The sequence below is a fragment of the Kitasatospora sp. NPDC048365 genome (assembly GCF_043200835.1).
In the GTDB taxonomy this organism is placed as follows: domain Bacteria; phylum Actinomycetota; class Actinomycetes; order Streptomycetales; family Streptomycetaceae; genus Kitasatospora; species Kitasatospora terrestris.
In genome coordinates this window covers 1-56,072 of record NZ_JBICYJ010000050.1, presented here as the reverse complement: position 1 = coordinate 56,072, position 56,072 = coordinate 1, and the positions used below count along the sequence as shown (strand labels likewise).

Here is a 56,072-nt window from a genome sequence, read left to right as displayed (position 1 = left end):
GGAAGAGCTGCGGCGTCTGCGGCGAGGCGGCGTCCGACCCGCTGCTGGCCTGCGTGCTGACCGGTCTGGGCGTCACCAGCCTGTCGATGGGCGCGGCGTCGATCCCGTACGTGCGGGCGACGCTGGCCAAGTACACGCTGGCGCAGTGCCGGCGGGCGGCGGAGGCGGCCCGGGCCGCGGACACCGCCGACGAGGCGCGGGCCGCGGCGCAGCAGGTGCTGTCGGGCGAGTGACACGCGCGGCCGTTCGGCCGCTGGTACTCCTGAGGGGTCCGGTTCCACCGTGGGGGGTGGAACCGGACCCCTCAGGCCGTTCCCGGGGCCGGGTCAGGCCCGGCGGTCGCGGCCGAGCTGCTCGAAGTACCGGAGGTGGTCGAGGTTGTCGACCGAGCCGGGGTTGACCGCCTGGGCGAGCGGGGTGCCGGAGAGCAGGCGCTTGACCGGGACCTCGATGCGCTTGCCGGTGAGGGTGTGCGGGAGGCCCTGGACCGCGATCACCTCGTCGGGGACGTGGCGCGGGGAGAGTTCGGTGCGCAGGGACGTCCGGATCCGGGAGACCAGGTCGTCGTCGAGGGCCGCGCCGGGGGTGAGGACGACGAAGAGCGGCATCCAGTAGCCGCCGTTGTCCTCCTCCAGGCCGATCACCAGGGATTCGGCGATCTCGGGGAGCCGCTCGACGACCTCGTAGATGTCGGAGGAGCCCATCCGGACGCCCTGGCGGTTGAGCGTGGAGTCGGAGCGGCCGTGGATGACCACGGTGCCGCGCCCGGTCACGGTGATCCAGTCGCCGTGCCGCCAGGTGCCCGGGTACATCTCGAAGTAGCTGTCGCGGTAGCGGGCGCCCTCGGGGTCGTTCCAGAAGCCGGTGGGCATCGAGGGCAGCGGCTTGGTGACGACCAGCTCGCCGACGGTGTCGGTGTGCGGCGCGCCGTGGACGTCCCAGGACTCGACGGCCGCGCCGAGGCACGGGGCCTGGATCTCGCCGAGGTGCACCGGGAGGGTCGGGACACCGCCGACGAAGCAGGAGCAGACGTCGGTGCCGCCGCTGACGCTGGCCAGCCAGACGTCGTGCTTGACCTCGTCGTAGATCCACTGGAAACCGTCGGGCGGCAGCGGGGAGCCGGTGGTGCCGATGCACCGGACCGCCGACAGGTCGAGGTCGCGTCCGGGGTGCAGCTCCGCCTTGCGGCTGGCGATCACGTACGCGGCGGAGGTGCCGAGGACAGTGGCGCGGGTGCGGGCGGCGACCGACCAGAGGGCGCCGGTGTCGGGGTGGCCCGGGCTGCCGTCGTAGGTGACGATCGTGGACCCGACGAGGAGGCCGGCGACGAGGAAGTTCCACATCATCCAGCCGGTGGAGGTGTACCAGAGGAAGCGGTCCTCGGGGCCGAGGTCCAGGTGGAGCGCGGCCTGCTTGAGGTGCTCGACGAGGATGCCGCCCTGGCTCTGCACGATGGCCTTCGGCAGGCCGGTGGTGCCGGAGGAGTAGAGCACCCAGAGCGGGTGGTCGAAGGGGACCTGCTCGAAGACCGGCTCGGTGTCGTCGGCGGTGAGGTCGTCCCAGTGCAGGGCGCCCTCCGGGGCCGGGCCGCCGAGCAGCGGGACGTGGACGACGGTGTGCAGGGTGGGGAGCTCGCGGCGGAGCTCGGCGACCACCTCGGTGCGGTCGTGGTCCTTGCCGCCGTAGTGGTAGCCGTCGATCGCGAACAGCACGGTCGGCTCGATCTGCTGCAGGCGGTCGAGCACGCTGCGGGCGCCGAAGTCCGGGGCGCAGCTGGTCCAGATCGCGCCGACGGCGGCGGTGGCGAGCAGGGCGACGGCCGCCTGCGGGATGTTGGGGAGGTACGCGCCGACCCGGTCGCCGGGGCCGACGCCCCGGGCGCGCAGCGCGGCGGCGAGCGAGCCGACCTGGCGGCGGAGCTCGGACCAGCTGATCTCGACGGGGGACTCGGTGGTCTCGTCGAGGTGCAGGATGGCCGCCTTGCCGGCGTTCGCCGGGTCCTCGGCGTGGCGCAGGGCGTGCTCGGCGTAGTTGAGGCGGGCGCCGGGGAACCAGCCGGCGCCGGGCATCGCCGGGTCGGCCAGGACGGCGGTCGGCTGCTCGCCGAAGCGGACGTCGAACCACTCGGTGACGGCCTGCCAGAAGCGGGAGAGGTCCTCGGTGGACCAGGCGTGCAGCGCGGCGTAGCGGGCGGCCGCCTCGTCGTCCGTCTCCACCGGGGCGAGCGGGGCGGCGGGGGCGCCGTGGTGTTCGGCGGCCCAGGCCTGGAAGGCGACCAGGCGGCTCGCGGCGGCGCGGGCCGGGTCGGGGCGCCAGAGCGGCTGGTCCTGGTGGGTCGGAGGGGTGCTCACGGTGGTGGTCTCCCGGCCGGTGTCTGTGGGGACGGTGGTGCTTGTGGCGAGCCGTCCGAGCTGTGCTGACGGTGCAGACCATGCCATGTGATCGTCTTGTGCGCCAGGGTGTCGCGGTCTGGTCGGGCGGGTGGCGAGGTGGTAGACCGACTGGCATGGCAGCGACATATGACGTGGTGATCGTGGGTGGCGGGCACAACGGGCTGGTGGCGGCGGCCTACCTGGCGCGCGCCGGGCGCAGCGTGCTACTGCTCGAACGGCTCGGCCGGACCGGGGGCGCGGCGGTGTCCGCACAGGCGTTCAGCGGAGTGGACGCGCGGCTGTCGCGGTACTCCTACCTGGTGAGCCTGCTCCCCCGGAAGATCGTCGACGAGCTGGGCCTGCGGATCGAGCTGCGCCGGCGGCGGTACTCCTCCTACACGCCCGTGCGGCGGGACGGGCAGGACGGCGGGCTGCTGGTCGACCAGCAGGACGTCGGGCGGACGGCGGCCTCGTTCCGGCAGCTGACCGGCGGGGACCGGGAGTTCGCCGCCTGGCGGGAGTTCTACGGGATGACCGGGCGGCTCGCCGAGCGGGTGTTCCCCACACTCACCGAGCCGCTGCCGACCCGGGAGGAGCTGCGGCGGCGGGTGGACGACCCGGTGGCGTGGGCGGACCTGTTCGAACGGCCGCTCGGGGAGACCGTCGAGCGGCGCTTCGCGGACGACGTGGTGCGGGGCGTGGTGCTGACGGACGCGCTGATCGGGACGTTCACCCACGCGCACGACCCGTCGCTGGCGCAGAACCGGTGCTTCCTCTACCACGTGGTCGGCGGCGGCACCGGCGACTGGGACGTACCCGTCGGCGGGATGGGCGCCGTCACCGACGCGCTCGCCGGCGCGGCGCGGGCCGCGGGCGCGGAGCTGCGGACCGGGTGCGAGGTGCTGGCCGTCGACCCCGGGAGTGCGGTGTCGGAGGTCGCGTACCGGGACGCGGACGGGGTCGAGCGTTCGGTCGGGGCGCGGTGGGTGCTGTGCAACGCGGCGCCCGCGGAACTGGACCGGCTGCTGGGGGTGAGCGGTGGCGAGCGGCCGCAGGGCGCACAGCTGAAGGTCAACATGCTGCTGCGGCGGCTCCCCCGGCTGCGGGACGGCGCGGTGGACGGACGCGAGGCCTTCGCCGGGACACTGCACCTCGCCGAGTCGTACCGCGAGCTGGAGACCGCGTACCGGGAGGCCGAGGCCGGGCGGATCCCGGCGCCCGGGCCGTCGGAGATCTACTGCCACTCGCTGACGGACCGTTCGATCCTCGGGGCGGAGGCGGACCGGGAGGGGTGGCAGACGCTCACTCTGTTCGGGCTGCACCAGCCGGCCGGACTGTTCACGGCGGACCCGGAGAAGGCGAGGGAGACGGCGCTGGCCGCCGTCCTGGCGCCGCTGGAGGCCGCACTCGCCGAGCCGCTGGCCGACTGCCTCGCGGTCGACGGCGACGGGCGGCCCTGCCTGGAGGTGAAGACACCGCTGGACCTGGAGGCGGACCTGCGACTGCCCGGCGGGAACATCTTCCACCGCGAGCTGGCGTTCCCGTGGGCGGCGGAGGGAGCGACGGACGACCGGTGGGGCGTGGCGACCGGGCACCCGCGGGTGCTGCTGTGCGGCGCCGGCGCGATCCGCGGCGGCGGGGTCAGCGGCATCCCGGGCCACAACGCGGCGATGGCCGTCCTGGGCCGGTAGCCGCACGGCGGTCGCCCGGGGCCGGTGGGGCGGGAGCCCTGCGGGCGGCCGCGCTGTGGGGAGGGCCGTCGGGAGGCACGCGCGGCTTGCGGCGGGGCGGCCCGGCGCAGCCAAGGGTAAGGAGCGGCGGCGGGCGAGTGGCCCTGCTGGCGGGCGGGCGGGCGCGCTCGCGCAGCGACTTCGGGGGCGCGTGAAGGCCTGCCCCCCGGCGGGGTGAGGGCCCTGCGGGCGGCCGCACGGTATGGAGCGGCTTCGGGGGGCGGCGCCGTTGGGGTGAGGGGGCCGCACGCTCGCGGAGCGGGGCCGCGGGAAGGGCGGCACGATCGCCGAGGCGGGCCCGGCGCAGCCAGGGGTGAGCGCCTGCGGCGCGACGAGGTCAGGGGCGGCAGCGGGGCGAGTGGCCCTGCGGGCGGGCGCGCGCTCGCGCGGCGAATTCGGTTGGGGCGAGGGGCTGCTCGCGGGGCGGGGTCGTGGGAAGGGTGCACGGTCGCTGAGGCGGGCCGGGTGGGGTGGCTGGGTCTGCGGGTGGGTGGGGTCAGGGGGTCAGCAGGGTGGTGAGGTCGGTGAAGAGGCGGGTGGCGGCGGTGTGGGCGCTGGGGGTGATGGTGTCGAGGGTGAGGAAGCCGTGGATCTGGCCGGGTTCGCAGCGGTGGGTGACGGGGACGCCGGCGGCGGCGAGGCGGGTGGCGTAGGCGTCGCCCTCGTCGCGGAGGGGGTCGTGCTCGGCGGTGACGACGACGGCCGGGGGGAGGTCGTGGAGGTCGGCGGCGAGCGGGCTGACGGTGGGGAGGGCGCGCATCGCGGGGTCGGGGACCCACTGCTCGATGCCCCAGGCGAGGGCGTCGGCGTCCAGGACCCAGCCGGTGCCCTTGGTGCGGATGCTGGGCCGGGAGAGGGTGAGGTCGGTGTTGGGGTAGAGCAGGACCTGTCCGGCCGGGCGGGGGCCGTTCTCGTCGCGCAGGCGCAGGCAGGCGAGGGCGGCGAGGTGGCCGCCGCAGCTGTCGCCCATGACGATCAGCGGCAGGTCGGGGGCCGAGGCGGCGGCCCGGCGGACGGCGGCGACGGCGTCGTCGACGGCGGCGGGCCAGGGGTGTTCGGGGGCGCGGCGGTAGTCGACGGCGAGGACGGCGGCGCCGGTGGCGGCGGCGATCCGGCGGCAGGCGCGGTCGTGCGAGTCGAGGTCGCCGATCACCCACATGCCGCCGTGCAGGAAGACGACGGTGGCCCGGGGCTCGGGCACGGGCAGGTAGTGGCGGGCCGGGGTGCCGGCGACGGTGAGGTCGGTGACGGCGTGGAGTTCGGGTCCGCGGGGCTGGGTCCGGACCCGGCCGCGCTGGGCGCGGCGGAGTTCGGCGGCGCCGAGTTCGCGGGCGGTCGGCCCGGGGTCGCGGCGTACGGCGGTGACGAAGGCTTCGAGTTCGGCGTCGGCGAAGGTGCTCACGCGTGGTTGAACGCGCTGTCGAACTCGCCGTTGAACCAGGACCGCGCGACCCGGGTGTGGAACGGGAAGGCGAGCGGGGTGTCGACGGTGGCGAGCTGCCAGCCGTCGGTCTCGTCGGTGGGCGCGGAGGGCGGCAAGGCGTCCAGGTCGCGGGCGGGGAGGAGGGCGAACAGGCAGAGGAAGCCGCCGCGGGTGTCGGAGTCGGTGGCGACCAGGGACACCTCGGCCGGGTCGGCCAGGATGCCGGTCTCCTCGCGGAGCTCCCGGACGGCGGCCTGCTGCCAGCTCTCGCCGTAGTCGATGTAGCCGCCGGGCAGGGCGAGTTCGCCGTAGCCGGGCTCGATGGTCCGGCGGATCACGGTGAGGCGGGTGTCGCCGTCCGGCATGCGGACCGGGAGCAGGGCGACGGTGACCGGCAGCGGGTTGCGGTAGCTGATCCCGGCGCAGGCGGGGCAGGCGCGGGGCCAGCCGTCGGTGCCCGGCGGGTAGGTGGTGCCGCAGAAGTGGCAGTGGGTGTTGGGTCCGTAGACGCGCTGCTCCGCCGGGTGGGTGGTCATGGGGTGGATGGTAGTCCGGTGGGTGCGGTGGGCGGGGTGGTTCGGGCAGGTCCGGGGGCGGGGCGCAGCAGGGGCGGGTGGAGGCGGGTGGCCGGGCCGGGCCGGTAGCGGCGGGCGCGCGGGCCGCCGCGGGTGCCGCCGCGTTCGGTGGTGGCGCCGGTGGGTTCGAGGAATCCGGGGACGGAGAGCACCTTGCGGTGGAAGTTGCCGGGGTGCAGCGGTTCGCCCCAGACGGCCTCGTAGACGGCGCGCAGTTCGGGGACGGTGAAGTCGGCGGGCAGGAAGGCGGTGGCGAGCGGGGTGTTCTCGAGTTCGGCGCGGGCCCGGTCGAGGGCGTCGGCGAGGATCCGGGCGTGGTCGAAGGCGAGCGTGCCGGGGTCGAGGGTGTCGACGGGGTGCCAGGCGGCGGCCGCGGCGTCGGTGCCGGCCTGCGGGTCGGGCAGGTCGGGGGCGAAGGCGAGGTGGGCGACGGACAGGACGTGCATCCGGGGGTCGCGGTCGGGGGCGCCGTAGCTGCCGAGCTGCTGGAGGTGGACGCGGGGCAGCTCGGCGAGGCCGGTCTCCTCGGCGAGTTCGCGGGCGGCAGCGGTCGCCGGGTCCTCCTGTCCGGCGCGCAGGAACCCGCCGGGCAGGGCGAGGCGGCCAAGGTAGGGCGGGGCGCCGCGTTCGACCAGCAGGACGTGCAGGGTTCCGGCGCGGAGGGTGAGCGCGACGACGTCCGCGGTCACGGCGATGGGCGGGAACGCGCGCGGGTCGTACGCGGCGAGCCACGCCCGTTCGTCGGCGGGCTCGGGGGTCGGCATCGCGGGCGCTCCTCGGGTTGTGCTCGTACGGAGATCAACGTAGCGCAGCGGGTGGGATGATCATCCGGAGTATCGGGGCGGGTGGTCGGAGGGGGTTGGCATGGGGGCACGGTTCAGGCGGGCGTGGCCGTGGCTGCTGGTGGTCGGTGTGGTGCTGGCGCTGGTCGCGGGGGTGGTGCTGGCGGGCTTGCGGTGGCTGAACGGGCCCACCCGCGGCTACGCGGTCGGCACCTGGCGTTCGGAGGCGGGGACCGTGGTGCAACTGGCCGCGGACGGGACCGTGCGGGCCGAGGGGCTGCCGGCGGACGAGAACTGCTGGCTGCCCTCGGGCGAGCGGGTGCGGTTCTCGGCGTCGGGGACGTGGGAACCGGGGCTGATCGACTCGGTCGGGCCGGGGGTGGTCCTGACGCTGAAGGCCGACGGGAAACTGCTGCCCTGCTACGTGAGCCTGGCGTACGCCGGGAAGCCGTGGCTGGAGGGGCTGGTGTTCAACGACGGCCTGGACCTCAATCCGCTGGCCAAGGACTGAACGGGCCTATGGTCGGAGGGAGGACGCACTCCGGGAGGTCGTCGTGGTCGGTGGGTTCGCTGCGGCGCTGACGGGCGGGCCGCTGGTGCTGGACGGGGGCCTGTCCAACGAGTTGGAGGCCGGCGGGCACGACCTCTCGGACCGGCTGTGGTCGGCGCGGCTGCTGATGGAGGGGCCGGAGGCGATCGTCGCCGCGCACCGGGCGTACTTCGAGGCGGGTGCCGAGGTCGCGATCACCTCCAGCTACCAGGCGAGCTTCGAGGGCTTCGCGCTGCGCGGCGTGGGCCGGGCGACCGCGGAGCGGCTGCTGGGGCTGAGCGTGGAGCTGGCCCGGCAGGCCGCCGAGGAGGCCGACGCGGAGGGGCCCGGCGGCCGGCGGCTGTGGGTCGCGGCGTCGGTCGGGCCGTACGGGGCGGTGCTCGCCGACGGTTCGGAGTACCGGGGGCGGTACGGGCTGAGCGAGGTCGAGCTGGAGCGCTTCCACCGGCCGCGGCTGGAGGCGCTGGTGGCGGCCGGGCCGGACGTGCTGGCGGTCGAGACGGTGCCGGACACGGACGAGGCGCGGGCGGTGCTGCGGGCGCTGCACGGGCTGGGGGTGCCGGCGTGGCTGTCGTACAGCGTCGCGGACGGGCGGACCCGGGCCGGGCAGCCGCTGGCGGAGGCGTTCGCCCTGGCGGCGGACGCCGACGAGGTGGTGGCGGTGGGGGTGAACTGCTGCACGCCGGCGGACGCCGACGCGGCGGTGGCGGTGGCCTCGGCGGCGGGCGGGAAGCCGGTGGTGGTCTACCCCAACAGCGGGGAGCGGTGGGACGCGGGCGCGCGGGCGTGGGTGGGCGGGCGGACCTTCCGGGCGGACCGGGTGCGGGGGTGGGTGGCGGACGGGGCGCGGCTGGTGGGCGGCTGCTGCCGGGTGGGGCCGGCGGAGATCGCGGAGCTGGCGGGGATCGTGCGAGGGCGGCCTCCGACGGGGTAGGCGCTCGACGGGGGTGGGGGCGGGGGACGTCCTGCGAGCGCGGCAGAGTGCGGCAGAGTGCGTCGCTGGGCGCGCCCACGCGGCGGAGCCGCATCCGGGCCGAGCCCCGCGCCCCCGGGTGGCTCGCCACACGGTCGGGGCCAACCGTGTGGCAGAGTGGTGGCGATAGCCTTGCGGTCGACAATGTCGACCACCAGTTCTGCGGAGGTAGCCGATGCCCGGCCCGATCCAGTCGCTCTCCCGGGCGGCGGCGATCCTGCGGCTCCTGGCCGGCGGGGAGCGCCGGCTGGGCCTGTCCGAAGTGGCGGCGTCGCTGGATCTGGCGAAGGGCACCGCACACGGCATCCTGCGGACGCTGCAGCAGGAGGGCTTCGTCGAGCAGGATCCGGAGAGCGGCAAGTACCAGCTGGGCGCGGAGCTGCTGCGGCTGGGGCAGAGCTACCTGGACGTGCACGAGCTGCGGGCGCGGGCCCTGGTGTGGGCGGACGACCTGGCCCGGGCGGCCGGGGAGACGGTCTACCTGGGGGTCCTGCACCAGCAGGGGGTGCTGATCGTGCACCACGTGTTCCGGCCGGACGACACCCGGCAAGTGCTGGAGGTCGGCTCGATGCAGCCGCTGCACTCGACCGCGCTGGGGAAGGTGCTGCTGGCGTACGACCCGGTGGCGCGCGGAGAGTTGGGCGCCGACCCGCTGGAGTCGTACACCAACCGCACGCTGACCTCGCTCGGGGACGTGGACGCGGAGTGCGCGCTGATCCGCGAGCGCGGCTGGGCGGACGCCGTGGAGGAGACCTGGGAGGGCGTGGCGTCGATCGGGGCGCTGATCCAGGACCGGCGGCGCAACCCGGTGGGCGCGGTGTGCATCAGCGGCGCGGTGGAGACGGTCTGCGAGGACGGTTTCGTGAAGCCGTCGCTGGTGGCGTCGGTGCGCAGCGCCGCCCGGGCGATCTCCCGGGACCTGGGGGCGGGCCGCTTCTGACCTGCCGCTACTGACTGTTCCGCGCCGGGCGCGGGTGGGCGACACGCCTGCCCGCGCCCTTCGCATGTCCGGACATATCCGTCGGTACGTTCGCTGAGTCACAGCTGCGTAACCCCGCCTTGACGTGGGGCTGACATCGGGAGAAGCTTCCGCATGTCGGTCGACATTGTCGAACGGCGGACGGTCGGATCGGACCCACCTGGCGCTCACCCGCACAGCGATCGGCCGTTCACCTGCCCCCACCCGCTCCTCCGGGCCATCTGGACAAGGGAGTCTCTGTGTCCGCGTTCTCCAACGGCGACATCTTCGTCGGCGAAACCCTCGGCACCGCCGCGCTGATCCTGCTCGGTGGCGGCGTCTGCGCCGCCGTCACGCTCAAGAAGTCCAAGGCCATCAACGCGGGCTGGCTCGCGATCACCTTCGGCTGGGGCTTCGCGGTCATGATCGCCGCCTACATGTCGGCGCCGAAGTCCGGCGCGCACCTGAACCCCGCGGTGACCCTGGCCATCGCCGTCGACACCGGCGAGTGGAGCAAGGTGCCGCTGTACCTGGGCTCCCAGTTCCTCGGCGCGATGATCGGCGCCGTGCTGGTCTGGCTGACCTACCTCGGCCAGTTCCAGGCCAACGAGGAGCCCACGCTCGGCATCTTCTCGACCGGCCCGGAGATCCGGAACCCGATCCAGAACCTGCTCACCGAGATCATCGGCACTCTGGTGCTCTGCCTGGCGATCCTCACCCAGGGCCTCAACAAGGGCCTGGGCCTGTCCGGCCTGGGCATCCTGATCGTCGCCTTCACCGTGGTCGGCATCGGCCTGTCGCTCGGCGGCCCGACCGGCTACGCGATCAACCCGGTCCGCGACCTGGGCCCGCGCATCGTCCACGCGCTGCTGCCGATCCCCAACAAGGGCGGCTCCGACTGGTCGTACGCCTGGATCCCGGTGCTCGGCCCGGTCATCGGCGGCCTGCTGGCCGGCGGCCTGTACCACGTCGCATTCTGACGAGCGTTTGCTCCACGCCTGAGCACGGGGACTGACCCAGGGTCAGGCCCGCTCCTCCCCCGCCACCCTCATCCAGAGCCGAGGACCCCCGTATGACTGCCAACTACATCGCCGCGATCGACCAGGGCACCACCTCCAGCCGCTGCATCATCTTCGGCGCCGACGGCCGGATCGTCTCGGTCGACCAGCAGGAGCACTCGCAGATCTTCCCGCAGCCGGGCTGGGTGGAGCACGACGCCGCCGAGATCTGGACCCGCGTCCAGTCGGTGGTGCGCGGCGCGCTGGACAAGGCCGGCCTGAGCAAGGACGACATCCGCGCGATCGGCATCACCAACCAGCGCGAGACCACCGTGCTGTGGGACAAGAACACCGGCGAGCCGGTCCACAACGCGCTGGTCTGGCAGGACACCCGGACCGAGGGCCTGTGCCGCGAGCTCGGCCGCAACGTCGGCCAGGACCGCTTCCGCCGCGAGACCGGCCTGCCGCTGGCCTCCTACTTCGCCGGCCCGAAGATCCGCTGGCTGCTGGACAACGTCGAGGGCCTGCGCGAGCGCGCCGAGGCCGGCGACATCCTGTTCGGCACCATGGACACCTGGGTGATCTGGAACCTCACCGGCGGCGTCAACGGCGGCAAGCACGTCACCGACGTCACCAACGCCTCCCGCACCATGCTGATGAACCTGCACACGCTGGAGTGGGACGAGTCCATCGCCCAGTCGATGGAGGTCCCGCTGGCGGTCCTCCCCGAGATCCGCTCCTCCGCCGAGGTCTACGGCAACGCGGTCGGCGACCTGGAGGGCGTGCCGGTCGCCTCGGCGCTCGGCGACCAGCAGGCCGCGCTCTTCGGCCAGACCTGCTTCGACGAGGGCGAGGCCAAGTCCACCTACGGCACCGGCACCTTCCTGCTGCTCAACACCGGCGAGAAGGTCGTCAACTCCTACCACGGCCTGCTGACCACGGTCGGCTACCGGATCGGCGACCAGAAGCCGGTCTACGCCCTGGAGGGCTCGATCGCCGTCACCGGCTCGCTGGTGCAGTGGCTCCGCGACCAGCTCGGCATCATCTCCACCGCCGCCGAGATCGAGACCCTGGCCTCGACCGTCGACGACAACGGCGGCGCCTACTTCGTCCCGGCCTTCTCCGGCCTGTTCGCCCCGTACTGGCGCTCCGACGCCCGCGGTGTGATCGCCGGCCTCACCCGGTACGTCACCAAGGGCCACCTGGCCCGGGCCGTCCTGGAGGCCACCGCCTGGCAGACCCGCGAGGTCGTCGACGCGATGGAGAAGGACTCCGGCGTGACCCTGACCGCGCTCAAGGTCGACGGCGGCATGACCTCCAACAACCTGCTGATGCAGAACATCGCCGACGTCCTCGACGCCCCCGTCGAGCGCCCGTACGTCGCCGAGACCACCGCGCTCGGCGCCGCGTACGCCGCCGGTCTCGCGGTCGGCTTCTGGAACGACCTCGACACCCTGCGGGCCAACTGGCACCGGGCCGCCGAGTGGACGCCGCGGATGGACGAGGCCACCCGCGAGTCCGAGTACAAGAAGTGGCTCAAGGCCGTGGAGCGCACCATGGGCTGGGTCGAGGAGGACGAGCACACCAACTGACGGCAAGGCCGGTCGGGACCACCTGGTCCCGGCCGGCCGCTTCGACGTTCGCGACCCGCCGCACCCGGGCCGCACCGCACACCGAGAGGAGACACGGCGCCGCCCGACCCGCGCGCCGTACACACACCATGGCAACCATCCCGACCCTCGGCGCCGAGCGCACCCCCGGACGCACCGCCACCCGCGCGGAGACCCGCGAACTGCTCGGCAAGGCCACCTACGACCTGCTCGTCATCGGCGGCGGCATCCTCGGCACCGCGACCGCCTGGACCGCGGCCCAGGCCGGCCTCAAGGTCGCCATGGTCGACGCCGGCGACTTCGCCGGCGCCACCTCCAGCGCCTCCTCCAAGCTCGTCCACGGCGGCCTGCGCTACCTGCAGACCGGCGCCGTCAAGCTGGTCGCCGAGAACCACAAGGAGCGCCGGGCGCTGGCCACCGACGTCGCGCCGCACCTGGTCAACCCGCTGACCTTCTTCGTCCCCGTCTACAAGGGCGGCCCGCACAGCGCGCCCAAGCTCGGCGCCGGCGTCTTCCTCTACTCCGCGCTCTCCGCGTTCCGCGACGGCATGGGCCGGGTCTCCACCGCCGCCCACGCCGCGCAGCAGGTGCCGGCGCTGCGCACCGAGGGCCTGCGCTCGGTCGCCGTCTACGGCGACCACCAGATGAACGACTCGCGGGTCGCCGTGATGACCGTCCGGGCCGCCGTCGAGTCCGGCGCCGTGGTGCTCAACCACGCCGAGGTGACCGGCCTGCGCTTCACCGGCGGCCGGGTCTCCGGCGCCGAGCTGCGGGACCGCCTGGACGGCACCGAGTTCGGGGTCTCCGCCCGCCTGGTGCTCAACGCGACCGGCCCGTGGGTCGACCACCTGCGGAAGATGGAGGACGCCGGCGCCGCCCCGTCCATCCGGCTGTCCAAGGGCGCGCACGTCGTCGTCAAGCGCCGCACGCCGTGGCGGGCCGCGCTGACCATCCCGATCGACAAGTACCGCGTCTCGTTCGCGATCCCGTGGGAGGACCACGTCCTGCTCGGCACCACCGACGAGGAGTACACCGGCGACCCGATGGACGTCCGGGCCACCCAGGCGGACATCGACCAGATCATGGACGAGGCCGGCCACGCCATCCGCGACGAGCACCTCGACCGCGACCTGATCACCTACTCCTTCGCCGGCCTGCGCGTCCTGCCCGGCGGCCCCGGCGACACCGCGGCCGCCAAGCGCGAGACCGTCGTCACCGAGGGCCGGGGCGGCATGCTCTCGGTCGCCGGCGGCAAGTGGACCACCTACCGGCACATCGGCCGGGCCGTGCTCAACAAGCTCAAGAACGTGCCCGGCACCGGCCTCGCCGAGGACATGTCGCCGTTCCCGGCGACCGTGCCGCTGCCCGGCGTCGGCGCGCCGAACGCCGTCGCGCACCGCCTGCTGGTCGACCGCGAGCCCGGATCCCGGATGGAACCGCTGGTGGCCAAGCACCTGGCCTCGCACTACGGCACCCTGTCCTTCGACATCGCCCGCCTGATCGCCGACGACCCGGCCCTCGGCGCCCCGATCCACGAGGACGGCCCCGACGTCTGGGCCCAGGTCGCGTACGCCGCCGACAACGAGTGGGCGTACACCGTCGACGACGTGCTGCGCCGCCGCACCACCATGACCGTCCGCGGCCTCGACACCCCGGAGATCCGCGAGCAGGTGCAGGCCTTCCTCGCGAAGCGTGGGACCAAGTAGACACAGCCTGAAGAAGCGTCAGAAGTAGCCGAGTACGTGGAAGGGGCGGGCACCGGCCGGTGCCCGCCCCTTCCACGTGCCCGCTCAGAGCGCGGTTCTGACCACGGCCGGCGGCTGCCAGGTGCCGTCCAGGGCCTCGGGGTCGGGCCAGTAGGCGCGCAGGTAGAGGGAGAACCGGCCCGCCGGAGCGGGCAGCCAGTTCGGCCGGTCCGCGGGGTCCGCGGGGGGCTTCGCCCCTGCGTGGAGGGTCAGGGATCCGTCGGGGGCGAAGCGCAGGTCCTGGTTCTTGGTCCCCAGCGAGTAGCGGTTCAGGTCGTTGGGCTGGAAGAAGTGGTGCTCGTTGTAAAGGGTGACCGACCAGAAGCCCTTCACCGGCGGGAGCGCCCCGGGCGGGAAGGTGAGCGTGCAGCCGTGCTCGCCGTCGAGCAGTTCGCCGTCACGGTCCAGGTCCTGGTAGAAGTACGCGGTCTCGCCGGGCAGGTTGACGAAGATGTTCGCCCGGCCCATCGCGGTGCGGCTGAGGTAGTCGCCGCCGAACGCCGCTCCGTTGCGCTGGGTGCTCCAGTGGTGGTCGAGCGGGACGCCGATGTTGCGGAACTCGAACAGCTCCTGCAGCAGGGTGGCGTCGGCGTCGGCCGCCGTGGCCCGCAGCACCTCGGCGGCAGCCGGGTTGCGCGCCGCTTCGTCCGTGAGGGAGCGGACGAGGGCGTACAGCGCCTCCTCCCCGGCCCGCGGCGGTACTTCCTCCAGGACCGCGGGCAGCAGGTCGAAGAAGGTCTCGGGGTCGACCCAGCGGGTCTCCCGCTCGCCGCTGGTCGCCTCGCCCGCCGGGTAGTGCGGTGCCCGGGCCCAGTCCGTGGTGCGCGGCCGGCCGGTGAACTCGGCCAGGGGGTAGGCCATGATCTGGTCGATCAGCGGTCGGAGAGCCGCCCTGTCCTCATCGGTGTCGTTCATGAATGTCCGCGGGATGCACGCGGCGATCCGGGTGTCGTACCGGAGGACGTCGGCGATGCCCTCGGGGACCTCGCCCTCCCAGTCGTCGGGAGCCAGCAGGTAGCAACCGGGCTCGGTGCCGTACATGGCGCCGAGGCGGCCGAAGGACTCGGTGCGCTGGTCGACGAGCTGGTAGACCCAGAACCGGCCGCCGAAGTCCGGGACCTGGATCACGGACGGGCCGCGCCGCGCGTCCAGGATCCCGAGTCCGTAGACGACGTCCTGGTTCGGGCAGGCGACGAGCCGTTCCTCGGGGACGATGTAGTCGCGCAGCATCCCCAGCGATCCCGGCGGGGCAGCCGGCACCACGCCGCCGAGCAGCCCGGGGGCGGGGACTTGCTCCATGATCGAGAGCCGGTTGTGCATGTTGACCAGCGGCCAGCCCCAGAGGAAGGCGAACCGGCCCAGGGTGCGGAGGTAGTCGTCGGTCATCCGCTCACCCGGAATCGGGAGCGCCAGGTCGGTCGGCAGGCCGCGGGAGGATGAGGAGGTCGCCATGGGCCGACCGTATGAACCCGGCCCCCGCCCCGCACCGAGGATGGGCCGTCCGGGTGACCGGCTACCGGAGCGCGAGTTCGGCGACGACGGCGCGGTGGTCGGAGCGCGGGAGGGTGTGCTCGGAGATCGCCACGGCGGTGAGGGCCGGGCCGTGCAGGACGTGGTCGATCTGGATGAGCGGCGGGAGGTAGGGGAAGTCGGCGTTGTCCTCGGGCCAGGTGGGGGCGAGGCCGTGGCCGAGGTCGGCGGCGGTGTCGGCGAGGCCGGTGGCGATCAGGTCGCGCATCGGGCTGTGGTCGAGGGTGGCGTTGAAGTCGCCGAGCAGGACGGCGTCGCGGGTGCGGCCGGGAGCGGCCTTGCGCAGGTCGTGCAGGCCCTCGGCCCAGCGGCGGGCGTCGCCGAGCGGGTAGTAGGTGTGCACGGCGACGAGCTGGACCGGGTGGCCCGCGAGGTCGACGGTGATGTTGGTGGTCGGCCAGGCGGGGTCGGCGGCGGAGGTGATCGGGAGCCGCGAGTACAGCGCGGTGTCGGTGCCCGCGGGCTTCTCCCGGTGCGGCAGCAGTTCGCGGATGCCGGCCCGGTCGAGGGCGTCGGCGGCGGAGGTGCTGAGCTCCTCGACGGCGAGGACGTCCACGCGCTGCTCGCGGACCAGGTCGACCAGGGACTTCGGGGAGACCTGCCCGAGGTAGGCGTTGCTGGTGGCGACGCGCAGCCGGGGCGCGGCAGCGGGGACGGAGTCGGACACCAGACGGGGGACGATCCACCAGAGCTGGAGGACGACGAGGAGGAGGGCGAGCGCGCCGGTGCGCCAACAGCGCAGGGCGAGCAGCAGCGCGAGCACGACCAGGGTGGCGAGGGCGACGTACGGGAGCACGACGATCGGCAGGGCGAGGACCGTGCCGTCGTCGAGGCCGCCGATCCGGACGACGGCGAGGAAGGCGGCGAAGGCCAGGACCGGGGCGCTGACGGCCAGTGCGGTGACGGTCGGCCACCGCCTGCGGCGGGTGGTGTTCTGCGCGTCGTCCGTCATGGTGCCCTCCCGGTCCCGGCGGGCTTGATCGTTTACCGCCGACGTGGACTGTAGACGAGCCGGGGAGGGCGCCGGTTCCGCCGCACCGGGGACGTCCGGGGCTCGGGGGGCGCCTCAACGTCCCGTCGGCGGGCCGCCCTCGGGGAGCGCCCCGAGGACCCTGGCGAGGGCCGGCGGGCGGTCGCCGTCCGCGGCGACGATCTGGCGGTGGCCGGAGGTGACGAGGTACTGGAAGCCGTCGGCGATCGGCGGGCCGGTCGGCCGGGCCGGGAGCTTCGCGTAGGCCGGGTCCGCCAGGGCGGCCCGCAGCTCGGCGAGCTCGGCGGGGGCCAGCTGCCCGCTCCTGGGCGGCTTGCTGCCGACCCTGATGGTGTAGGCGCCGTCGGTGTGGACGACGACGCTGTTGTCGACACCCGCGAAGCCACCGCTGACGGTCACCTCGACCAGGAGATCCTGCGGGGCGGGCTCAGCGGTGGCAGCGGTGGGCGCCGCGGTGGCGGTCGGCCCGTCGGCCGGGGCCGCGGGGCCCCGACCGCAGCCCGTCAGCGTGACCACCGCGACCAGGGCCGCGGCGGCTCCGCACCACAACCGGTACCGCATTGCGCTCTCCATGGGGCGAGCATGCCCGCTCGCGCACCCTTCGGGCCAGAGCTAGAGCACCCAGCCGAGCGGAATGATGATCGCGATGGCGACCACCGAGATGACGGTCTCCATCACCGACCAGGACTTGATCGTCTGGCCGACGCTCATCCCGAAGTACTCCTTGACCAGCCAGAACCCGGCATCGTTGACGTGCGAGAAGAACAGCGATCCGGCGCCGATGGCGAGCACCAGCAGGGCGGCGTGGGTGGAGGACATGTCGGCCGCGAGCGGGGCGACGATGCCGGCCGCGGTGATGGTGGCGACGGTCGCGGAGCCGGTGGCGAGGCGGATCAGGACGGCGATCAGCCAGCCCAGCAGCAGCGCGGAGATGTGCCACTTGCTCGACCACTCGCTGACGGCGTTGCCGACGCCCACGTCGATCAGGGTCTGCTTGAAGCCGCCGCCCGCGCCGACGATGAAGACGATGCCGGCGATCGGGCCGAGCGAGCCGCCGACCGTCTGGGAGATCCGGTCCTTGCTGAACCCGGCGGCCCGGCCGAGGGTGAGCATCGCGAGCAGGGTGGCGGCGAGCAGCGCGATCAGCGGCGAGCCGACGAAGTCGAAGACCCGCTGGACGGGGGCCTTCGGGTCGTCGATCACGACGTCGGCGAGGGCCTTGCCGAGCATCAGGACGACGGGCAGCAGGATGGTGGCCAGGACGGCCCCGAAGCGCGGGGTCTTCTCCCGCTCGGCCACCACGGGCGCGGTGGTGGTGGGGATCTCCAGCGGGCCGACCCAGCGTTCGGCGACCCGGGCGAAGAGCGGTCCGGCGACGATCAGGGTGGGGACGGCGACCAGCAGGCCGAGCGCGAGGGTGATGCCGAGGTCGGCCTTGAGCGCGTCGACGGCGACCAGCGGGCCGGGGTGCGGCGGGACGAGGCCGTGCAGGACGGAGAGTCCGGCGAGGGCGGGGATGCCGAGCCGCAGCAGCGGGACGTTGCCGCGCCGGGCGACCAGCAGCACGATCGGGATCAGCAGCACCACGCCGACCTCGAAGAACAGCGGCAGGCCTAGCACGGCGGCGATCAGGGCCATCGCCCAGGGCAGGGTGCGGCGGCCGGAGCGGGCCAGCACGGTGTCGGCGACGATGTTGGCGCCGCCGGAGTCGGCGAGCAGCTTGCCGAGCATCGCGCCGAGGCCGATCAGCAGGCCGACGCCGGCCACGGTGGCGCCGAAGCCGGTGGAGAAGCTGGTGAGCAGTTTGTCGAAGGGGGCGCCGGCGACGGCGGCGAGCAGGCCGGAGCCGAGGGTGAGGGCGAGGAAGGGGTGCAGCTTGAGCTTGGTGATCAGCAGCACGATCGCGCCGATCGAGAGCAGCACGGCGAGCAGCAGCTGGGTGTCGCTGTCGGTGTGCGGGAGCGCCGGTGCGCCGGCGGCGAGCAGGGTGGTGGGGGTCACGCGAGGTCTCCGTTGACGGGCCGCAGGGCTGCCGCGGCCATCTCGACGAGCTGTTCGGGGGTGGGGCCGACGTCCAGGACGGTGCCGTGCTCGTCCGGCTGGAGCGGTTCGAGGGTGGCGTACTGGGAGTCGAGCAGGGAGGTGGGCATGAAGTGGCCCACCCGGTGGGCCAGGCGGTCCTCGACCAGGTCGTGGCTGCCGCTGAGGTGCAGGAAGTACGCGTCGGGGCAGGCGGCGCGCAGGGTGTCGCGGTAGCGGCGTTTCAGCGCGGAGCAGGTCACCACTCCCCCGGTGCCGGCGGCCCGACGCGTCCCGAGCCACTGGCCGAGGGCCTGCAGCCAGGGTTCGCGGTCCCGGTCGTCCAGCGGGATGCCGGCGCTCATCTTGGCGATGTTGGCGGGCGGGTGGAAGTCGTCGGCCTCCGCGTACGGGAGGCCGAGCCGTTCCGCGAGCAGCCGGGCGACGGTGGTCTTCCCGACTCCGGAGACGCCCATCACGACGACGGTGGGCATCCGGTTCTCGACGTTGAGAGCCATGGGTGGTGCTCCTGTTCTGCCTGTCCGTGCGCAACTGTCGCCCAAAGGTATGACTTATTCAAGCCGTCGCAACACAATCGTCATACTTTTCATTTCCGGAGCCGTCGCACGGCCCGGATAGGCTGGGGCGATGGAGATCCAGGGCCTGCCCGGCCAGCTGCTCGCCGACCTCGGCCCGGCCATCGCCTCCGGCGAGATCCCCGAGGGGACGGTGCTGCGCGGCGAGGAGCTGGAGGAGAAGTACGGCGTCTCCCGCACCGTCGTCCGCGAGGCGGTGCGGATCCTGGAGTCGATGCGGATGGTCGAGCCCCGGCGGCGGGTGGGCATCACCGTCCGGCCGAAGGGCGACTGGGACGTCTTCGACCCGCTGGTGATTCGCTGGCGGCTGGCCGGCGCCGACCGGGCGGCGCAGCTGCGCTCGCTCAGCGCGCTGCGGGTGGCGGTGGAGCCCGCCGCGGCGGCACTGGCCGCCAAGCAGGCGGACGACGACGACCGCCGGGAGCTGGGCGCGCTCGCCGTCGAACTGACCGTCACGGCCCGCGCCGCCGACCTGGAGTCGTTCCTGCGCCACGACATCGCCTTCCACGCGGCGGTGCTGCGGGCCTCCGGCAACGAGATGTTCGCTCATCTGAAGGACACGGTAGGGGCGGTGCTCACCGGCCGGACGGAGCATCACCTGATGCCGCACCAACCGCGCGAGTACGCCGTCCGCCTGCACCGGGAGGTGGCCGAGGCGATCTGCGCGGGGGACGCGGACCGCGCCGAGCAGGCGATGCGCACCATCGTGGTCGGCGCGATGGACGAGCTGGACGCGACCCTGGAGCTGCCGCGCCGGGAGAGCTGACGGCGCGCGTTCCGGCGGCTCCGGCGCATGGCCCGGTGACGGCGGGGCAGGCTGGACGGGAAGGGCCGGGTCGGGGAACGGGGGTTGCGGATGTCCCGGGTACGTCGCCGGCTGCCGGACGAGGTGCGGGCCGCCGCGGTGCGGACCGGTCTGGCGGTCGCGTTCACACTGGTCGCGGTGATCGTCGCCCTGCTGGCCTCGTACGCGCACAGCCCGCTGCTGACACCGGCGCTGATGGTGATGGCGCTCGGGGTGTTCGCCGTCGCCTGGTGCCTGCTGGACGTGGCGATCACCCGGCAGATCGCGGCGCAGCGCCGGCGCGGGCCGAACGCGGCCTCCCCGCTGGCGGGCGCCCGGGAGCGCGAACGGCGCCCGACGGGTCGTCGGGCGCCGCTGCGGAACTGAGGCCGGGTCAGCCGCGCGGGCCCACGGCGAAGCCGTACTGGTGGGGCCAGGTGCGCTCGGCGCCGAGCTCGCGGGCGGCGTGCAGCGCCCAGTACGGGTCGCGCAGCAGCTCGCGGCCGAGCATCACCGCGTCGGCCCGGCCCTCGGCGACGACCGCCTCGGCCTGGGCGGGGTCGGTGATCAGGCCGACCGCGTTGACCGGCAGGCCACCCTCGGTACGGATCCGCTCGGCGAACGGGGTCTGGTAGCCGGGGCCGACCTCGACCTTGGCGTGCGGCGAGTTGCCGCCGCTGGAGACGTCCACCAGGTCGATGCCGACGGCCTGCAGCTCCTTGGCCAGCAGCACGCTCTCGTCCACGGTCCAACTCGGCTGCTCGGGCAGCCAGTCGGTGGCGGAGAGCCGGAAGAACACCGGCAGGTCGGCGGGCCAGACGGCGCGCACCGCGGCGGCCACCTCCAGCGCCAGCCGGGCCCGGCCGGCGAACGAGCCGCCGTAGCCGTCGGTGCGCCTGTTGGTGAGCGGCGAGAGGAACTGGTGGATCAGGTAGCCGTGCGCGCCGTGCACCTCGGCCACCTGGAAGCCGGCCTCGGCGGCGCGCCGGGCGGCGTCGGCGAAGGCGGTGACCACCTGGCCGATCTCCTCCACGGACAGCTCGGCCGGGGCCTGGTGGTGCTCGCTGAACGCCTCGTCGGACGGGCCGACCGGCTGCCAGGCCAGCTCGTCGTCGGCCGGGATCGGGGCGCCGCCGAGCCAGGGCCGGTCGGTGCCGGCCTTGCGCCCGGCATGGGCGAGCTGGATCGCGGGGACGGAGCCGTGCGCGGTGATCAGCGCGGCGACCCGGGCGAGGGCCTCCTGCTGGCGGTCGTTCCACAGGCCGAGGTCCCACGGGGAGATCCGGCCCTCGGCGGCGACGGCGGTGGCCTCGGTCATCACCAGGCCGGTGCCGCCGGCGGCGCGCGAGCCCAGGTGGGCGAGGTGGAAGTCGGTGGCGACGCCGGTCTCCGGGCCCTCGGCGGCCGCGGAGTACATGCACATCGGGCTCATCCACACCCGGTTCGGGATGGTCAGCGAGCGGAGGGTGATCGGCTCGAACAGGGCACTCACGGCAACTCCTTCGGCGGCACGCCGGGTCGGTCTGACCCTCGTACGATAACCACCGTACTACGAGGCCTGTCAAACTACGAGAGTTCTCGTACTATGGGGGCGTGACCGAGGCCGCAGAGACGCACACCGCACTCCCGGAGCCCAGCGCGGGCGAAATCCGGCTGGAGGCGGTCCTGCACGCGCTCGCGGACCCGATGCGACTGCGGATCGTCACCGAGCTGGCCGCCGCCGAGGCGGAGCAGAACTGCCTGGCCTTCGAGCTGCCGGTCACCAAGTCGACCATGACCCACCACTTCCGGGTGCTGCGCGAGGCCGGGGTGATCCGCCAGTGCCGGCGCGGCACCTCCAAGATGAACAGCCTGCGCAGCCGGGAGCTGGCCGAGCTGTTCCCCGGCCTGTTGGACGCGGTCGTGCGAGCGGCCGCCGAGCGGCACGGCGAGTGCCGGGCGACCGGCGACTGCTGAGGCGACCACCGAGGGCCCGGCGGCTGCCGGGCCTCAGTCCTCCAGCTCCTCCTCCGGGGAGTGCGGAAGGTCGATCCCGTGGCGCCGGGCGATCCGCAGCAGGCCGGTGATCCGGCCCCGGTACGCGTCCGCGCCGTCCTCGTCGCCCGCCGCCAGCGCGGACGCCAGCTCGGCGCGCGCCTGCGCGAGCTGCTCGCGGAGCTCCTGTCCGAACACCTCTGCCACGCATCCAGCATGGAGGAATGCGCACGAATCATCAACCATCGGACACGGCGGTTCGCATTCCGTTCACCCCCGCGCGACGAATGGTCTATACCAATCAGGTACGGTGGCCCACGAAAGCTGTCAATGAACGGCCGTGGGGGGCCTTATGACTGTCGATCACCTGCCCGCACCACCCAGCGACCAGGAGCTGTACTGGTACTTCGGTCCGCAGCGCCGCTGGGTCCCGATCTGCGCCGCGCTCGCCTTCCTGGCCAGCGCACTCACCATGGTCGGATTCGCACTCCGCACCCCGCTGCTCTGGCCCTTCCTGGCCGTGCTCGGGATCAACGTCGTCGCGATGGCGCTCAGCGCCGTCAACGGACTGCGCCGCCGCCGGTTCACCCGCGAGGGCCACGAGCTGCTGGTGGCCGGCTGGCGGCCCGAGGCGCCACCGTCCGTCGACCTGTACCTGCCGACCTGCGGCGAACCGCTCGCCGTGCTCGCCAACGCCTACCGGGCCGTCGACGCGCTCGACGCCCCCGGACCGCTCACCGTCTGGGTCCTCGACGACGCCGACCGGACCGAGGTCGCCGACCTCGCCGCCCGGCACGGCTTCCGCTACGTGGTCCGGCCCGACCGCGGCCGGTACAAGAAGGCCGGCAACCTCAATCACGCGCTCACCCTGAGCGACGCCGAGTACATCGCCATCCTGGACGCCGACTTCGCACCGCGCCCGGACTTCCTGCGCCACCTGCTGCCGTACTTCGGCGACGACCGGATCGGCATCGTGCAGAGCCCGCAGTGCTTCGACACCGACCCGTCGATGAGCTGGGTGCAGCGCGCCGCCGGCGCCGCCCAGGAGTGGTTCTTCCGCTGGATCCAGCCCGCCCGCGACGCCAGCGACGCCGCGATCTGCTGCGGGAGCAACGCCGTCTACCGGCGCGCCGCGATCGACGCCGCCGGCGGCTTCGCCCGGCTCGACCACAGCGAGGACATGTACACCGGCCTCGCGCTGTTCCGGCACGGCTACCTGACCCGGTACGTCCCGGTCCTGGTCGCCAAGGGCACCTCCCCGGAGGACACCGCCTCCTTCGTCAACCAGCAGTACCGCTGGGCCATGGGCAACCTGCACCTGGTCGGCGACCGCGAGGCCGCCCGGATGCGCCGCGGCCTGCCCTGGCGGATGCGCCTGTGCTTCGCCGAGGGCGTCGTCGGCTACCTCGCCGCCGCCGTCAACGTGCTCACCGCGCCGCTGCCGCCGCTGGTGATGCTGTATTTCTTCCCCGGCCAGATCCGCGCCTGGTACGTGCTGCCGATGCTCTCCCTGCTCTGGCTGTGGCACGTCCTGCTGCCCCGGGTCAGCCGCACCCGCTGGCGGGCCGAGGTGCTGCGCGCCAACGTCCTGATGAGCATGGCCGCCGGCGCCGCGTTCTGGCACACCCTGCGCGGCCGCAGCGCCGCCTGGGTGCCCACCGGCGCCGGACGCGGCCGCCCCGGCGGCCTGGCCCGCCGGGTGCTCGGCGCCTCCCTGTTCTGGATCGCCGGGACGCTCGCCGCGACCGCCGCCGGCGTCGCCCTGGTCACCGTGCAGCACGGCTGGTCGCACAGCTGGGGCTTGGCCCTGTACCTGCTCGTCCAGGCCCAGCTCGGCCTGCCGCTGGTCCGCGACCTCGCCCTGGAGCTGCGGCCCCGCCCGCGCCGGGAGAGTGCCGGCCCGGCCGGCGCGATCCTGCCGCGGCGCTGGCCCGAGGGCCTCGCCGTGACCTGCGCGCTCGCCCTGCTCGGCGTGCTCGCCTCCGGATGGGCGGCCCCGATGCTGCCGTGGCTCGGCTGAGGAACGAAGCGATGCGAAACACCCCTGCCCACTTCCGGCCCGACGTCGAGGGCCTGCGGGCCGTCGCCGTCCTGGCCGTGCTCGGCTTCCACGCCGCCGTCCCCGGCCTCGCGGGCGGATTCGTCGGCGTCGACGTCTTCTTCGTCATCTCCGGCTACCTGATCACCGGCCTGCTGCTGCGCGAGGCCGGCGCCACCGGACGGATCCGGCTCACCGAGTTCTTCGCCCGGCGGGCCCGGCGCCTGCTGCCCTCCGCCGGACTGGTGCTGGCCGCCGTCGCGGTCGCCGGAGCCGTCCTGACCGTGCCGCTGCGCCGCGCCGACCTGGAACGCGACGTGCTCGCCGCCGCCCTGTCCGCCGCCAACTGGCGGTTCGTCGCCCAGCAGACCGACTACCTGGCGGCCGGACGCGAGCAGAGCCCGCTGCTGCACTTCTGGTCGCTCGCGGTCGAGGAGCAGTTCTACCTCCTCTGGGCACCCCTGGTGCTGCTCGCCGCCTGGCTGCTCCGGCGGCGCCTGCGGGCCGGCGTCGCCGCGCTCGCCCTGGCCGTCGGACTCGGCTCCTTCGCCCTCTCGCTGCAGTGGACCTCCGCCGCGTACCTGGCGACGCCCACCCGGGCCTGGCAGTTCGCGGCCGGCGCGCTGGTCGCGGTGCTGCCGTGGCGCGAACTGCCGCGGCTGCTCGGCGAACCGGTCGCCTGGCTCGGCACGGCCGCCCTCGGCTGGGCCGTCCTGCGGTACGACTCCGGTACGCCGTACCCGGGTTGGGCGGCGCTGCTGCCCACCCTCGGGACGGCGGCGGTGATCCTCGCCGGACCGCGCGCCTCGGTCGGCCGCCTGCTCGCCCTGCGCGCGCCCCGCGCCCTGGGGCGGCTCTCCTACCAGCTGTACCTCTGGCACTGGCCGGTCCTGGTCTTCGCCGAGGCCTGGTACGGCGGCACGCTCGGGTGGCCGGTGAAGGTGGCCCTGACCGCGGCCGCCGCCCTGCCCGCCGCCGCCGCCCTGCACTGGGTCGAGCAGCCGCTGCGCCGCAACGTGGTGGTCGCCGAACTGCCGCGCCGCGGACTCTCCCTGGGCGTCACCGCGGTGGCCGTCCCGGTCCTGCTGGCCCTGCTGGTCGGCAGCGGCACGCTGCGCCTGCTCGGCCCCGCCGGCCCGGTCGACCCGGCCGGTCTGCCGGCCGGCGCGGCGAGCGGCCCCTCGCTGCTCGCCGGCCCGGTGCCGGACCGGGCGCCGATCGTCCCCGGCCCGGTGCAGGCCCGGCAGGACTTCCCGCCGGACGGCGCCTGCGAGGTCCCGCCGGAGGCCGAGACCAGCCCGCCCTGCCGCTTCGGCAGCGGCACCGACCGGGTGGTCCTGCTCGGCGACTCGCACGCCGGCCAGTGGTTCTCCGCCGTGCTCGGGATCGCCGCCCAACGGCACTGGGCCCTGGAGGAGTTGGTGAAGCAGGGCTGCCCGCTGCCGAAGCTGACGGTGACCAACCCGCAGCTCGGCCGGGAGTACCGCGAGTGCGACACCTGGCGGGCCGACGCCCTGGAGCGGCTGAAGAACGGCCCGAAGCCGAAGCTGATCGTGGTCGCCGCGCTCAACCGCTACACCGCCGACCGCGAACAGCTGATGCGCGGCTGGGAGGAGACCCTGGCCCCGCTGCGCGAGATCGGCGCACCGATCGTGTACCTCCGCGACACCCCCGTCCCCGGGCGGGACGTCCCGGCGTGCGTGTCCGGGCACCAGGAGGAGCCCGCCGCCTGCGAGTTCCCGCGCGCCGAGGCGCTGTGGCCGGACCCGCTCGCCGACGCGGCGGCCGCCTCCGGCGTGCGGACCGTCGACCTCACGCCGGTGCTCTGCCCCGGCAACGGACGCAGCTGCCCCGCCGTCCGGGAGAAGGTCCTGCTGTACCGCGACGACGCGCACCTGACCAACGCCGCGGTGGTCGTCCTCGCGCCCCGGCTGGAACGGCTGCTGGCCGAGGCGGGCGTGCTCGGCTCCGCGACGGAGTGGACCACCGCCTTCCGCGACGACTTCGACGGCGCGGCCGGCAGCCGGCCGTCCGCGGACCGCTGGCAGTACGCGCTCGGCACCTGCTACCCGGGCTGCCCCGCGGCGCAGTGGGGCACCGGCGAGGTCGAGACGATGACCGACTCCACCGCCAACGTCCGCCTCGACGGCCGGGGCGCCCTGGAGATCGTGCCCACCCGGGACGCCGCCGGGAGGTGGAACTCCGGACGGCTGGAGAGCCGCCGCGCCGACCTGGCCGCACCGGCCGGCGGGGCGATGCGGATCGAGGCCACCCTCGCGCTGCCCCAGGTCGAGGGCGCCGCGGCGGGCGGCTACTGGCCCGCGTTCTGGACGCTCGGCGGCGCCCTGCGCAACGGCTTCACCGGCTGGCCGGGCGTCGGCGAGCTCGACGTCCTGGAGTCCGTCGGCGGACGCGGGGTGTTCGGCACCGCGCACTGCGGGACCGCCGTCGGCGGGCCCTGCCAGGAGCCCGCCGGACTCGGCTCCGGCGAGCAGACGTGCGAGGGCTGCTGGGGGGCGTTCCACACGTACGCGGTCGAGGTCGACCGGTCGACGGCGCCCGAGCAGGTGCGCTGGTACGTCGACGGCCGGGAGTACCACCGGGTCACCGCGGACCGCATCGACCCGGCCGCGTGGGACAGGGCCGTGCACGGCGGGATGTTCCTGATCCTGGACGTCGCGATGGGCGGCGCCCTGCCCGACGCCTACGGCACCCCGCTCACCGCCGCGACCGTGCCGGGGCACCCCATGCGGGTCGACTCCGTCGAGGTTCGTACGAGGGGTTGAGCAAGTAGGGGCTCGTGGGGGTACCTCACGAGCCCCTGATCACATCTCCGGCCGCTTGAACATGCGGGTGGCGGTGATCTCGCCGTGGATGGCCGGGCCGTCCGGGTCCTGCGGGGTGGGCAGGCCCGGGCGGAGGTGTTCCTCGACGGAGATGTACTTGAGCCCGGCCCGCAGGTCGGCGTCGTTGCGCAGGCGGATCACCAGCGGGAACTCGGCCAGCGCCGTGGTGTCGAACAGCCCGGTGGTGTAGATCAGCTGCACGCCGAGTGCGTCCGCGACCGCCCGCTGGAGCTCCAGCAGGTACGTGGCGTTGGCGCGGCCGATCGGGTTGTCCAGGAACAGCGTGCCCGCGTGCCGCAGCTGCGACTGCCCGCGGTCGTTGGCACGCAGCGCGGCCATCGTGCAGTACAGCGCGATCGCCGCGGTGAGCAGCTGCCCGCCGGAGAAGACGTCCGACATCTGGCCGACGCTGACCCGCTCGGCGCGCAGTACGGCGTCCGGCTTGAGGATCTCGACGGAGACGCCCTTGGGCCCGATCGCCGCGGCGACGCCGCGCAGCAGCAGTGACATGCCGTCGCGTCGCAGGTCGGAGTTCTTCTTGACGGCGGCCCGGGTGGCTTCGTCGATGACCTCGCCAAGGCGTTCGACGAGCAGCGCGTGGTCGGGGTCCTCGAAGCGGATCCGGAGGAACTCCTGGCCGGACCACTCCCCCAGGCCCTCGGGGAGGCGGGAGAGCCGCTGGGCGGCGCGCAGGGTGGTCAGCGAGGACTCGACCAGGCCGCGCAGCCGGTCGACGATGGAGCTGCGGTTGCGTTCCAGCTGGGCGAGTTCGTCGGTGAGCACCCGCAGGCGGGGCGCGAAGGCGGCGGCCCAGGCGGCGGCGTGGTCGGGCAGGGCGGCGGCCGGCAGTTCGCGGATCTGCTGGCGGGCCGGGGTGCGGACGGCCTCGTAGCGGGCGGCGTTGGCGTGCCGGACCAGTGCGTCGGAGGCGTCGCGGACGGCCAGCTCGGCGCCGGTCAGCTCGGTCGCGGCGGAGCGCATCGCGCGCCGGGTCTCGGCGACGGCGGCGCGGGCCTCGGGGAGCGAGACGAGGTACGCCTCGGCGGGCTGTTCGGTCTCCTCGGCGTGGTCGCGGAGGCTGTCGCGGAGCTGCCCGGCGAGTTCGTCGAAGTCGGCGGCGGCGGTCTGCGCCTGCTCCAGGGTGCGCTGCAGGTCGGCGTGGGCGGTGCGGGCGACGTCGACGCTCTCGCGGCGTTCGGCGAGCAGCGCGGTGGCGGTGCGCAGCAGCGTCTGGGCGTGCTCGGGGTCGGCGGGGACCAGCTCCTCGGGGAGCTCGGTGTGCGACTCGCCGTCGGCGGGGGCGGAGCGTTCGGCCTCGCCGCGCAGGCGGCCGAGCTGCTCGCTGGCGGAGGCGGAGCGGGCCTCGATGGTGGCGACCAGCTCCTCCGCGCGGGAGGCGGCTGCCTGGCGGGCGGGGCCGTCGGCGCCGTCGGGGCTGGCCAGCAGCTCCTCGGCGCGGTTGCGGACCTTGTTGCTGAGCCGGTCCAGCTCGGTCGTGGCGGCGGCCTCCTCGCCCTCGGCGCGGGCCTGCTCGGCGCGCAGGTCGGCGCCGACGCCGACCTTCTCGTAGAGCTGGGCGGCGGCCCGGTAGGCCTCGCGCAGGGCGGGCAGCGACGACGTGGGCGCATCGGTCGAGAAGGCGCTGGGCTCGACGGTGTCGACGCCGGAGAGTTCGGCCCGCTCGGCGCGCAGGGTGCGCGCGGTGCGGCGGGCGTCGTCGGCGGCGCGCTGGGCGGCGCGGCGGTCCTCGTCGCAGGTGCGGGCGCGCTCGGCGCAGACGGTCTGGCGGCGGTCGCACTCGGCGGCGTCGTCGGCGAGTTCGCGCTGCCGGCGGGTCCAGGTGGAGCGCTCGCGCAGCCGGAAGGCGAGGCCGGCCAGGGCGTCGGCGCGGCGGCGGGTGCGCTGGGCGGCCTCGCGGCACTCCTCGTACCGGGCGGCGGCGGTGGCGTGGTCGGCCTCGGCCTCGTGGTGGTCGGCGCGCAGGGTGGCGAGCTGGGCGGCGAGGGTCTCGGCCTGCTCGCCGGCGGCGTACGCGGCGTCGGCGAGTTCGGCGAGGGTGCCGGGCGGGCAGCTGGCGTGCCAGGAGGCGAGGCGGGCGGCGAGGGCGCGGTCGCCGCCGAGGCGGGCGGCGAGTTCGCGGATGTGCTCCTCGCGGGCGGTGGCGCGGGCGCGCAGCTCGCGGCGCTCCTCGTCGGCGGCGGTCTCGTTGTGCATGGCCGGGTTCGGCGGCACCAGGAAGAACGCGGGCTCGCCCTCGATCGGGGCGATCAGGGCGGCGGCGGTGCCGACGGCGACGGTGGAGCGGGGCAGCAGGGCGGCGGAGGCGAGCGCCTCGCGGGCCCGGTCGAGGCTGCTCGGGTCGGTGACCACGACGCCGTCGACCAGTTCGGGGCGGGCGGCGAGGATCGCGTCGTGGTCGCGCGGGTCGACGGACTGGGCGAGGTAGCGCCAGCCGGGCAGCGCCGGGACGCCGTGCTCGCCGAGGAACTCGACGGTGGCGAGCACGTCCGGGCCGGGCGGCAGCAGGCCGCCGTCGCCGAGCGCGGCGAGGATCCGGGAGTCGTCGGCGGCGGCGGTGCGCAGGTCGAACAGGGTGCGCTCGGCGGTGGCGACCGCCTGGTCGAGCTGCTCGCGCAGGTCGTCGGCGGCGGTGTCGAGCAGCCGGGGCGTCAGGAAGCCCTCCTGCTCCTCGCCGCCGTCCTGGTGGGCGGTGAGGCCGAGCAGTTCGGCCAGCCGCGGCTCGGCGGCGAGCTGGGCGGCGGTGCGCTGCTCGGCGGCCAGGGCCCGTTCGGCGGCGGCCCGGGCGTCGGTGGCGCGGGCGGCGGCCAGCTCGGCGCGGGTCTCCTGGGCGGCGGCCTCGCGCATCCGGGCGGAGGCGGTCTCGGCGGCGGTGCGGGCCTGCTCCAGGACGGTGGTGGCGGCCTTCTCGGCGTCGGCGGCGTGCAGGGCGGCGCGGGCCGGGTCCGGCTCCTCGGCGGAGCCGTCGATCCAGCCGGCCTCGACGGCGGCGGCGGTCTCCTGCTCGACCTCGGCGAGGCGCTGGCGCAGGTGGTCGGCCTCGCTGCGGGCCTTCTGCGCGGCGGTCGCGGCGGCGGTCGCCTCGGCCTGGGCGGCGGTGCCGTCCTCGTGCAGTTCGGCGGCGCGCAGCTCTTCCTGGTCGGCGCGGGTCTCGGCGGCGCCGGCGGCGCTCTCCAGGGCGCGGGCGAGCGCGCCGGCGGCCTGGGCGCGGGCGGCGAGCGCGGGGGCGGCGTCCAGCTCGGCCTCGCGGATCGCCGCGGCGACCCTGGCGGCCCGGTCGGCGGCGGCGCGGTGGCGCAGCACCGCCTCGGCGGCCTGCCAGGCGGCGTGCAGGGTGCGGGCGTCGGTGAGTTCGCGGCGCAGCGCGGCGGCCTCGGTGGTGGCGGCGGCCAGGCCGAGGGTGGCGTGCCGGTGGGTGAGCTCGGCGACGATCAGCGAGTGCCGGGTGCGGTCGGTCTCGGCGGCGGTGACGGCGGCCGCGGCGGCGGCCACCTCGACGGCGAGGTCGTGGACGCGGTCCCGTTCGGCGCCGGACCGGGCGGTGAGCGCGTGGGCGAGGCGGCGGGTGCGGCGTTCGGCGGCGCGGTGGGTCTCGCGGACGGTCTCGCGGGCGGCGGTGGCGTCGACGATCCGCTGCAGCAGGTCGACCGAGCCGGCGGTGAACTCCCGCTCGGCGGTCAGCTCGGCGCGGCGGCCCAGCTTGGCGGCGAAACCGTGCACCAGGTCGGCGAGGCCGTCGGTGTCCCGGGTGTCGGTGACGGCGCGCAGCAGCAGGTCGGTGAAGTCGGAGTCGTTCTTGACCGCGAAGAGGCCGGCCGCCTCGCCCTCGTCGGCGTTCATCTCGCGCTGGTAGCGGAAGAGTTCGGGGTCGAGGCCGAGCTCGCCGAGGTGCTCGTTCCAGCGGTCGTGGATCTCCTCGAAGGTCACGTCGAGGTACGGGTACGCCTTCGCCGCCTCGGTCAGCGAGTCGCGGAAGCCCTTCATGGTGCGGCGGCGGCCGCGCGCCTTCTGGTCGCCGGCCAGGCTGGCCCGCTCGGAGACCGGGAGCGAGTCCAGGGTCAGGCCGGGGCCGGGGCGGAAGGAGTACCAGAGCTCGGCGAACTTGCGCGGGTCGGAGCTGACCTGGCGGCCGCGCCACTCGCTGACCTTGCCGACCACGATCAGCTCGCCGGTGACGGTGTGCTGCCACTCCAGCGCGACGTGCCCGCAGTCGTCCGCCAGCAGGAACTTGCGCAGCACGCCGGAGGAGGCGCCGCCGAGGGTGTTGCGGTGGCCCGGCAGCATCACCGAGAAGATCAGCTTCAGCAGGACGGACTTGCCGCCGCCGTTCTCCAGGAACAGCACGCCGGCGGGTGCGGGGCGGCGCTGCGGGCCGTCGGGCTCCTCGCCGAACAGGCCGATCTGCTGCGGCTGCGGCTCGGCCACCGGCTCGCCGACGCCGCGCAGGTCGAGCACCGTGTCGGCGTAGCGGGCGCCGGCCGGTCCGATCGAGTACAGGCGGACCCGGTTGAGCTCGTACATGTGCGGCGGTTCTCCGTGGGGCTGGGTGGTTCGGGCGGCGGTGCTCGGGTCAGAGCTGGTGGAACGGCAGGCCGGCGTCGGCGACCAGCTCGTCGGTGTGGTCCGGCGGCAGCAGCGTCGCACTGCCGTCGCTGACCGCGACCACGCCGAGGTCGAGCAGCTCGGCCATCGCGGCGCTGCCGGCCAGGTCGCGGACCTGCAGCTGGTAGCGGGCCGTGGTGCGGAAGGTGCCGCCGGAGTCGTCCGAGGTCTTCTGCAGGAAGCCCGAGTCGACCAGGAAGACCACCGCCTTGGAGACGATGCCGATGGTCGAGCCGGACAGCCGGCGGGCGTCCTTGGTCGCGCCGGTCGCGCTGCGCCGGGACCACACCCGCCAGGCGGCCTCCAGGCCGGGGGCGTCGCTGGCCGGGTCGGTGTTGGTGCCGTCCGCCTCGGCGCGCTCCTCCAGCCGGCGGCAGGCCTGGCGGACGAACGCGTCCACGCCGTTGACCGTGACCCGGCCGAGGTAGCCGTCGTCCGCGAGGTCCTCCGGGCGGGGGAAGGCCAGGGCGGCCACGGCGAGGTGCGCCAGGCCGTGCAGGAAGCGGTCGGTCGACTCGGAGGAGGCCCGGCGGGAGTAGTCGCCCATCCGGACGGCGAAGACCGAGTCCTCGGCGGCCGCCACCGCCATGCCGGCGCGCGGGGACACCTCCAGCACGACCAGGCCCATGCCGGTGGCGACGGCGTCGGCGAGCCGCGCGAACGGCGGGTCCTCGCGGTAGCGGCGGATCAGCTCGCCGTACTCGGCGTCCCGGGCGGGCAGCAGCTTGGCCTGCAGGCCGAAGGAGACCAGGCGCGACGCGTCCGCGACGTCGGCGGGCGTCAGCGGGGCCGCGACCTGCGGCTCCGCCGGCTCGTCAGTAGTGATCGTCACCGGATGGACTCCTTGCAGACGGAAGAAACCAGGGGCGCGCCGAGCACTCGCATCAGCTCGCCTCCTTGCGGGCGGCGGCCATGCCGACCGCGTCCAACAGGGCGCTGCCGACGATCAGGTCGGCACCGCCGAACTCGGGGTCGTCGAGGCGGGCGCCGTCGTCGACCGCGAACAGCAGGCGCTCCTCGCCCTGCCGGTACGCGGTGCCGACCGGCGGGCTGGCCGCGTGGACGGCGAGCAGCGCCACCAGGTACGGCAGGTCGGGGTCGGACCGGCGGGCCTCGGCGAGCAGGCCGGAGAGCCGTCGCGGCGCGTCGGCGGGCAGGTCGAGCAGTTCGAGCGCGGCCTCCAGCTGCTCCTCGGTGAAGCGGCTGTCGTCGGGGGTGGCGACCAGGTCGGGCTCCGGCAGCTCGGCGCCGAGGTGCTCGCGCTCGACCGGCGGGGTGAGCAGCAGGTCGACCAGGTCGGCGACCCGGACCGACACCGGCGTGCGCAGGCCCGTCCCGCGGGCGAAGAACGCGTCGGTCGGCCGCACCGCGTCCGCGACGGGCAGGACGAGCAGCGGGGCGAGCAGCTGCCCGTACAGGTCGATGCCGCTGCGGGCGGCGGGGGTGGCGAAGGCCTGCCGGTCCTGCTCGGCGCGGAACAGCGGGCCGGCCTCCAGCAGGCGGGTCTGCAGCTGGGTGTGGCGGCGGATGCAGTCCTTGACGATGTCGACGAGCTCGGCGGCGCGCCGCTTGTGCTCGGGGTCGGTGCTCTCGTCGCGGGCCTTGCGGATGTTGGTGAGGATCGCGTTCTCGTGCCGGTACCGGTCGGCGATGTGGTCGAGCGCCTCGTCGATCAGGTCGGGGACGGTCTCCATCCAGTCGACCGCGCGGACGTTGCGGCGGGTGGCCTCCAGGGCGCGGCGCAGCGTCTCGGCGTACTGCACGGTGCGGTACCGGGCCTGCTCGGCGGCGAGCTGGGCGTCGGCGAGCCGGCCGCGCCGGATCAGCACCTCCAGCTTGACCTCGGCGGCGATCTGCGCGGAGGTCACGTCGGTGTCGAGCGCGCCGACCAGGACGTTGACGGCCTCGTCGGTGGTGCGCAGGTAGACGCCGCCGTCGGGGCCCGGGACCTCCTCGATCAGCTTGAAGTCGTAGTCGCGCCGGGTGTAGAGCCCGTCCGGCCCGAAGGTGCCGTAGACGGCGCGGAAGCCGCGGTCGACCGAGCCGACGTTGATCAGCGACTCGAGCACCCAGCGGGCCACCCGGGCGTGCTCGGCGGCGGTGCGCTGCGGGTTCTGCGCGGCGATCCGGGGGTGCAGGCGGCCGAGCACTATCTCCCGGTCGGCGCCGGTGTCGAAGTCCATGTTGAGGGTCACCAGGTCGATCGCGGCGAGCCCGATCTCGGCCATGGTGTACGAGCCGTACTCGCCGGCCAGGTTGACCTTGCGACTGTCCAGGTCGTGCAGCGGCGCGGTGCAGGCCAGCGCCTTGAGCCGGCGGGCGAGGCCTTCGTCGGCGGCCGGGCCGGGTGCGGGCCGGTTGGGCTGGTCTGCGGTGACAGTCACGGTGGACAAGATTAGAGGTTCGCACTGACAGGTCCGAAAAGCCTGGTTTATCCGGGGCGACTCGACCCGCAGCACGCGTGTTGAACGTGTTCAGTTTCCGGTCTAGAGTCGAGCCGTCGCAGGTCGGGGTGGTCCCGGACCAGGGGGCGACACTGGGGGTTTGTCATGTCTGAAACACATCGGCGCATCCGTCGCTGGCTCTGGCTGTTCATCGTCTGCCTGGTGCTCAGCGGCCTGACCGCCTTCCCGCTCCAGTCCGAGACCCGCTGGCTCGCCGACCTGGTCCGGGGCGGCACGATCGGCGAGCACTTCCCGGCCCTCGCCACCGCCGCCGGCCACGTCCGCGACGGCATCGCCGACACCAACGAGCGGTACCCCTTCCTCGCGTACGGCACCGACTGGCTGGCCTTCGCCCACCTGGTGATCGCGGTCGCCTTCTGGGGGCCGCTCAAGGACCCGGTCCGCAACATCTGGGTGATCCGCTGGGCAATGATCGCCTGCGCCGGGATCATCCCGCTGGCCCTGATCTGCGGCCCGCTGCGCGGCATCCCGCTGTACTGGCGATTCGTCGACATGTCGTTCGGCGTGGTCGGGGTGGTGCCGCTGCTGGTCGTCCACCGCCTGATCCGCCGGCTGGAGTGGGCCCAGGCCGTCGAGAAGCCCAACGGGTTCACCACCGTCACCACCCAGCCCGCCCAGCCCGCGCCGCTGACGCAGCCCGCGCACTGAGCACACATACCGCACCACGAACGTCCGGGGAGGACCCCATGCCCTACACCGCATGGATCGACCACTTCACCGCCGAGAAGGCCCGCCGCGAACACCGCGGCGACCCCGACTGGCAGGCCGGGGCGAAGCTCCCCGAGACCGTCTGGCGCAGCCTGCAGAAGTTCCAGGTCGGCGAGGATGGCGACGGCACCAACCTGATCGGCAAGGCCGACCTCGCCGGGGACCCCTCCTACGGGGCGGCCGTGCGGATGTTCGTCGCCGAGGAGCAGAACCACGCCCGGCTGCTCGCCCGGCTGCTGGCCGCCGACGGGCGCGGCACGCTCGGCTCGCACTGGAGCGACGCGGTCTTCGTCCGGGTCCGGCGGCTGTTCGGGCTGCGGATGGAACTGATGGTCCTGATGATCGCCGAACTGGTCGCCGTCCCCTACTACCGGGCCGTCCGCGACGGCTCCGGCGACCCGCTGACCGGCGAGGTGGCCGGCCGGATCCTCGCCGACGAGCAGCGGCACATCCCGTTCCACCGCGACCGGCTGCGCGACTCGGTGGCCGAACTGCCGGCCGCCGTCCGCCCGGCGGTCCTCGCCGGCTGGCGGCTGCTGCTCCTCGCGGCGGGCGTCTTCGTCGCCGTCGACCACGGCCCGGCCCTGCACGCCCTGCGGATGCCCCGCACCCGCTTCGCCGTCGAGGTCGCCCGCTCCGGCGGCCCGGTCGCCCGCGACATCCTCGCCGCCACGGACGGCGCGACGGCCACCGCCACCGCCTGACACACCGTTGGACCGGGCCCCGGGCCCGGTGAAGGATCGGCGGCGATGACACTCCTGGTCCACACTTTCGTCCGCGAGGCCGACGGCAGCCGCCGCTTCCTCGACGATCCCGACTACGCCCGGACCATGGCCGGCTTCGAATCCACCCGGGACCGGCTCTGGGGCGCCGAGGCGGCCCGGGCGCTCGGCGCCCGCTTCCTCCCCCGACTCGACGGTGGCGACCTCTGCGTGGAGCACGAGGAGATCGCGGACTTCCTCGCCGAGTGCGAGAACCTGCGCCCGTACCTTCCCCGGCTCGCCACCGAGGGCGGCTACCGGTCCGACTACGTCGCCGAGCGCTTCGCCGACATCGTGACCGCCGCCCTGCGGGCCCGGACCGAGGGCGGCGGCATCATCGTCTGGTGACCAGGAGTCAGCGGCGGGCCGCGACCGCCTGCTGCTCGGTGTCGCCGTGCCAGGTGGGCCAGCCGAGCAGGCGCGGGCGTTCGGTGACCCAGGCACGGGTGTCGGTGCCGACCTCGGCGGTGACGAGGTCTTCCAGCAGCGCGCGGTAGCGGTCGACGAGCTCGCGGTGGGCGGGGTCGGCGGCCAGGTTGCGCGTCTCGGCGGGGTCCTCCGCGCGGTCGTAGAGGACGACGTCGTTGCGCGCGAACAGCGCCTCGGCGTCGGCCGGGCGGTTGGGGTCGAGCGGGGAGAAGTAGCGGCCGAAGGTGTAGCGGCTGTCGGTGTAGCCGCGCAGGAAGCCGCGCTTGGTCCAGTCAGGCCGCAGGTCGCCGGACTGGATCCGCCGCGGCGCCTCGGGATCGGCGAACTCGAACCAGAACGCGGCGTCCAGGGCCGTGACCGACTCGACGGCGGTGAGCACCCCGTCGCGGACCGTGCCGCCGTCCAGCACCGGACGCAGGGACCGGCCCTTGAGCGCGGGGTGACGGGTGGCCAGCTCGGACGCGTCGACGCCGGCGAACTCCAGCAGGGTCGGCGCGATGTCGACGGCGGAGGCGAGGGCCCCGGTGCTCGCCCCGCGCGGGAAGTCGGGGTGGCTGAGGATGAACGGGACGTGGAAGTTCTCGTCGTAGACCAGGCCGCCCTTCTGGCGCAGCCCGTGCGAGCCCGCCATCTCGCCGTGGTCGGAGGTGAAGACCACGACCGTGCGGTCCGCCTGCCCGGAGGCCTCCAGCGCGTCGAGGACCAGCTCGACGCTGCGGTCCACGTCACGGATCGCGTTGAGGTAGAAGTTGAGTCCGTCGTACCAGTGCCGGTCGTCGGCGACCGGGCCGAAGACGGTGTCCAGCATGCGCGCGAACTCGGCCACCGCCGGGGCGGCGCCGGACAGGTCGTCGTGCAGGCTGGCGGGCAGGTCGAAGTCCCAACGCCGCCGGTACACCGGGATGTCGGGGGCCGGCTTGGTCACGACGGCGTGGGCGAGCCCGAACGGGAGCTGGACCTGGGACGAGCCGCCGTAGTCGAAGCTCATGATGTCGTGCGGGTTGACGAAGTTGACCGCCATGAACCAGGGCCGGTCCGCCTCCACCACCGGGGCCCGGTTGCGCAGCCACTTCACGGCCTGCCCGGCGATCACCGGGTCGACCCTGAGCCCGGCCCAGGCGCCGCCGTCGATGTCGCCCCAGTCGTTGAACTCGCTGAAGCCGTAGGGCTCCAGGGCATCCGTGCTGGGTCCCGGGTTCTGTGGCGTGAGGTAGGCGTTGGAGAGGTGCCACTTGCCCTGGTAGGTGCAGTGGTAGCCGGCCGCGCGCAGCATCGTGCCGAGGGTGCCGAGCCGCGGGTCGAGCGGGCGGATGTACGGCATGTTGTCGTTGTCGTAGATCTCGGTGAGCGGCAGGTGCTGACCGGTGTAGATGACGGACCGGGCCGAGCTGCACATCGCCGAGGCGGTGTAGTACCGCTCGAAGGTGGTCCCGCGTTCGGCGATGCGCTCCCGGGCCGGCAGCGAGAAACCCTGCGGACGGGGAATCGTCGCGCGTTCCTCGTCGGTGACGATCATCAGGATGTTCGGACGACGTGTCATGGCCAGCGAATCTAGGCCCGCGGGTCCGCCGGGGGCGCGAGGACGCGGCCGACCTGGGCCGTCCGGGTGAGCCCGCGCCGGGCCGCGGTGCACACGCACCCGCTCACGGGCGCACCGACCAGCCCGGGGCCTCGGCGCCCAGGTCGAGGACGACGCGGAGCCGCGGCCCGGTGGGCGCGGCCTCGCCCGGGCGCCGGGGACGGTCGACGGCGACGAGGTCGAGGGTCACCTCCGTCCGGCCGCACCCGGCGACCGTGGCGTACCAGCGGGGGTGACGGTCGATCAGCCCGGCGACGAGCTCGGCGGGCGGTTCGGGGACGACCACGGAGGTGCCCGAGCCGGGCCACGCCACCGCCGTACCTCCGAGTACCGGCCGCCCGATCGCCGTCCGGGCGACGTCGGCCGCCGGCAGGTCGGCCTGCGCGGCCTCGACCAGCGCCGAGCCCGCCGTCAGCGCGAGCAGCCGGGCGAACAGCGCGGCGGGGAGCGCCGGGTCGGTGGTCTCGACGGCGAGGAAGCGGTCGTCGTGGCTGGTGGCGTAAAGCCGGGAGTCCGCCAGCGCGGGCAGCACCGGCCGGTCGAAGACGGCGGTCCCGAGGGTGAGCGCGAGCTCGTCCAGCCGGTCCGGGGTCGGGACGGCGGGCAGGTCGAGCAGGCCCAGCTGGTACGGCGACCAACTGCCGTCCAGCAGCAGCGGCAACGCCGTACTGTCCAGCACCAGCAGTTCCGTGCCGAGGACGGTGGTGCCGGCGGCCCAGTCGCCGAGGCGGTGCACGACCGGGTGGCCGATGCCCTGCTCGGCGGCGATCCGCGAGGCGTCCCACTGGCGGAGGTCCTCGTCCAGGAAGCTGACGGTCGCCAGGTCGGTCACCACCGCCTGCGGACCGGCCGCCGCCACCAGCAGGTCGACCGCCTCGGCGATCCCGACGGGTGCCGCGTCGACCGTCCACGAGCCGTCCTCGGCCCGCACCTCGAAGCTCAGCGGGAAGACCCCGTACGCCATGTCGCCACTCCCCCGAAGAACCGGAACGCCCCTGCGCCGCGTCCTCGGCAATGATCGCGTACCGGCGTTTGTAAAACCTCGTGCACGCTTGATCCGGGGGCGCGTTCGGGGTGTCGGTCAGGCTCTACGATCACCAGCAGGATGCGGTGGAAGGCGGGCGCGGCGTGACCGATGCGGTGATTGACCTCAATGCGGACCTCGGCGAGGGGTTCGGGCGCTGGACGCTGACCGACGACGAGGCGCTGCTGTCCGTGGTCACCAGCGCCAACGTGGCGTGCGGCTTCCACGCGGGCGACCCGTCGACCATGCGGCGGGTGTGCGCGCTGGCCGCCGAGCGCGGCGTGCGGATCGGCGCCCAGGTCTCCTACCGCGACCTGGCCGGCTTCGGCCGGCGGGCGATGGACGTCCCGCCGGAGGAGCTCGCCGACGAGATCGCGTACCAGATCGGCGCCCTGCAGGTGTTCGCCCGCGCGGCCGGCTCGCGGGTGTCCTACGTCAAGCCGCACGGCGCGCTGTACAACCGGGTGGTGCAGGACAACGAGCAGGCGGAGGCGGTGGTCTCGGGCGTGCTCCGGGCGGGTGCGGTCTGCGACGGCCCGCTGCCGGTGCTCGGCCTGCCCGGCTCGCGGCTGCTGGCGGTCGCCGAGGGCGTCGGACTGCCGGTGGTGGCCGAGGCGTTCGCCGACCGGGCGTACACCTGGGCCGGCACGCTGGTGCCCCGGCGCGATCCGGACGCGGTGGTGCACGACCCGGAGGCGGTGATCGCCCGCGCGGTGGGCATCGCCCGCGACGGCGCGGTGACCGCCGTCGGCGGCGAACCGGTCGCGGTCGAGGCCCGCTCCCTCTGCGTCCACGGCGACACCCCGGGCGCCGCCCAACTCGCCTGGCGCGTCCGCGGCGCCCTCGCCTCCGCGGGCGTCCGCGTCGAGCCCTTCGTCTGACAGTCGGCCGTCACCACGGCCGGTTCTCACCCTCCGACCTCGTTGCCGGGCCCACGGGCTGACGGGTTGTCAGTGGGTGGGCGTAGCGTCCGCGGGGACGGACCGAACGGACGGAGGACGGCTGTGGAGTCGTGGGTGCAGCGGGTCGGAGCGGTGACGCTGTTCGTCGAGGACCTGGCGGAGGCGCGGCGGTTCTACCAGGAGGTGTTCGAGCTGCCGGTGATGTTCGAGGACCCCAACTCGACGGTGTTCGACTTCGGCGGGTTGCTGATCAACCTGCTGACGACGGCGGCCGTTCCGGAGTTGATCGAGCCGGCCGGGCTGGCCGATCCGGCGGCCGGGGCGCGGTTCCAGCTGACGCTGAACGTGCCGGACGTGGACGCGGTGTGCGAGCGCCTGGCGGCGCACGGGGTGAAGCTGCTGAACGGTCCGGTGGACCGGCCGTGGGGCATCCGCACCGCGGCGTTCCGCGACCCGGCGGGGCACATCTGGGAGGTGGCGGGCTGAGCGGTCTCAGTGCAGCGGGACGATGTCCGGCGCGCCGAGCCGGGCCGCGTCGGCGGTGACGTCGTCGGGCTGCCGCTGCGCCTCGAGTTCGGCCTCGACGCGCTTGCGGTAGTGCTCGACCTCGTTGGCGAGCTGCTGGGCGTCCCAGCCGAGCGGGCCGGCCATCAGGGCGGCAACGGTCTCGGCGGCGGCCACGCCGCGGTCCCAGGACTCGATGGAGGACCTGGTCCGCCGGGTGAGGACGTCGTCGAGGTGTCGCGCGCCCTCGTGGGTGACGGCGTAGACGGCTTCGGCGAGCAGGTAGTCGTCGGAGCCGGGCAGCGGCTCGCCGAGCGCCGGGTCGGCCTTGACGATGTCCAGCAGCTCGCCGATCAGTGAGCCGTAGCGGTGCAGGAAGTGTTCGATCCGGGCGACGTGCAGGCCGGATTCGGCGGCGAGGTTCTGCCGCCGGTTCCACAGCGCCTGGTAGCCCTCGGCGCCGAGCAGCGGCACGTCGTGGGTGACGGACGGGCCGGGGCGGGCGCCGTCCAGGGTGCGTACGGCCTCGTCGACGGCGTCCTTGGCCATCACCCGGTAGGTGGTGTACTTGCCGCCGGCGATCACCACCAGCCCGGGGACGGGGTGGCCGACCAGGTGTTCGCGGGAGAGCTTGCTGGTCTCGGCGGCGTCCCCGGCGAGCAGGGGGCGCAGGCCGGCGTAGACGCCTTCGACGTCGTCGCGGGAGAGCGGCGTGGAGAGCACCTCGTTGACGTGGTCGAGCAGGTAGTCGATGTCGCTGGAGCTGACCGCCGGGTGGTTCTTGTCCAGGTCCCAGTCGGTGTCGGTGGTGCCGATCAGCCAGTGCCGGCCCCACGGGATGACGAACAGGACGCTCTTCTCGGTGCGCAGGATCAGCCCCGAGCGGGCGTTGATCCGGTCCCGCGGGACCAGGATGTGCACGCCCTTGGACGCACGGACGTGGAACTGCCCGCGGTGGACGGCGAGCGCCTGGGTGTCGTCGGTCCACACGCCGGTCGCGTTGATCACCTGCTTGGCGTGCACCTCGAACTCGCGTCCGGTCTCCAGGTCGACCACCACCGCGCCGGTCACCCGCTCGCCCTGCCGCAGGAAGCGCGCCACCTTGGTCCGGTTCGCCACCAGGGCGCCGTACGCGGCGGCGGTGCGGACGATGGTCATGGTGTGCCGGGCGTCGTCCACCTGCGCGTCGTAGTACTGCACCGCGCCGACCAGCGAGTCGGGGCGCAGCGCGGGGAACTCGCGCAGCGCGTGACGGCGGCTCAGGTGCCGGTGGTGCGGCAGGCCGCGCGAGGTGCCGGAGGTGGCGCCCATGGTGTCGTAGAGCAGCACGCCCGCGCCGACGTACGGGCGCTCCCAGACCCGGTGCTTCAGCGGGTACAGGAACTTCACCGGGCGGACCAGGTGCGGGGCCAGCCGCTGGATCAGCAGGGCGCGCTCCTGCAGTGCCTCCTTGACCAGCCGGAAGTCCAGCATCTCCAGGTAGCGCAGCCCGCCGTGGATCAGCTTGCTGGAGCGGGAGGACGTCCCGCTCGCCCAGTCGCGGCTCTCCACCAGGCCGGTGGTCAGGCCCCGGGTCACGGCGTCCAGCGCGCAGCCCGCGCCGACCACGCCGCCGCCGACCACCAGCACGTCCAGTTCGGTGCCGGAGCCGAGGGCGGTCAGCGCCTCCTCGCGGGCCCGGGGTGACAGGGCGACAGGCTTCACGGCGACTCTCCTCGCGGTGGCGGCGGACGGGCGGCAGCTTCAGTCGACGGCCCGGCGGCGGGGACGTCAACCGCTGGGCCGGTGTCAACCGCCGTCCGGGCTCCGCGGGTAATCCGTTTGCGCCGCCGGGGTCGCGGTTGGTGTGCTCGCCGGATGGACGACGTACGACTGGTCACCGAGCGGCTGGTGCTGCGCCGCTTCACGCCGGCGGACCTGGACGCGCTGGCGGAGCTGCACGGCGACCCGGAGGTGATGCGCCACCTCGACGACGGGCGCCCCGTGCCCCGGGGGACGGTGGCGGACCGGACGCTGCCCGCGCTGCTGCGCGCGTACGAGGAGCTGCCGGCCGGACTGGGCTGCTGGGCGGCGGTCGAACGGGGTGCGTTCGTCGGCTGGTTCTCGCTGCGGCCCGCCACCAGCGTCGGCCTGGAGGGTGGGCCGGACGGCGGCCTGGAGATCGGCTACCGCCTGCTGCCCTCCGCCTGGGGCCGGGGGCTGGCGACGGAGGGCGCCCGGGCGCTGGTCCGCTCCGCCTTCACCGAGCTGGCGGCCGAGCGCGTGGTGGCCACCACGATGGCGGTGAACACCGCCTCCCGCCGGGTGCTGGAGCGCGCCGGGCTGCGGTACGAGCGGACCTTCCACGTCGACTGGCCGGACCCGATCGAGGGCGCCGAGCACGGCGACGTGGTGTACGGGCTGACCCGCGAGGAGTGGGCCCCCGTCCACCGGATCACCCCGGCGCGGCCCGTCGCCTCGTGGCCGGAGCGGCAGCGGCTCGCCGAGACGGTGGTGGAGCTGGTCGACGGGTGGCTCACGGCGGCCGGGGTGGCGGAGCTGCTGGTCGACAGCCCGATGGCGGAGGGCTTCTTCGACTTCGTGCCGTGGTACCGCCGCGCCGAGGCCTGGCCCGAGGGCTGTCACGACGGCGCGCGGGTGGACCGGGCGACCGCGCTGGAGCTGCTGCGGACGATGCTCACCCGCGAGGGCGGCTGGTGTCGGCTGCACACCGGGGACGGCTTCTTCCTGCACGTCGGGGAGGAGGACGACCTTTACCTGGGAGGCGGTCCGGCCCCGGCCGGGCGCGAGGGGCTGACGGTCGAGCGGGTGGAGGGCTCCCTCTACGCCCCGGAGTCCGACGTGGCACAGCCGCAGCCTGCGGCGGCGGGCGGGTTCTGGGTGCGGCTGCACCTGCTGCTCGCCGAGCGCGGCCCGGTCCTGCTGGAGGAGGAGTACGTCGCGCACGCCCGCCGCTGGCACCGGCTGAGCTGGGCGGCGGACGTGGCGAAGGTGCGGGCGATGCTCGCGCCGCGGGCCCGGCTGGCCGTGTGGCCGGACCTGAGCGAGGACCTCGCGGCGGTCCGGGATGCTGTGCAGGTGGTGGAGGGCGTGAACCTGCTGGTCCAGCAGGAGCCGGACGGGCGGTTCCACCAGGAGATCGCCGAGAGGTGGATGGGCCGGCCGTCGGGCCGGATCCCCGACCATCCGGGACGGCGGGCCGGTCTGGTCCCCCTGGAGCCCACCGGGCGACGGCCGCTGCTGGCCGGTGTCTTGCCCGACGCCGACGGCGTGGTCCGGGCGCGGCGGCGCACCAATCCCACTCGGGCGGACCGGCGGCGCGCGGTGCTGGGCTCGCTGCGCGAGGGGGATGTGGTGACCGGCACGGTGGCGACCGGGCTGCACGACATCGCCGTGCGCGTGGACCTGGACGGCCCGTGCGGGGAGTGGCTGGGCTGGCTGCGGGTGCCCGAGATGTCCTGGGAGCACTTCGACTCGCTGGACGAGGTGGCACCCGTCGGAGGGCGGGTCTCCGCCAAGGTCCTGCGCGTGGACTGGGCGTTCGAACGAGTCGATCTGTCGATGAAAGCCCTGCGACCGGATCCCTGGATGCGATTCGCGCTCGACCACCGGACCGGTAAGCCGATCCGGGGCGAAGTCGTCCACGTCTATCCGTTCGGCGTCATCGTCCGGCTGGCGCCCGGGACAACCGGGATGCTGCCGGACCGGACCGTCGAGCCCGGGGCGGAGATCACCGTGGTCCTCCGCGAGATCGACTGGGCCCGGCGGAGGATCCGGCTCGGGCCGGCTCACTGAGCCAGGTAGCCGCCGTCGACGGGGAGCACCGCGCCGGTGACGAACGACGCCTCGTCGGAGGCGAGGAAGAGGATGGCGGCGGCGACCTCGGACGGCTCGCCGAGCCGGGCCATCGGGTGCAGGCGCTCGATCGCCTCCAGGTACTCGGGCCCGCCCGGTTCGTCGGACAGGGCCCGGACCCGGTCGGTGCGGATGGTGCCGGGGGCCACCGCGTTGACCCGGATGCCGCGGGCCGCCCACTCGACGGCCAGGTGCTTGGTCAGGCCGGTGGCGACGAACTTCGCCGGCCCGTAGACCGCCTGGTCCGCCTGCCCGGCGAGGCCGGAGATCGAGGACAGGCAGACGATCGACCCGCCGCCGTCGGCCGCCATCCGCTCGATCGCGTACTTGCAGGTCAGGAACATGCCGCGGCCGTCGACGGCCATCACCCGGTCCCAGTCCTCGGGGGTGGCGTCGAGCACGTTCTTCAGCGGGATCACCCCGGCGTTGGCGACCAGGACGTCGATCCGCCCGTACGCGTCCACGGCGGCCTCGATCATCGCCCGCGCGTCGGCCGGCTCGGCGACGTCGCCGACCACCGTCCGGACCTCCGCGCCCGGGAGGCGCAGGCCCTCCAGCGCCGGCCCGTCCACGTCGGTGAGGACCAGCCGCGCGCCCTCGGCCGCGAACAGTTCGGCGGTCGCCCGCCCGATGCCGCGCGCCGCCCCCGTGATCACCGCTGCCTTGCCCGCGAGCCGTCCGCCGCTCATCCGCCCCTCCCGGGTGCCGTCCGGCCACCAGGATGGCCCGCGCGCCGCCGCGACCGGCGGATTGTCACCGGTTCAGGTGGTGCCGCGGACGCGGACCACGCCGTCGGGGTCGGGCAGGACGGCGACGAGCGGCGGGCCCGGTTCGTGGGGGACCGCGGCGACGCGGCGGGTGCCGGCGAGTTCGGCGGCGATGTCCTGCGGGTCCTCCGGGTCGATCCAGCAGGTGGTGAGCCGGCCGTCGGCATGTTCGCGCAGGACGCGGTGGTGGTTCTCCGGGTCGAGCCCGCCGAGGACGGCGTCCTGGTCGGCGCTGAGCGTGTCCGGCCAGAGCGCGAGGAGTGAGCGGGGCGCGAGGCCGGCGCGCACGGCGTCCACGGTGTCGGGGGTGAGGCGGTGCCAGCGCGCGGCACCGCCGGCGAACCCCTCTTCGAGCAGCTGCACCTCCCCTGCCGCGACCGCACGCCGTACGCGCTCCCAGAACGCGCCGTCCGCGGGCGGCTCCGGCGTGCTCCCGTCGGGTGCGGGGGCGTACGGCGATTCGGTGAGCGGTTCGGGGAACAGCCCGAGCTCCTGGGCGCGGCGCACGCCCGGCTCGTACGGCCCGGTGGTGCCGATGTACATGTACAGGTCGTAGCCGACATGGACGAAGAACCGGTCGTCGGCCTCCAGACGGCACCACGCGCCGCTCTCCCGCAGCATCACCCGGACCAGCTCGACCGCGGTGGCGAGGTCGACTTCGGCGCCGTCGTGGAAGGCGGCCGGCTCGGGGAAGAGCCCGGCGAGGCCGTGGCCCTCCAGCAGCGGGCCGAGGCCGAAGTGGACCAGGCCCGACAGGCCGGGGTCGCGGACGGTCAGCCGGTCGATCCCGGCGGCCCGGGCGAAGGCCGCGAGGGTCTCCAGGTAGGCGGCCTCGATCGGGCCTTCGTCGCAGGCGGAGTCGAGCGAGCCGGTGTAGAAGCCGCGCTCGTCGCGGTCGGCGGGGTCGTACTTGGTGACGCGGTGGACGCGGATCTCGGGCACCGGAACACGGTAGGCGGTCGGCCCTCCGGGGTCATACCGGATTTTGACCATGCGGGAAGATCTCCGGTCATCTCGACCGACTATCATCGAGCCGCGCCGGACGGTGCTCTGCGCCGTTGCGCGTCGTGGCCGGGTGTCGGCGCAGCACGCCCCAATCACGACGACGGGAACGGTCCCCATGCACTGCGAGCGACGGATACCCCTGGCGGGTGCCCGGTGATCAGCTGGTTCCACGCGGCCGTCCTCGGCCTGATCCAGGGGCTCACCGAGTTCCTGCCGGTCTCCTCCAGCGGCCACCTGCGGGTCTTCTCCGCGCTGCTGGGCTGGGACGACCCGGGGGCCGCGTTCACGGCGGTGACCCAGCTGGGCACCGAGTCGGCCGTGCTGATCTACTTCCGCAAGGACATCGCCGCGATCGTCTCGACCTGGGTGCGCTCGCTGTTCAAGCCCGCGCTGCGCAGCGACCCGCACGCCCGGATGGGCTGGTTCGTGATCGTCGGGACGCTCCCGATCGGGATCCTGGGCAAGATCTTCCAGGACACCATCGAGACCGAGCTGCGCGACCTGCGGATCATCGGCACCACGTTGATCGTCTTCGGCGTGATCCTGGCGGTCGCGGACCGCACCCGGGCGATCCGCAACGCCCGCACGATCGACCAGTTGACCTTCCCGCACGCCCTGATCTACGGCGCCGCCCAGTCGCTGGCCCTGATCCCGGGCGTCTCCCGCTCCGGCGGCACGATCAGCGCCGGCCTGTTCCTCGGCTACAGCCGCGAGGCGGCGGCGCGGTACTCGTTCCTGCTGGCGATCCCGGCGGTGCTCGCCTCCGGCGTGCTGGAGCTGTTCAAGATCGGCGAGGGTCCGGCACCGGCCTGGGGGCCGACCATCCTGGCCACCCTGATCGCCTTCGCGATCGGCTACGCGGCGATCGCCTGGTTCCTGAAGTACATCTCGCACAACAGCTTCATGCCGTTCGTGATCTACCGGATCCTGCTGGGCATCCTGATCATCGGCCTGGTGACCGGCGGCGTGCTGGCGCCGAACGCCGGCGCGGTCCACTGACCCGGCCCTGAACGCCCGAAGGGCCCGTCCGCACTCGGTGCGGACGGGCCCTTCGGGCGTTCAGGTCAGCGGGCGGCGCGGCGGCGCCAGACCAGCAGGCCGGTCAGTACGGCGGCGGCCGCGATCACGGCGATCACCACGGTGCCGCCGCCCGAGGACTTCTTCTCGGCGGGAGCGGCCGCGGGCACCGGCGCGGGCGCGGCGGCCGGGCTGCTCGCCGCCGCCGACGGCGAGGCCGACGCGGAGGCCGCGGCGGACGGCGAGGCGGCACCGGCCGCGGGCAGCGGGGTGGCGCCCGGCGCGGCGGCGGTGAGCGTGAGGACCGGCGCCGGGTGCTGCGGCTTGCTGCCGTTCTGCGGCACCTCGATCCAGCGGTCCACCTGGCCGTCGGAGTAGGTGACCAGCGACTTGAACGCCAGCTCCTTGGCGTCCGGCAGCTGCCGCACCTTGATCTTGTACGCGGCGTTCGTGCCCGGCGCCAGGGCCGGACCGGAGACGGTGTACCCGTCGGCGGTCGCGGCGAACGCCCAGCCGGTGGGCGCCTCGGCGAGCGTCACGTCGGAGCCGGTCAGCCCGGCCGGCAGCGCGACCTTGACCTCGGTGATGCCGGCGGTGGACGACTCGCCCTCGGCGTCGAAGGCGACCACCGCGCCGACGGCCAGCGCCTGCGGCGTGGCGGACTCCACCTCGACGTGGGCGGACGCCGGACCGGCCACCAGGACGGCACCGGCCAGCACGGCCGTCGGGATCAGGGCGCGGGCGACAAGGCGGGAACGCTGCATGGAAGCCGACCCTACAGGCTGGCGCGCGCCCCGAGGCGGGAAGCGGCGGGTATCAGCCCCGGGTGAGTCGTCCCCGTACGGCCTCGTGCACCTCGGCCTCCTCGGCGGGATCCGCCGCGAGCCGGCGCAGGCGCTCCAGCACCCGGATGTCGCCCGTGGTGGTGACGTGGCGGGCGGCGAGCTCCCGGGTGGACTCCTCGCAGTCCCAGAGGCACTCGACCGCCGGGCCCTGCCCGAAGTGCGGGTCGGTGATCGACAGCGCCTGTGCGGCGCGCCCGCGCAGCTCGGACGAGACGGCCTCGCCGTACACGTGGCGCAGCGCGGGGACGGCGGCGGCGGCGGCCAGCCGCCCCGCACCGTCGACCAGGGTGCCGAGTCCGGCCCCGGTCACGCCGCGCACCGAGATCCAGTGCCGCAGGCCGGCGACCACCAGCGGGCCGTCGCACGGTTCGCCGGCATCGGCGAGCAGCTGGACGGCGGCCTCGCCGAGCGCGCTGTCGGCACCGCCCGTCCCCGGGTCGGCCCAGGTGCGGGCGCGGGCGAGGGCCTGCGGCCCGCGCATCCGGCCGAGCAGTTCCAGGGCGGCGGCCACGACCCGGCAGTCGAAGTCGGCGGCGGCCGTCTCGATCAGGTCGGCCACCGCCTCGTCGCGCTGTTCGACGAGGTACCGCAGGGCGGCGATCCGCGCGCCGGGCTCGTTGCCCGCGGCGGCGTCCAGCAGCAGCGGGCGGTCCTCGGAGCGGACCACGGCGGTCAGGCAGCGGGCGGCCGCGGCGGCCCGGCGGACCAGGGCGGAGGAGCCGCCGCCGGCCGGGTCGGCCTGGTCGGCCCAGGCGAGGACGTCGGCGGTGGACCAGCCGGGGGTGACGCCGGGCCGGTTGAGTTGGCGTTGCCACAGGTCGAACGGTGACTGCTCGCTCGCGGCGGCGATCCGGGGGTGGTGCGCGGCCCACAGCCGCCAGGGCTTGGGCTCGTACGCGGAGCGGATCACCTCGCGCAGCTCGGCGTCGCCCTCCGGGCCTTCCGGGAAGCGGGCGAGCACGGCGGGGGCGAGGGCGAGCAGCGCGGCGTCGTCGTCGCGCAGGGCGAGTTCGTCGAGGGCCCATGGCCAGTTGCTGCCGGTCGCGGTGTAGGCGCGCAGCAGGTCGAGGGCGTCGCGGCGCCCGTAGGCGGCGAGGTGGCCGAGGACGGAGAGGGCGAGGCCGGTGCGGGCGTCGTCGTCGTTCTCCAGGTCCTCGACGGAGTTGAGGTGGAGTTCGAGGCCGGTGAGGGGGGCCTCGAGCTCCATGTAGAGCCGCGCGTAGTACAAGGAGCGGTTCTCGACCTGCCAGTCGGCGCGGGGGTCGGCGGTGACGCAGGCCTCGACGGCGGCAATGGCCTCGTCGCGGTCTGCTGCCAACGCATGCAGCTGCCCGTCACCGCGGCCTCTCTGCAGGAGGCCGAGGAGGCTGGCGCTGGGCGCTATCACTGGCTCGAACATGAGGTCAGCATCCGTTGCGGCGGTCGTCGAGGCAACGGGATTTCCGTCGCCGGGGTCGGTCGGTGCAGCTCAGGCGCCCGGGCGCCGGAATCACCGAAGGTTACCGCCTGGGGGCCCGATCCGCACACAGGGCGACCGGATCCGGGGCCGGAGGCGGACCCTCCGTACCGGATCGGCATATTCCCCTGGAAACCCTTCCCCGCGATCCTCACATTCCACTCGAGCCGGCACGGACACGGACGAGACGGCACTGACACAGAACTGTCACACCAGGCGGCGGCACTGTCACACCAGGCGGCGGCGCTCCGGCATCACCGAGTCGATCTCGTCCCGCAGCTCGGCGACGGCCGGCACGCCCTGGTACCGGCCGGAGAGCCGGTACATCTCGCGCAGCCGGTCCCAGGTCCGCATGGACGAGGTGTGGCTGATCGAGGCGAGCGCCAGCTTGGCCTGCACCTGCGCCTCGTCCGGCTCGCCGGAGATCCAGTAGACCGAGGCGAGGGTGATCCGGTCGAGCAGCGCGGAGCGCTCCCGGCCGTCCTTGGGGCGCAGCTCGATGGCGAGCCTGGCGTGCCGCTCGGCCAGCCGGGCGGCGCCGGGGTCGTGCTCGGCCAGGGTCCGGTAGACCAGGGCCTGCATGCCGTGCAGCTCGGCCTCGTTGAAGAGCTGCATCCAGCTGGGCGGCGGCTCCTGGGCCTCCTGGACGAACAGCTCCTCGGCCTCGCCGAGCACCCGGCGGGTGGCCTCGGAGCGGCCGAGCGAGGCCTGGGCCCAGGCCTCCACGGTGTGCAGCATGGCGCGGGTGCGGGGCAGCGCGCGCTCGCCGGCGCTGGCCTGGGCCAGGCGCATCAGCTCCAGCGCGTCGTCGGCCCGGCCGAGGTGGAGCATCTGGCGGGCGGCGCGGGAGATCGCCTCGCCGGCCCGGGGCCGGTCGTCGGCCTCCTTGGCGGCCTGCGCGGCGATCACGAAGTAGCGCTGGGCGGTGGGCTCCAGGCCGACGTCGTGGGACATCCAGCCGGCCAGCACCGCCAGGTTGGCGGCGACGGTCCAGAGCCGGCGCTCGACGGCGGGGGCGTGCTGGTGGGTGAGCAGGCCGCCGACCTCGTTCAGCTGGCCGACCACGGCCTTGCGCTGGAGGCCGCCGCCGCGGGAGGCGTCCCAGGCACGGAACACCTCGACCGAGTGTTCGAGGGCGGCCACCTCGTCGTAGCCGACCGGGCCGGGTTCGTAGACGTCGATGACGGGGGCGGGGCCGCCCTGGGTGATCACGTGGCGGGGGCCGGGACGCCCGGCCGCGTACGCCACGTCCTCGCCGGTGAGCCAGTCGTGGAGGTTGTCGGCGATGACGGCGCCGGCCGCGAGTGCGGCACCCGCGCCGACCAGACCGCGTCGGTTCAGCATGAGGTCCATTCCCGTGAACTCGGTGAGGACCGCGGCTGTCCGATCCGGCGCCCAGGGCGACGGCGGCGACGATGTGGGGGTCGTGCCGGACCTGGTGGGCCGGTGTCGTTCCAGACCGAGGTCTTCTGTGGTGACGACACGGCCGAGCCGCTCCGTGAACACGGCGGCCAGCACCCGCGGCACCGGATCGCGGGGGATCTCCCCCTGCTCGATCCAGCGCCGCACCCGCGAGGTGTCGGTGGACAGCTGCTGCTGACCCATCGCCGCTCCTCGGCGGTTGACCAGCCGCGCCAGTTCGCCCTTGGACCAACCGGTCAGGGCGAAGAGGTCGGCGAGTCTGGTGTTCGGCCCCTTCGATGTCACGTGAAGCCCCCAGGTTCCTCGGCTGATTTCGACACTAATGGCTCTGTCACATGCCACGCGACCATTCGCCAGGGTTCGCCAGGGTCCGCTACGTGGTGTGCCAGTGGCGATCCGGTGTCAGGTAGGAATGCGCCACCTCGACCCCGGGTCCGGGAGGCCGGAGACAGGCCCCATTGTTCACCTGACGGCCCGTCAACGGTTCCGCCCCGTACTCGGACCGAGGGGTGGCGCGCCAGGGTGGCGCGCAGGCATCGGGCATGGCGCGGCAGTCGCGCCGACCGCATTCCCCAGGGTGCGGACGGCACGGCGGACCGCTTCCGTGCCCGGCGCCCGCACCCCACCCGACCTGCCCGGTACCTCACCACCGGGCGCACCGCATCACCGCCGTCGGCCAGGAAGGGACCCTCACCACCCCATGTACTCCTCAGCCAGCACCGGCGCCCGCCCGTCGACCACCGCCATCACCCCCAACGACGGAGGCACCGCGCGCCACACCCTCGGCCAGGCCAGGACCGGCCTGCGCCCGCCCACCGCCGCCGGCGGCCGTCCCGCGCCGCGCTCCACCGAGCTGCGCGACCCGCGGGCCCGCACCAGCACGCTGGTGACCCGCCCGGTGGAGCAGGGCCTGCGGCCCGGCATCGGCCGGCTGCCGGCCGGCCGGCAGCCCGAGGCGTTCGTGGACCGCATCGACCCGGCCACCCTGCAGACGCCCGCGGTGCGCGCCGTGCTCGCCAACATCGCGCGGATATGTCCCGCCTTCCTCCCCCGCCAGGTGCTGCGGGAGGGCAGCCGGCACATCCTCGTCGCGGGCACCATCGGGCGTGCTCCGGTGGTCGCCAAGTGCCTGGCGCCTGGCGCCCTGCGCAGCCCGCAGGCCGAGCAGCTGGTCGAGCGCTTCCACCACGAGGTGGCGGTGTACCGGGCGTTCGTGCGGCACCGTCCGCCGGTGCGGCTGCCCCGGCTGGTGGCGGCCGACCACGACCGCTGCGTGCTGGTGCTGGAGCGCGTCCCGGGCCGGCCCGCCTCCCGCGAGCGCCACCCGGTGAACGCGCCCACCCCGGGCGAGGTCCGCGCGGTGCTCGGCGCGGTGCGCACCCTCAACCTGTGGCGCCCGCCGACCGACGTGTTCGGCAAGCCGCTGGACTACCAGCTGGAGGTCGCCCGGTTCCACTCGGTCGGCCTGCTCACCGACCGGGACGCCGGCGACCTGCGCGGCCTGATGCACGGCCTGGCCTCGGTGCCCTGGCAGCTGTGCCACGGCGACGCGCTGCTCGGCAACATGCTGCTCGCGCCGTCCGGCCCGGTGCTGCTCGACTGGGAGCAGGCCGGCTGGTACCTGCCCGGCTACGACCTGGCGGTGCTGTGGAGCGTGCTCTCCGGCGACACCGCGGCGCGCCGGCAGATCAGCCAGCTCGCCCAGTCCGGCGGAACGATGGCCCGGGACGCCTTCCTGGTGAACCTGGTGCTGGTGCTGATGCGGGAGATCCGGCTGCACGACGTCCCGGGGGCGGGCGAGGAGCAGCGGATCATGATCCGTCGGCTGTACGACGACGCGGCGCTGGCCCGCCGGGCGGTCCGGGCGGCCGTCGGCACCCGCTGAGCCGACTCAGCGCCGCAGCAGCGCGCCGGCCCCGAGCCCGTCCAGGACGGTGTCCTCGGGGGCGGCGAAGGCCCGGACACTGAGCACGTCGCGCAGGTGCCGTTCCAGCGGGTGGCGGTGGCTCAGCCCGGCCACCCCGGCGAGGGTGACGGTCTGCTGGACGGCGGCGGCGGCCGTCCGGTCCACCAGCAGACGGCCGGCGGCGGTACGGCCGAGGGCAGCGGGATCCGCCTTCTCCACCCGGACGGCCAGACCGTTGAGGAGTTCCTCGGCCCCGATCAGGGAGCATTCCAGCTCGCCCAGGCTCCGGCGGTGGCGCTCGGCCCCGCCGGCCTGCGCCGCGACGAGCCGGACCAGCCAGTCCTGCGCCGCCCGCGCGGTGCCCAGCTGGACGGCGGCGAGCGCCAGGTCGCGCCAGGCGGCGGTGGTCCCGGCCTGCTCGGCGGCGGTGTCGACGGGCGCGAGCCCGACGGCCGCGTCCCGGGCGACCCGGACACCGTCCAGGGTGACCTCGTGCGCGGCGGCGGCCCGCAGGCCGATCAGTTCGGGGCTGGGGTCGATCTCCAGACCGGGGCTGTCGCCGCGGATCAGGAACAGGCCGCGCCGCGGCTGCGGCTCGGTGGTGCGTGCGTCCACCACCAGCCAGGCGAGCGCCTCGGCACCGGGCACGCCCGGCAGACGCCCGGTCAGCAGCCAGCCCTCGCCGTCCCGTTCGGCGCTCGCGGTGAAGGCGCGGACGGTGGCGACCAGGGCCGGGCCGCGCCGCGACTCGGTGAGCAGTCGCCGGTAGAGCCCGGCCGGCCAGGCGGAGGTACGGGCCTGCTCGGCGTGGAGCAGCAGGGTCTGGGCGACGAGCAGCGCGACCGAGGCGTCGCCGCGGGCCAGCGCGGCCAGCAATTGGACGGTGTCCAGCAATCCGAGGCCCGGTCCGCCGTAGCGCTGACCGACTGTCAGGGAGAGCAGTCCGGCGCCGTGCGCGGCCTCGACGCCCTGGTACGGGAAGGTTCCGTCGCGGTCGTGCTCACCGGCGCGGGCGGCCAGCAGGTCGACCACCCGGGGCAGGCCGGTGAAGGCGGTGAGCGCGGTGTCCGGCGCGGGCACGGCGGTGGCGGCGGTCTTCGTCATGGCCGCGGTCAGCCCTGCTTGAACATCTCCGCCGGCAACGGCTTCAGCAGTTGGTAGAGATCGTCCGAAATCGGCCGGTCCCAGGAGGCGATGGTGACCTGGACGCCGTCGCTGCGGCCGAACTGGGAGCAGTACAGCCGCTCCTCGCTGACCTTGACCTTCTTCACGATCAGCAGGTCGTCGCCGAGCATCACGGGGAAGTCCTCGGCCGAGACGAAGTCGACCTGCTCCTCGCTCTCCAGCGCCTCGAGCAGCTGGCGGACCTCGAAGGGCACGCCGTCCTCGGACTCCCGGGCGGGCGAGCCCTCCGGCAGGTTGCCGATCAGCATCGCCGGGCCGCGACCGCCGAGCAGGTCGTAGCGCAGGAAGATGCCCTGGCAGGAGCCGTCCGGGCCGGTCATCATCATGGCCCCGAAGTAGCCGGGCCAGTCGCCCGGGTCCATCGCGAGCACGTCGAAGTCCGGGCCGACGGGGGCGCCGGAGCGACGGCGGAGGAATGACATGACACCATCGTACGTGCCGGGTGCAGACCGGCCGACGCGCGGGTCCGCGATCAGGCCGAGATCTACGCTCAGGGACCAATGTTGACTCTGAGCAACCGTCCGGGCTACGTTCGGTTCAGCACGACGACCGCTGTGGACTCGGTCCACCGGGGGGTGGTCTGTCGCACGCGTGCAGTTGCGCGCTGTCCCTCACTGTGCACAGAGTCGTGCGAACCACCCGAGTACTTCTGCAACGATGCACACCACAGGCCAGGTTCGCGTGGGCCCTCAAGCCCGTCGCACGCGCGGACCCGGCCCGGGGAACACCAACGCGTGGGGGCGTGTGGATCCCGGGCCACCCGGCCCCGCACGGTCGAGTAGCTCTCGACGTCGGGGCCAGCTCCCGCAGCGACGGGCTTCGCACCTCGGTGCGGCCGGGCAGGGAGTGCCCGTCCTCGGCGCCGTCGACGGGCAGCACAGCGGGCGCCGTGCTCGACCGCGTGGGGGCGGTCGGCACGGCGTCTGCCTGCTCTCACTGTGGTCCCGGCCTTGTCGAAGAGTCAACAAGTTTCTGACCATCAGAATTCATTTGTGACCTCAGTGCACGCCCAACCGTCATCTGTGGTTCAGGTCGGGTCGAACTCCCCGTCCCGGGCGCCGAGGACGAAGGCGCGCCACTCCGCCGGGGTGAAGATCAGCGCAGGCCCGGACGGGTCCCGCCCGTCCCGCATCGCGATGTAGCCCTCGACGAAGGCGATCTGGACCTCGCCCTCGCCCTGGCTGCCGGAGCGCCACTCGGCGCCGGTCAGGTCCAGCTCCACCTTGCCGCGGGCGGCCGTGTCGGCGGTCATCTCCTGCTCCTCCCGATCGTTGCGAAGGCCCAGCCAACCACGCCCCCTCCCCCGAACGGCGCAATCGACGCCGACTCGCTCCCGCACGGGGGGATTTCGCCGATCCGCCGACGGCGCCCGACCTGCTGTGCTAGGGCGTGTCTGGCCGCGCGCGCCGGGCAGGCTGGGAGAGTGTGGGAGCCGCACCAGCCTCCGCAGCGACAGGCCCGAGGGAGCAGCCGATGGACCGCCGGGACGGAACCCGCGCCGACGTCATCCCGATCACCACGGCCCCCTCCGCACCGCACCCCGCCCGGCCCGCCGACCGGCCCGCGCCCAAACCGGCCGTCCCCCGACCCACCAGGCCGGCCGGGCACGGCCGGGTCGGGGTGCTGCTGGTCTCGCACAGCGCGGAGGTCGCCGACGCCGTCCGCGACCTGGCGCTGGCGGTGGCGAACACCGACAACCCCGCGCCGGTGGTGGCCACCGGGGGCTCGATCGCGGACGGGCCGGGCACCAGCGCGGTGCTGATCGCGGCCGCCGCCCGGCGGGTCGACCAGGGGCACGGGGTGGCGGTGCTCTGCGACCTCGGATCCGCGGTGGACACCGTGCTGGCGCTGCTCTCCGAGGCGGACGAGCACGGGCTGCCCTTTCCGGTCAGGTTCGCCGACGCGCCGTTCGTGGAGGGCGCGGTGGCGGCGGTGGTCACCGCGACCGCCGGCGGCGACCTGTCGGCGGTGCTGGACGCGGCGGAGGAGATGTACCGGCAGCGCAAACGCTGAGTTTCGGCCCCGGCGGAGCGGCCGGTCGATACGATCGCCGTATGGCCAAACTCGGCCGTGTTTGGGGGGAGTTGTCCGTATGCGTGTCGTCGTGACCGGCGGTGCCGGTTTCATCGGAGCCAATCTCTGCCGGGCCCTGCTGGCCCGTCCCGAAGTGACGGAGGTACGGGTCCTCGACAACCTGTCCACCGGACGGAAGTCCAACCTCGACGGCCTGGCCGTCACCTTCCACGAAGGATCGATCCTCGACCGGGAGCTGCTCGACGAGGCGTTCACCGGCGCCGACGCGGTGGTCCACCTGGCCGCCCTGCCCTCGGTGCCGCGCTCGGTCGCCGATCCGCTGGCCAGCCACCACGCCAATGCCACCGGCACCCTGGAGGTGCTGGAGGCGGCCCGCCGGGCCGGGGGGCTGTACGTGGCGGCGGCGTCCTCGTCCTCGGTGTACGGCGCCAACCGGGAGCTGCCCAAGCGCGAGACCATGCGCACCGTCCCGATGAGCCCCTACGCGGTCTCCAAGCTCGCCACCGAGTCCTACCTCGGCGCGTACCACCACTGCTACGGCACGGGGGTGCTGCCGCTGCGGTTCTTCAACGTCTTCGGGCCGCTGCAGCCCGCCGGGCACGCGTACGCGGCCGTGGTGCCGGCCTTCCTGGACGCGGCGCTGGACGGCCGTCCGGTGACCGTGCACGGCGACGGCGGGCAGAGCCGGGACTTCACCTACGTCGGCACGGTCGCCCAGGTGATCTCCGAGGCGGTGGTGCGCCGGGTGGTGAGCGCGGATCCGGTCAACCTCGCGTTCGGGACGCGCACCAACCTGCTGGAGCTGATCGAGCTGATGGGCGAGGTGCTCGGGCAGCCGGTGGAGCGCGCGCACGTCGACCCGAGGCCCGGTGACGTCCGGGACTCGCAGGCCGACAACGCGCGGCTGCGGGAGCTCTTCCCGCAGGTCGTTCCGGTGCCGCTGCGGGAGGGCCTGGAGCGCACGGCGGAGTGGTTCCGGACGATCCAGGTCCGGGTGCCCTAGGTGTACTGACCACGGAGGTTGGTGACGGGGTTCACGGCGGTGTGATCTTGAAATGAGTGAGGGCCTTCTGGCCAGGTGTGGATTGCGACAT

At 74.3% G+C, this 56,072-nt stretch carries 48 protein-coding genes (1 of these 48 running past the window's edge); 23 read left to right on the top strand and 25 right to left on the bottom strand.

Features of this window, described 5'->3' with window-relative positions:
* Positions 1-233: the 3' portion of a phosphoenolpyruvate--protein phosphotransferase gene (gene ptsP, locus ACGFX4_RS34950; RefSeq protein WP_393083400.1), read on the top strand. Its footprint begins 1,438 nt before the window's first position; only the last 233 of its 1,671 coding nucleotides appear in the window; its start codon lies beyond the left edge, outside the window; the stop codon is at positions 231-233.
* Positions 234-326: 93 nt separating this feature from the next.
* Here the strand turns inward: ptsP and ACGFX4_RS34945 are convergent, their stop codons facing one another.
* Entirely contained in the window at positions 327-2,438 is a 2,112-nt protein-coding gene (locus ACGFX4_RS34945; RefSeq protein ID WP_393083397.1) for an acetoacetate--CoA ligase, read from the bottom strand.
* A 68-nt stretch (positions 2,439-2,506) separates the two neighbouring features.
* Here ACGFX4_RS34945 and ACGFX4_RS34940 point away from each other — a divergent pair, with 68 nt between their 5' ends.
* Positions 2,507-4,063 carry a phytoene desaturase family protein gene (locus ACGFX4_RS34940; RefSeq protein ID WP_393083394.1) on the top strand — a complete coding sequence of 519 codons (1,557 nt, stop codon included), beginning with the start codon at positions 2,507-2,509 and terminating at the stop codon, positions 4,061-4,063.
* 535 nt (positions 4,064-4,598) lie between these two features.
* On the opposite strand, the gene ACGFX4_RS34935 is transcribed toward ACGFX4_RS34940, so the two are convergent.
* From ACGFX4_RS34935 to ACGFX4_RS34925, 3 genes are read right to left on the bottom strand one after another with little or no spacing between them, the layout of a single operon-like run.
* Positions 4,599-5,504 carry an alpha/beta hydrolase gene (locus ACGFX4_RS34935; protein ID WP_393083392.1) on the bottom strand — a complete coding sequence of 302 codons (906 nt, stop codon included), beginning with the start codon at positions 5,502-5,504 and terminating at the stop codon, positions 4,599-4,601.
* Positions 5,501-6,061: an NUDIX domain-containing protein gene (locus tag ACGFX4_RS34930; RefSeq protein WP_393083389.1), complete on the bottom strand. Its 561-nt coding sequence runs from the start codon at positions 6,059-6,061 to the stop codon at positions 5,501-5,503. The genes ACGFX4_RS34935 and ACGFX4_RS34930 overlap by 4 nt, the downstream gene beginning before the upstream one ends.
* Positions 6,058-6,864 carry an NUDIX domain-containing protein gene (locus ACGFX4_RS34925; protein WP_393083386.1) on the bottom strand — a complete coding sequence of 269 codons (807 nt, stop codon included), beginning with the start codon at positions 6,862-6,864 and terminating at the stop codon, positions 6,058-6,060. Before ACGFX4_RS34925 ends, ACGFX4_RS34930 begins: the two co-directional genes overlap by 4 nt.
* Positions 6,865-6,964: 100 nt before the next feature.
* Here ACGFX4_RS34925 and ACGFX4_RS34920 point away from each other — a divergent pair, with 100 nt between their 5' ends.
* The 6 genes from ACGFX4_RS34920 (at position 6,965) to ACGFX4_RS34895 (ending at position 13,677) form a co-directional block, all read left to right on the top strand.
* Positions 6,965-7,393, top strand: coding sequence for a hypothetical protein (locus ACGFX4_RS34920; protein ID WP_393083383.1), 429 nt, complete (start codon positions 6,965-6,967; stop codon positions 7,391-7,393).
* A 43-nt stretch (positions 7,394-7,436) separates the two neighbouring features.
* Positions 7,437-8,366 (top strand): homocysteine S-methyltransferase, encoded by a 930-nt coding sequence (gene mmuM / locus ACGFX4_RS34915; protein WP_393083380.1) that lies wholly within the window; start codon positions 7,437-7,439, stop codon positions 8,364-8,366.
* Between the two features lie 214 nt (positions 8,367-8,580).
* Positions 8,581-9,345, top strand: coding sequence for an IclR family transcriptional regulator (locus ACGFX4_RS34910; RefSeq protein ID WP_393083378.1), 765 nt, complete (start codon positions 8,581-8,583; stop codon positions 9,343-9,345).
* A gap of 278 nt (positions 9,346-9,623) precedes the next feature.
* Positions 9,624-10,343 carry an MIP/aquaporin family protein gene (locus ACGFX4_RS34905; protein WP_393083375.1) on the top strand — a complete coding sequence of 240 codons (720 nt, stop codon included), beginning with the start codon at positions 9,624-9,626 and terminating at the stop codon, positions 10,341-10,343.
* A 92-nt stretch (positions 10,344-10,435) separates the two neighbouring features.
* Positions 10,436-11,953 (top strand): glycerol kinase GlpK, encoded by a 1,518-nt coding sequence (glpK, locus tag ACGFX4_RS34900; RefSeq protein WP_345696110.1) that lies wholly within the window; start codon positions 10,436-10,438, stop codon positions 11,951-11,953.
* A gap of 128 nt (positions 11,954-12,081) precedes the next feature.
* Entirely contained in the window at positions 12,082-13,677 is a 1,596-nt protein-coding gene (locus tag ACGFX4_RS34895) for a glycerol-3-phosphate dehydrogenase/oxidase (RefSeq protein WP_393083371.1), read from the top strand.
* 84 nt (positions 13,678-13,761) lie between these two features.
* On the opposite strand, the gene ACGFX4_RS34890 is transcribed toward ACGFX4_RS34895, so the two are convergent.
* From ACGFX4_RS34890 to ACGFX4_RS34870, 5 genes are all read right to left on the bottom strand, one after another.
* Entirely contained in the window at positions 13,762-15,168 is a 1,407-nt protein-coding gene (locus tag ACGFX4_RS34890; protein ID WP_393083368.1) for a DUF1254 domain-containing protein, read from the bottom strand.
* Between the two features lie 61 nt (positions 15,169-15,229).
* The gene (locus ACGFX4_RS34885) at positions 15,230-16,198 is read right to left on the bottom strand and encodes an endonuclease/exonuclease/phosphatase family protein (RefSeq protein WP_393083366.1); all 969 of its coding nucleotides are present in this window, start codon (positions 16,196-16,198) and stop codon (positions 15,230-15,232) included.
* Between the two features lie 114 nt (positions 16,199-16,312).
* Positions 16,313-16,810 (bottom strand): hypothetical protein, encoded by a 498-nt coding sequence (locus ACGFX4_RS34880; RefSeq protein WP_393083363.1) that lies wholly within the window; start codon positions 16,808-16,810, stop codon positions 16,313-16,315.
* A gap of 39 nt (positions 16,811-16,849) precedes the next feature.
* Complete coding sequence (locus tag ACGFX4_RS34875) at positions 16,850-18,238, bottom strand: gluconate:H+ symporter (RefSeq protein WP_393083360.1); 1,389 nt, start codon at positions 18,236-18,238, stop codon at positions 16,850-16,852.
* Positions 18,235-18,774, bottom strand: coding sequence for a gluconokinase (locus ACGFX4_RS34870; protein WP_393083357.1), 540 nt, complete (start codon positions 18,772-18,774; stop codon positions 18,235-18,237). Before ACGFX4_RS34870 ends, ACGFX4_RS34875 begins: the two co-directional genes overlap by 4 nt.
* 130 nt (positions 18,775-18,904) lie before the next feature.
* Here ACGFX4_RS34870 and ACGFX4_RS34865 point away from each other — a divergent pair, with 130 nt between their 5' ends.
* Both ACGFX4_RS34865 and ACGFX4_RS34860 read left to right on the top strand, forming a co-directional pair.
* Positions 18,905-19,618, top strand: coding sequence for a FadR/GntR family transcriptional regulator (locus tag ACGFX4_RS34865; RefSeq protein ID WP_393083354.1), 714 nt, complete (start codon positions 18,905-18,907; stop codon positions 19,616-19,618).
* A 90-nt stretch (positions 19,619-19,708) separates the two neighbouring features.
* Positions 19,709-20,023 carry a hypothetical protein gene (locus tag ACGFX4_RS34860; RefSeq protein ID WP_393083351.1) on the top strand — a complete coding sequence of 105 codons (315 nt, stop codon included), beginning with the start codon at positions 19,709-19,711 and terminating at the stop codon, positions 20,021-20,023.
* A 7-nt stretch (positions 20,024-20,030) separates the two neighbouring features.
* Here ACGFX4_RS34860 and ACGFX4_RS34855 read toward each other — a convergent pair whose 3' ends face one another.
* Positions 20,031-21,128: an NADH:flavin oxidoreductase/NADH oxidase gene (locus ACGFX4_RS34855; protein ID WP_393083348.1), complete on the bottom strand. Its 1,098-nt coding sequence runs from the start codon at positions 21,126-21,128 to the stop codon at positions 20,031-20,033.
* 101 nt (positions 21,129-21,229) lie between these two features.
* On the opposite strand from ACGFX4_RS34855, the gene ACGFX4_RS34850 reads away from it, so the two are divergent.
* Positions 21,230-21,592 carry an ArsR/SmtB family transcription factor gene (locus tag ACGFX4_RS34850; protein ID WP_393083345.1) on the top strand — a complete coding sequence of 121 codons (363 nt, stop codon included), beginning with the start codon at positions 21,230-21,232 and terminating at the stop codon, positions 21,590-21,592.
* A gap of 33 nt (positions 21,593-21,625) precedes the next feature.
* Here ACGFX4_RS34850 and ACGFX4_RS34845 read toward each other — a convergent pair whose 3' ends face one another.
* Positions 21,626-21,817, bottom strand: a complete 192-nt coding sequence (locus ACGFX4_RS34845) for a hypothetical protein (protein ID WP_393083342.1) — start codon at positions 21,815-21,817, stop codon at positions 21,626-21,628.
* 145 nt (positions 21,818-21,962) lie between these two features.
* Here ACGFX4_RS34845 and ACGFX4_RS34840 point away from each other — a divergent pair, with 145 nt between their 5' ends.
* Positions 21,963-23,630: a glycosyltransferase family 2 protein gene (locus tag ACGFX4_RS34840; protein ID WP_393083340.1), complete on the top strand. Its 1,668-nt coding sequence runs from the start codon at positions 21,963-21,965 to the stop codon at positions 23,628-23,630.
* Between the two features lie 11 nt (positions 23,631-23,641).
* The gene (locus tag ACGFX4_RS34835; RefSeq protein ID WP_393083337.1) at positions 23,642-26,434 is read left to right on the top strand and encodes an SGNH hydrolase domain-containing protein; all 2,793 of its coding nucleotides are present in this window, start codon (positions 23,642-23,644) and stop codon (positions 26,432-26,434) included.
* Positions 26,435-26,473: 39 nt separating this feature from the next.
* Here ACGFX4_RS34835 and ACGFX4_RS34830 read toward each other — a convergent pair whose 3' ends face one another.
* The 3 genes from ACGFX4_RS34830 to ACGFX4_RS34820 are packed head-to-tail and all read right to left on the bottom strand — an operon-like array spanning position 26,474 to position 33,498.
* Positions 26,474-31,033: a hypothetical protein gene (locus ACGFX4_RS34830; protein WP_393083333.1), complete on the bottom strand. Its 4,560-nt coding sequence runs from the start codon at positions 31,031-31,033 to the stop codon at positions 26,474-26,476.
* A 49-nt stretch (positions 31,034-31,082) separates the two neighbouring features.
* Positions 31,083-31,946 (bottom strand): hypothetical protein, encoded by an 864-nt coding sequence (locus ACGFX4_RS34825; RefSeq protein WP_393083330.1) that lies wholly within the window; start codon positions 31,944-31,946, stop codon positions 31,083-31,085.
* 52 nt (positions 31,947-31,998) lie between these two features.
* A complete protein-coding gene (locus tag ACGFX4_RS34820; RefSeq protein ID WP_393083327.1) occupies positions 31,999-33,498 on the bottom strand; it encodes a hypothetical protein in 1,500 nt (499 codons plus the stop codon).
* A 165-nt stretch (positions 33,499-33,663) separates the two neighbouring features.
* Here ACGFX4_RS34820 and ACGFX4_RS34815 point away from each other — a divergent pair, with 165 nt between their 5' ends.
* Genes ACGFX4_RS34815 through ACGFX4_RS34805 form a run of 3 tightly spaced genes read left to right on the top strand, consistent with a single transcriptional unit; the run spans position 33,664 to position 35,396 of the window.
* Positions 33,664-34,227: a hypothetical protein gene (locus tag ACGFX4_RS34815; protein WP_393083325.1), complete on the top strand. Its 564-nt coding sequence runs from the start codon at positions 33,664-33,666 to the stop codon at positions 34,225-34,227.
* Between the two features lie 38 nt (positions 34,228-34,265).
* Complete coding sequence (locus ACGFX4_RS34810) at positions 34,266-34,991, top strand: ferritin-like domain-containing protein (protein WP_393083322.1); 726 nt, start codon at positions 34,266-34,268, stop codon at positions 34,989-34,991.
* 45 nt (positions 34,992-35,036) lie between these two features.
* The gene (locus ACGFX4_RS34805; protein ID WP_393083320.1) at positions 35,037-35,396 is read left to right on the top strand and encodes a hypothetical protein; all 360 of its coding nucleotides are present in this window, start codon (positions 35,037-35,039) and stop codon (positions 35,394-35,396) included.
* 7 nt (positions 35,397-35,403) lie between these two features.
* Here the strand turns inward: ACGFX4_RS34805 and ACGFX4_RS34800 are convergent, their stop codons facing one another.
* Positions 35,404-37,017: a sulfatase-like hydrolase/transferase gene (locus tag ACGFX4_RS34800; RefSeq protein WP_393083317.1), complete on the bottom strand. Its 1,614-nt coding sequence runs from the start codon at positions 37,015-37,017 to the stop codon at positions 35,404-35,406.
* 103 nt (positions 37,018-37,120) lie between these two features.
* Positions 37,121-38,020 (bottom strand): hypothetical protein, encoded by a 900-nt coding sequence (locus ACGFX4_RS34795; protein WP_393083314.1) that lies wholly within the window; start codon positions 38,018-38,020, stop codon positions 37,121-37,123.
* A 164-nt stretch (positions 38,021-38,184) separates the two neighbouring features.
* Between ACGFX4_RS34795 and ACGFX4_RS34790 the strand changes: the two genes are divergently transcribed.
* The gene (locus ACGFX4_RS34790; protein WP_345696126.1) at positions 38,185-38,961 is read left to right on the top strand and encodes a 5-oxoprolinase subunit PxpA; all 777 of its coding nucleotides are present in this window, start codon (positions 38,185-38,187) and stop codon (positions 38,959-38,961) included.
* Between the two features lie 123 nt (positions 38,962-39,084).
* A complete protein-coding gene (locus ACGFX4_RS34785; protein ID WP_393083310.1) occupies positions 39,085-39,468 on the top strand; it encodes a VOC family protein in 384 nt (127 codons plus the stop codon).
* A gap of 6 nt (positions 39,469-39,474) precedes the next feature.
* Here ACGFX4_RS34785 and ACGFX4_RS34780 read toward each other — a convergent pair whose 3' ends face one another.
* A complete protein-coding gene (locus ACGFX4_RS34780; RefSeq protein WP_393083307.1) occupies positions 39,475-41,190 on the bottom strand; it encodes a glycerol-3-phosphate dehydrogenase/oxidase in 1,716 nt (571 codons plus the stop codon).
* Positions 41,191-41,343: 153 nt separating this feature from the next.
* Here ACGFX4_RS34780 and ACGFX4_RS34775 point away from each other — a divergent pair, with 153 nt between their 5' ends.
* The gene (locus ACGFX4_RS34775) at positions 41,344-43,281 is read left to right on the top strand and encodes a GNAT family N-acetyltransferase (protein WP_393083304.1); all 1,938 of its coding nucleotides are present in this window, start codon (positions 41,344-41,346) and stop codon (positions 43,279-43,281) included.
* Here ACGFX4_RS34775 and ACGFX4_RS34770 read toward each other — a convergent pair.
* Both ACGFX4_RS34770 and ACGFX4_RS34765 read right to left on the bottom strand, forming a co-directional pair.
* Positions 43,275-44,030: an SDR family NAD(P)-dependent oxidoreductase gene (locus ACGFX4_RS34770; protein ID WP_393083301.1), complete on the bottom strand. Its 756-nt coding sequence runs from the start codon at positions 44,028-44,030 to the stop codon at positions 43,275-43,277. The two genes, ACGFX4_RS34775 and ACGFX4_RS34770, sit on opposite strands and share 7 nt — an antisense overlap.
* A 72-nt stretch (positions 44,031-44,102) precedes the next feature.
* Positions 44,103-45,050: an RNA-binding protein gene (locus ACGFX4_RS34765; RefSeq protein WP_393083298.1), complete on the bottom strand. Its 948-nt coding sequence runs from the start codon at positions 45,048-45,050 to the stop codon at positions 44,103-44,105.
* A gap of 219 nt (positions 45,051-45,269) precedes the next feature.
* Here ACGFX4_RS34765 and ACGFX4_RS34760 point away from each other — a divergent pair, with 219 nt between their 5' ends.
* On the top strand, positions 45,270-46,112 hold the full coding sequence (locus ACGFX4_RS34760) for an undecaprenyl-diphosphate phosphatase (RefSeq protein WP_393083409.1): 843 nt from the start codon (positions 45,270-45,272) through the stop codon (positions 46,110-46,112).
* A 65-nt stretch (positions 46,113-46,177) separates the two neighbouring features.
* Here ACGFX4_RS34760 and ACGFX4_RS34755 read toward each other — a convergent pair whose 3' ends face one another.
* From ACGFX4_RS34755 to ACGFX4_RS34745, 3 genes are all read right to left on the bottom strand, one after another.
* The gene (locus ACGFX4_RS34755) at positions 46,178-46,894 is read right to left on the bottom strand and encodes a DUF1775 domain-containing protein (RefSeq protein WP_393083295.1); all 717 of its coding nucleotides are present in this window, start codon (positions 46,892-46,894) and stop codon (positions 46,178-46,180) included.
* Between the two features lie 52 nt (positions 46,895-46,946).
* Positions 46,947-48,374, bottom strand: a complete 1,428-nt coding sequence (locus ACGFX4_RS34750; RefSeq protein ID WP_393083292.1) for a HEAT repeat domain-containing protein — start codon at positions 48,372-48,374, stop codon at positions 46,947-46,949.
* Between the two features lie 285 nt (positions 48,375-48,659).
* Positions 48,660-50,138: a hypothetical protein gene (locus ACGFX4_RS34745; protein WP_393083289.1), complete on the bottom strand. Its 1,479-nt coding sequence runs from the start codon at positions 50,136-50,138 to the stop codon at positions 48,660-48,662.
* A 415-nt stretch (positions 50,139-50,553) separates the two neighbouring features.
* On the opposite strand from ACGFX4_RS34745, the gene ACGFX4_RS34740 reads away from it, so the two are divergent.
* Positions 50,554-51,738: an aminoglycoside phosphotransferase family protein gene (locus tag ACGFX4_RS34740; protein ID WP_393083286.1), complete on the top strand. Its 1,185-nt coding sequence runs from the start codon at positions 50,554-50,556 to the stop codon at positions 51,736-51,738.
* Between the two features lie 6 nt (positions 51,739-51,744).
* Here the strand turns inward: ACGFX4_RS34740 and ACGFX4_RS34735 are convergent, their stop codons facing one another.
* The 3 genes from ACGFX4_RS34735 to ACGFX4_RS34725 form a co-directional block, all read right to left on the bottom strand.
* On the bottom strand, positions 51,745-52,863 hold the full coding sequence (locus tag ACGFX4_RS34735; RefSeq protein WP_393083283.1) for an acyl-CoA dehydrogenase family protein: 1,119 nt from the start codon (positions 52,861-52,863) through the stop codon (positions 51,745-51,747).
* Between the two features lie 8 nt (positions 52,864-52,871).
* Positions 52,872-53,366, bottom strand: coding sequence for a hypothetical protein (locus ACGFX4_RS34730; protein ID WP_393083280.1), 495 nt, complete (start codon positions 53,364-53,366; stop codon positions 52,872-52,874).
* Between the two features lie 605 nt (positions 53,367-53,971).
* Positions 53,972-54,196 (bottom strand): DUF397 domain-containing protein, encoded by a 225-nt coding sequence (locus tag ACGFX4_RS34725; protein WP_393083277.1) that lies wholly within the window; start codon positions 54,194-54,196, stop codon positions 53,972-53,974.
* A 368-nt stretch (positions 54,197-54,564) separates the two neighbouring features.
* Between ACGFX4_RS34725 and ACGFX4_RS34720 the strand changes: the two genes are divergently transcribed.
* Positions 54,565-54,957, top strand: a complete 393-nt coding sequence (locus tag ACGFX4_RS34720; RefSeq protein WP_393083406.1) for a PTS-dependent dihydroxyacetone kinase phosphotransferase subunit DhaM — start codon at positions 54,565-54,567, stop codon at positions 54,955-54,957.
* Between the two features lie 79 nt (positions 54,958-55,036).
* Entirely contained in the window at positions 55,037-55,981 is a 945-nt protein-coding gene (locus ACGFX4_RS34715) for an NAD-dependent epimerase/dehydratase family protein (RefSeq protein WP_393083274.1), read from the top strand.
* Positions 55,982-56,072 lie beyond the last annotated feature (91 nt).

What these genes read in the sequence shown, in the direction of transcription:
- ACGFX4_RS34840 (WP_393083340.1), top strand. Translation starts at nt 21,963, where the DNA reads ATGACTGTCGATCACCTGCCCGCACCACCCAGCGACCAGGAGCTGTAC.
- ACGFX4_RS34920 (WP_393083383.1), top strand. Translation starts at nt 6,965, where the DNA reads ATGGGGGCACGGTTCAGGCGGGCGTGGCCGTGGCTGCTGGTGGTCGGT.
- ACGFX4_RS34830 (WP_393083333.1), bottom strand. Translation starts at nt 31,033, where the DNA reads ATGTACGAGCTCAACCGGGTCCGCCTGTACTCGATCGGACCGGCCGGC.
- ACGFX4_RS34940 (WP_393083394.1), top strand. Translation starts at nt 2,507, where the DNA reads ATGGCAGCGACATATGACGTGGTGATCGTGGGTGGCGGGCACAACGGG.
- ACGFX4_RS34800 (WP_393083317.1), bottom strand. Translation starts at nt 37,017, where the DNA reads ATGACACGTCGTCCGAACATCCTGATGATCGTCACCGACGAGGAACGC.
- ACGFX4_RS34740 (WP_393083286.1), top strand. Translation starts at nt 50,554, where the DNA reads ATGTACTCCTCAGCCAGCACCGGCGCCCGCCCGTCGACCACCGCCATC.
- ACGFX4_RS34735 (WP_393083283.1), bottom strand. Translation starts at nt 52,863, where the DNA reads ATGACGAAGACCGCCGCCACCGCCGTGCCCGCGCCGGACACCGCGCTC.
- ACGFX4_RS34885 (WP_393083366.1), bottom strand. Translation starts at nt 16,198, where the DNA reads ATGACGGACGACGCGCAGAACACCACCCGCCGCAGGCGGTGGCCGACC.
- ACGFX4_RS34865 (WP_393083354.1), top strand. Translation starts at nt 18,905, where the DNA reads ATGGAGATCCAGGGCCTGCCCGGCCAGCTGCTCGCCGACCTCGGCCCG.
- ACGFX4_RS34880 (WP_393083363.1), bottom strand. Translation starts at nt 16,810, where the DNA reads ATGGAGAGCGCAATGCGGTACCGGTTGTGGTGCGGAGCCGCCGCGGCC.
- ACGFX4_RS34730 (WP_393083280.1), bottom strand. Translation starts at nt 53,366, where the DNA reads ATGTCATTCCTCCGCCGTCGCTCCGGCGCCCCCGTCGGCCCGGACTTC.
- ACGFX4_RS34725 (WP_393083277.1), bottom strand. Translation starts at nt 54,196, where the DNA reads ATGACCGCCGACACGGCCGCCCGCGGCAAGGTGGAGCTGGACCTGACC.
- glpK (WP_345696110.1), top strand. Translation starts at nt 10,436, where the DNA reads ATGACTGCCAACTACATCGCCGCGATCGACCAGGGCACCACCTCCAGC.
- ACGFX4_RS34810 (WP_393083322.1), top strand. Translation starts at nt 34,266, where the DNA reads ATGCCCTACACCGCATGGATCGACCACTTCACCGCCGAGAAGGCCCGC.
- ACGFX4_RS34835 (WP_393083337.1), top strand. Translation starts at nt 23,642, where the DNA reads ATGCGAAACACCCCTGCCCACTTCCGGCCCGACGTCGAGGGCCTGCGG.
- ACGFX4_RS34890 (WP_393083368.1), bottom strand. Translation starts at nt 15,168, where the DNA reads ATGGCGACCTCCTCATCCTCCCGCGGCCTGCCGACCGACCTGGCGCTC.
- ACGFX4_RS34795 (WP_393083314.1), bottom strand. Translation starts at nt 38,020, where the DNA reads ATGGCGTACGGGGTCTTCCCGCTGAGCTTCGAGGTGCGGGCCGAGGAC.
- ACGFX4_RS34805 (WP_393083320.1), top strand. Translation starts at nt 35,037, where the DNA reads ATGACACTCCTGGTCCACACTTTCGTCCGCGAGGCCGACGGCAGCCGC.
- ACGFX4_RS34870 (WP_393083357.1), bottom strand. Translation starts at nt 18,774, where the DNA reads ATGGCTCTCAACGTCGAGAACCGGATGCCCACCGTCGTCGTGATGGGC.
- ACGFX4_RS34930 (WP_393083389.1), bottom strand. Translation starts at nt 6,061, where the DNA reads ATGACCACCCACCCGGCGGAGCAGCGCGTCTACGGACCCAACACCCAC.
- ACGFX4_RS34755 (WP_393083295.1), bottom strand. Translation starts at nt 46,894, where the DNA reads ATGCAGCGTTCCCGCCTTGTCGCCCGCGCCCTGATCCCGACGGCCGTG.
- ACGFX4_RS34815 (WP_393083325.1), top strand. Translation starts at nt 33,664, where the DNA reads ATGTCTGAAACACATCGGCGCATCCGTCGCTGGCTCTGGCTGTTCATC.
- ACGFX4_RS34775 (WP_393083304.1), top strand. Translation starts at nt 41,344, where the DNA reads ATGGACGACGTACGACTGGTCACCGAGCGGCTGGTGCTGCGCCGCTTC.
- ACGFX4_RS34860 (WP_393083351.1), top strand. Translation starts at nt 19,709, where the DNA reads ATGTCCCGGGTACGTCGCCGGCTGCCGGACGAGGTGCGGGCCGCCGCG.
- ACGFX4_RS34750 (WP_393083292.1), bottom strand. Translation starts at nt 48,374, where the DNA reads ATGTTCGAGCCAGTGATAGCGCCCAGCGCCAGCCTCCTCGGCCTCCTG.
- ACGFX4_RS34715 (WP_393083274.1), top strand. Translation starts at nt 55,037, where the DNA reads ATGCGTGTCGTCGTGACCGGCGGTGCCGGTTTCATCGGAGCCAATCTC.
- ACGFX4_RS34925 (WP_393083386.1), bottom strand. Translation starts at nt 6,864, where the DNA reads ATGCCGACCCCCGAGCCCGCCGACGAACGGGCGTGGCTCGCCGCGTAC.
- ACGFX4_RS34895 (WP_393083371.1), top strand. Translation starts at nt 12,082, where the DNA reads ATGGCAACCATCCCGACCCTCGGCGCCGAGCGCACCCCCGGACGCACC.
- ACGFX4_RS34910 (WP_393083378.1), top strand. Translation starts at nt 8,581, where the DNA reads ATGCCCGGCCCGATCCAGTCGCTCTCCCGGGCGGCGGCGATCCTGCGG.
- ACGFX4_RS34770 (WP_393083301.1), bottom strand. Translation starts at nt 44,030, where the DNA reads ATGAGCGGCGGACGGCTCGCGGGCAAGGCAGCGGTGATCACGGGGGCG.
- ACGFX4_RS34945 (WP_393083397.1), bottom strand. Translation starts at nt 2,438, where the DNA reads ATGGCATGGTCTGCACCGTCAGCACAGCTCGGACGGCTCGCCACAAGC.